At 67.5% G+C, this 55873-nt stretch carries 51 protein-coding genes (2 of these 51 cut by a window edge); 15 read left to right on the top strand and 36 right to left on the bottom strand.

Annotated elements, in window-relative coordinates; all coding sequences use genetic code 11:
* A protein-coding gene (locus tag FSZ13_RS14535; RefSeq protein WP_145480901.1) for an alpha/beta hydrolase crosses the window boundary here: on the bottom strand, nt 1–101 show its start. 958 nt of this gene lie to the left of the window's left edge; 101 of the gene's 1059 nt are visible here — the first part of the coding sequence; it begins with the start codon at nt 99–101; its stop codon lies off the left edge, out of view.
* Nucleotides 102–212: 111 nt separating this feature from the next.
* On the opposite strand from FSZ13_RS14535, the gene FSZ13_RS14530 reads away from it, so the two are divergent.
* Both FSZ13_RS14530 and FSZ13_RS14525 read left to right on the top strand, forming a co-directional pair.
* On the top strand, nt 213–1112 hold the full coding sequence (locus tag FSZ13_RS14530) for a LysR family transcriptional regulator (RefSeq protein ID WP_095362534.1): 900 nt from the start codon (nt 213–215) through the stop codon (nt 1110–1112).
* A gap of 452 nt (nt 1113–1564) precedes the next feature.
* Entirely contained in the window at nt 1565–1888 is a 324-nt protein-coding gene (locus FSZ13_RS14525; protein WP_186308955.1) for a SymE family type I addiction module toxin, read from the top strand.
* Nucleotides 1889–2135: 247 nt separating this feature from the next.
* Here the strand turns inward: FSZ13_RS14525 and FSZ13_RS14520 are convergent, their stop codons facing one another.
* The 4 genes from FSZ13_RS14520 to FSZ13_RS14505 form a co-directional block, all read right to left on the bottom strand.
* Nucleotides 2136–2774, bottom strand: coding sequence for a LysE family translocator (locus FSZ13_RS14520; RefSeq protein ID WP_145480897.1), 639 nt, complete (start codon nt 2772–2774; stop codon nt 2136–2138).
* A gap of 238 nt (nt 2775–3012) precedes the next feature.
* Complete coding sequence (locus FSZ13_RS14515; protein WP_145480895.1) at nt 3013–3399, bottom strand: VOC family protein; 387 nt, start codon at nt 3397–3399, stop codon at nt 3013–3015.
* 106 nt (nt 3400–3505) lie between these two features.
* A complete protein-coding gene (purU, locus tag FSZ13_RS14510) occupies nt 3506–4357 on the bottom strand; it encodes a formyltetrahydrofolate deformylase (protein WP_145480894.1) in 852 nt (283 codons plus the stop codon).
* Between the two features lie 245 nt (nt 4358–4602).
* Nucleotides 4603–4866: a DUF2798 domain-containing protein gene (locus FSZ13_RS14505; RefSeq protein ID WP_145480892.1), complete on the bottom strand. Its 264-nt coding sequence runs from the start codon at nt 4864–4866 to the stop codon at nt 4603–4605.
* A gap of 139 nt (nt 4867–5005) precedes the next feature.
* On the opposite strand from FSZ13_RS14505, the gene FSZ13_RS14500 reads away from it, so the two are divergent.
* Nucleotides 5006–5932 (top strand): LysR family transcriptional regulator, encoded by a 927-nt coding sequence (locus FSZ13_RS14500; protein ID WP_145480890.1) that lies wholly within the window; start codon nt 5006–5008, stop codon nt 5930–5932.
* A 43-nt stretch (nt 5933–5975) separates the two neighbouring features.
* On the opposite strand, the gene FSZ13_RS14495 is transcribed toward FSZ13_RS14500, so the two are convergent.
* The 7 genes from FSZ13_RS14495 to FSZ13_RS14465 all read right to left on the bottom strand — a co-directional run bounded on the left by FSZ13_RS14495 (nt 5976) and on the right by FSZ13_RS14465 (nt 14577).
* Nucleotides 5976–7085: an NADH:flavin oxidoreductase/NADH oxidase gene (locus tag FSZ13_RS14495; RefSeq protein ID WP_145480888.1), complete on the bottom strand. Its 1110-nt coding sequence runs from the start codon at nt 7083–7085 to the stop codon at nt 5976–5978.
* A 110-nt stretch (nt 7086–7195) separates the two neighbouring features.
* Complete coding sequence (locus FSZ13_RS14490) at nt 7196–8017, bottom strand: NAD-dependent protein deacetylase (RefSeq protein ID WP_145480886.1); 822 nt, start codon at nt 8015–8017, stop codon at nt 7196–7198.
* A gap of 58 nt (nt 8018–8075) precedes the next feature.
* The gene (locus tag FSZ13_RS14485) at nt 8076–8498 is read right to left on the bottom strand and encodes an acyl-CoA thioesterase (RefSeq protein WP_145480884.1); all 423 of its coding nucleotides are present in this window, start codon (nt 8496–8498) and stop codon (nt 8076–8078) included.
* Between the two features lie 171 nt (nt 8499–8669).
* Nucleotides 8670–9689: a ribonucleotide-diphosphate reductase subunit beta gene (locus tag FSZ13_RS14480; protein ID WP_145480882.1), complete on the bottom strand. Its 1020-nt coding sequence runs from the start codon at nt 9687–9689 to the stop codon at nt 8670–8672.
* A gap of 161 nt (nt 9690–9850) precedes the next feature.
* Nucleotides 9851–12262 carry a ribonucleoside-diphosphate reductase subunit alpha gene (locus tag FSZ13_RS14475; protein WP_145480880.1) on the bottom strand — a complete coding sequence of 804 codons (2412 nt, stop codon included), beginning with the start codon at nt 12260–12262 and terminating at the stop codon, nt 9851–9853.
* Between the two features lie 543 nt (nt 12263–12805).
* Nucleotides 12806–13906, bottom strand: a complete 1101-nt coding sequence (zapE, locus tag FSZ13_RS14470) for a cell division protein ZapE (RefSeq protein WP_145480878.1) — start codon at nt 13904–13906, stop codon at nt 12806–12808.
* Nucleotides 13903–14577: an alpha/beta hydrolase gene (locus FSZ13_RS14465; protein ID WP_145480876.1), complete on the bottom strand. Its 675-nt coding sequence runs from the start codon at nt 14575–14577 to the stop codon at nt 13903–13905. Before FSZ13_RS14465 ends, zapE begins: the two co-directional genes overlap by 4 nt.
* 55 nt (nt 14578–14632) lie before the next feature.
* Here FSZ13_RS14465 and FSZ13_RS14460 point away from each other — a divergent pair, with 55 nt between their 5' ends.
* Nucleotides 14633–15490, top strand: coding sequence for an EamA/RhaT family transporter (locus tag FSZ13_RS14460; RefSeq protein WP_145480874.1), 858 nt, complete (start codon nt 14633–14635; stop codon nt 15488–15490).
* A gap of 104 nt (nt 15491–15594) precedes the next feature.
* Here the strand turns inward: FSZ13_RS14460 and FSZ13_RS14455 are convergent, their stop codons facing one another.
* The 3 genes from FSZ13_RS14455 to FSZ13_RS14445 form a co-directional block, all read right to left on the bottom strand.
* On the bottom strand, nt 15595–17034 hold the full coding sequence (locus tag FSZ13_RS14455) for an ExeM/NucH family extracellular endonuclease (protein WP_145480872.1): 1440 nt from the start codon (nt 17032–17034) through the stop codon (nt 15595–15597).
* Between the two features lie 283 nt (nt 17035–17317).
* The gene (locus FSZ13_RS14450) at nt 17318–17836 is read right to left on the bottom strand and encodes a c-type cytochrome (RefSeq protein WP_145480870.1); all 519 of its coding nucleotides are present in this window, start codon (nt 17834–17836) and stop codon (nt 17318–17320) included.
* Nucleotides 17837–17951: 115 nt separating this feature from the next.
* Nucleotides 17952–18557 carry a TetR/AcrR family transcriptional regulator gene (locus FSZ13_RS14445; RefSeq protein ID WP_145480868.1) on the bottom strand — a complete coding sequence of 202 codons (606 nt, stop codon included), beginning with the start codon at nt 18555–18557 and terminating at the stop codon, nt 17952–17954.
* Nucleotides 18558–18659: 102 nt separating this feature from the next.
* On the opposite strand from FSZ13_RS14445, the gene FSZ13_RS14440 reads away from it, so the two are divergent.
* Genes FSZ13_RS14440 through FSZ13_RS14430 form a run of 3 tightly spaced genes read left to right on the top strand, consistent with a single transcriptional unit; the run spans nt 18660 to nt 23462 of the window.
* Nucleotides 18660–19823 carry an isovaleryl-CoA dehydrogenase gene (locus tag FSZ13_RS14440; RefSeq protein ID WP_145480866.1) on the top strand — a complete coding sequence of 388 codons (1164 nt, stop codon included), beginning with the start codon at nt 18660–18662 and terminating at the stop codon, nt 19821–19823.
* Between the two features lie 10 nt (nt 19824–19833).
* The gene (locus FSZ13_RS14435; RefSeq protein ID WP_145480864.1) at nt 19834–21444 is read left to right on the top strand and encodes a carboxyl transferase domain-containing protein; all 1611 of its coding nucleotides are present in this window, start codon (nt 19834–19836) and stop codon (nt 21442–21444) included.
* Between the two features lie 32 nt (nt 21445–21476).
* Nucleotides 21477–23462 (top strand): acetyl/propionyl/methylcrotonyl-CoA carboxylase subunit alpha, encoded by a 1986-nt coding sequence (locus FSZ13_RS14430; protein WP_186308954.1) that lies wholly within the window; start codon nt 21477–21479, stop codon nt 23460–23462.
* A gap of 6 nt (nt 23463–23468) precedes the next feature.
* On the opposite strand, the gene FSZ13_RS14425 is transcribed toward FSZ13_RS14430, so the two are convergent.
* Together FSZ13_RS14425 and FSZ13_RS14420 are read right to left on the bottom strand one after the other, a co-directional pair.
* Nucleotides 23469–25946, bottom strand: a complete 2478-nt coding sequence (locus tag FSZ13_RS14425) for a putative peptide modification system cyclase (protein ID WP_145480862.1) — start codon at nt 25944–25946, stop codon at nt 23469–23471.
* A gap of 1 nt (nt 25947) precedes the next feature.
* The gene (locus FSZ13_RS14420) at nt 25948–27105 is read right to left on the bottom strand and encodes a putative peptide maturation dehydrogenase (protein ID WP_145480860.1); all 1158 of its coding nucleotides are present in this window, start codon (nt 27103–27105) and stop codon (nt 25948–25950) included.
* 181 nt (nt 27106–27286) lie between these two features.
* Between FSZ13_RS14420 and FSZ13_RS18510 the strand changes: the two genes are divergently transcribed.
* On the top strand, nt 27287–27589 hold the full coding sequence (locus FSZ13_RS18510; RefSeq protein ID WP_186308953.1) for an NHLP-related RiPP peptide: 303 nt from the start codon (nt 27287–27289) through the stop codon (nt 27587–27589).
* 24 nt (nt 27590–27613) lie between these two features.
* Here FSZ13_RS18510 and FSZ13_RS14410 read toward each other — a convergent pair whose 3' ends face one another.
* The 4 genes from FSZ13_RS14410 to aceB form a co-directional block, all read right to left on the bottom strand.
* A complete protein-coding gene (locus FSZ13_RS14410; protein ID WP_145480856.1) occupies nt 27614–30094 on the bottom strand; it encodes a putative peptide modification system cyclase in 2481 nt (826 codons plus the stop codon).
* A gap of 12 nt (nt 30095–30106) precedes the next feature.
* Complete coding sequence (locus FSZ13_RS14405) at nt 30107–31150, bottom strand: GGDEF domain-containing protein (RefSeq protein ID WP_145480854.1); 1044 nt, start codon at nt 31148–31150, stop codon at nt 30107–30109.
* 334 nt (nt 31151–31484) lie between these two features.
* Complete coding sequence (gene aceA, locus FSZ13_RS14400) at nt 31485–32768, bottom strand: isocitrate lyase (RefSeq protein ID WP_145480852.1); 1284 nt, start codon at nt 32766–32768, stop codon at nt 31485–31487.
* Nucleotides 32769–32844: 76 nt separating this feature from the next.
* Complete coding sequence (gene aceB / locus FSZ13_RS14395; RefSeq protein WP_145480850.1) at nt 32845–34494, bottom strand: malate synthase A; 1650 nt, start codon at nt 34492–34494, stop codon at nt 32845–32847.
* Nucleotides 34495–34600: 106 nt separating this feature from the next.
* On the opposite strand from aceB, the gene FSZ13_RS14390 reads away from it, so the two are divergent.
* Both FSZ13_RS14390 and FSZ13_RS14385 read left to right on the top strand, forming a co-directional pair.
* The gene (locus FSZ13_RS14390; RefSeq protein ID WP_145480848.1) at nt 34601–35569 is read left to right on the top strand and encodes a LysR family transcriptional regulator; all 969 of its coding nucleotides are present in this window, start codon (nt 34601–34603) and stop codon (nt 35567–35569) included.
* A gap of 9 nt (nt 35570–35578) precedes the next feature.
* Nucleotides 35579–36484, top strand: coding sequence for a LysR substrate-binding domain-containing protein (locus tag FSZ13_RS14385; RefSeq protein WP_145480846.1), 906 nt, complete (start codon nt 35579–35581; stop codon nt 36482–36484).
* On the opposite strand, the gene FSZ13_RS14380 is transcribed toward FSZ13_RS14385, so the two are convergent.
* Together FSZ13_RS14380 and lepB are read right to left on the bottom strand one after the other, a co-directional pair.
* The gene (locus tag FSZ13_RS14380; protein ID WP_145480844.1) at nt 36474–37745 is read right to left on the bottom strand and encodes an MFS transporter; all 1272 of its coding nucleotides are present in this window, start codon (nt 37743–37745) and stop codon (nt 36474–36476) included. The two genes, FSZ13_RS14385 and FSZ13_RS14380, sit on opposite strands and share 11 nt — an antisense overlap.
* 232 nt (nt 37746–37977) lie before the next feature.
* Entirely contained in the window at nt 37978–38604 is a 627-nt protein-coding gene (gene lepB / locus FSZ13_RS14375; RefSeq protein WP_145480842.1) for a signal peptidase I, read from the bottom strand.
* 388 nt (nt 38605–38992) lie between these two features.
* Between lepB and FSZ13_RS14370 the strand changes: the two genes are divergently transcribed.
* Complete coding sequence (locus tag FSZ13_RS14370) at nt 38993–39397, top strand: hypothetical protein (RefSeq protein WP_145480841.1); 405 nt, start codon at nt 38993–38995, stop codon at nt 39395–39397.
* 3 nt (nt 39398–39400) lie between these two features.
* Nucleotides 39401–39844, top strand: a complete 444-nt coding sequence (locus FSZ13_RS14365; RefSeq protein WP_145480840.1) for a 3-dehydroquinate dehydratase — start codon at nt 39401–39403, stop codon at nt 39842–39844.
* Between the two features lie 262 nt (nt 39845–40106).
* Here FSZ13_RS14365 and dcp read toward each other — a convergent pair whose 3' ends face one another.
* The 3 genes from dcp to arfB form a co-directional block, all read right to left on the bottom strand.
* On the bottom strand, nt 40107–42263 hold the full coding sequence (gene dcp, locus FSZ13_RS14360) for a peptidyl-dipeptidase Dcp (protein ID WP_145480839.1): 2157 nt from the start codon (nt 42261–42263) through the stop codon (nt 40107–40109).
* Between the two features lie 105 nt (nt 42264–42368).
* On the bottom strand, nt 42369–42929 hold the full coding sequence (locus FSZ13_RS14355; protein ID WP_260844201.1) for a lysophospholipid acyltransferase family protein: 561 nt from the start codon (nt 42927–42929) through the stop codon (nt 42369–42371).
* 46 nt (nt 42930–42975) lie between these two features.
* Complete coding sequence (gene arfB / locus FSZ13_RS14350) at nt 42976–43407, bottom strand: alternative ribosome rescue aminoacyl-tRNA hydrolase ArfB (RefSeq protein ID WP_145480837.1); 432 nt, start codon at nt 43405–43407, stop codon at nt 42976–42978.
* A 203-nt stretch (nt 43408–43610) separates the two neighbouring features.
* On the opposite strand from arfB, the gene FSZ13_RS14345 reads away from it, so the two are divergent.
* Nucleotides 43611–44153: a DUF2059 domain-containing protein gene (locus FSZ13_RS14345; RefSeq protein WP_145481198.1), complete on the top strand. Its 543-nt coding sequence runs from the start codon at nt 43611–43613 to the stop codon at nt 44151–44153.
* 123 nt (nt 44154–44276) lie between these two features.
* Here the strand turns inward: FSZ13_RS14345 and FSZ13_RS14340 are convergent, their stop codons facing one another.
* From FSZ13_RS14340 to FSZ13_RS14330, 3 genes are read right to left on the bottom strand one after another with little or no spacing between them, the layout of a single operon-like run.
* Nucleotides 44277–45098: a pseudouridine synthase gene (locus tag FSZ13_RS14340; protein WP_429000011.1), complete on the bottom strand. Its 822-nt coding sequence runs from the start codon at nt 45096–45098 to the stop codon at nt 44277–44279.
* Nucleotides 45011–46669, bottom strand: a complete 1659-nt coding sequence (gene ubiB / locus FSZ13_RS14335) for a ubiquinone biosynthesis regulatory protein kinase UbiB (RefSeq protein ID WP_145480836.1) — start codon at nt 46667–46669, stop codon at nt 45011–45013. Before ubiB ends, FSZ13_RS14340 begins: the two co-directional genes overlap by 88 nt.
* Nucleotides 46666–47307, bottom strand: coding sequence for a ubiquinone biosynthesis accessory factor UbiJ (locus FSZ13_RS14330; protein WP_145480835.1), 642 nt, complete (start codon nt 47305–47307; stop codon nt 46666–46668). Before FSZ13_RS14330 ends, ubiB begins: the two co-directional genes overlap by 4 nt.
* 190 nt (nt 47308–47497) lie before the next feature.
* Here FSZ13_RS14330 and ddlA point away from each other — a divergent pair, with 190 nt between their 5' ends.
* Nucleotides 47498–48601 (top strand): D-alanine--D-alanine ligase, encoded by a 1104-nt coding sequence (gene ddlA / locus FSZ13_RS14325; protein ID WP_145480834.1) that lies wholly within the window; start codon nt 47498–47500, stop codon nt 48599–48601.
* 231 nt (nt 48602–48832) lie between these two features.
* On the opposite strand, the gene FSZ13_RS14320 is transcribed toward ddlA, so the two are convergent.
* The 3 genes from FSZ13_RS14320 to oleC all read right to left on the bottom strand — a co-directional run bounded on the left by FSZ13_RS14320 (nt 48833) and on the right by oleC (nt 51712).
* Complete coding sequence (locus FSZ13_RS14320) at nt 48833–48988, bottom strand: DUF1328 domain-containing protein (protein ID WP_145480833.1); 156 nt, start codon at nt 48986–48988, stop codon at nt 48833–48835.
* A gap of 61 nt (nt 48989–49049) precedes the next feature.
* Nucleotides 49050–50060, bottom strand: a complete 1011-nt coding sequence (oleD, locus tag FSZ13_RS14315) for a 2-alkyl-3-oxoalkanoate reductase (protein ID WP_145480832.1) — start codon at nt 50058–50060, stop codon at nt 49050–49052.
* The gene (gene oleC / locus FSZ13_RS14310) at nt 50057–51712 is read right to left on the bottom strand and encodes an olefin beta-lactone synthetase (protein WP_145480831.1); all 1656 of its coding nucleotides are present in this window, start codon (nt 51710–51712) and stop codon (nt 50057–50059) included. Before oleC ends, oleD begins: the two co-directional genes overlap by 4 nt.
* A gap of 102 nt (nt 51713–51814) precedes the next feature.
* On the opposite strand from oleC, the gene FSZ13_RS14305 reads away from it, so the two are divergent.
* A complete protein-coding gene (locus tag FSZ13_RS14305) occupies nt 51815–52192 on the top strand; it encodes a YkgJ family cysteine cluster protein (RefSeq protein ID WP_145480830.1) in 378 nt (125 codons plus the stop codon).
* A 91-nt stretch (nt 52193–52283) separates the two neighbouring features.
* Here FSZ13_RS14305 and FSZ13_RS14300 read toward each other — a convergent pair whose 3' ends face one another.
* From FSZ13_RS14300 to FSZ13_RS14285, 4 genes are all read right to left on the bottom strand, one after another.
* Nucleotides 52284–53174 (bottom strand): alpha/beta fold hydrolase, encoded by an 891-nt coding sequence (locus FSZ13_RS14300; protein ID WP_145480829.1) that lies wholly within the window; start codon nt 53172–53174, stop codon nt 52284–52286.
* Nucleotides 53175–53256: 82 nt separating this feature from the next.
* The gene (locus FSZ13_RS14295; protein WP_145480828.1) at nt 53257–54273 is read right to left on the bottom strand and encodes a 3-oxoacyl-ACP synthase III; all 1017 of its coding nucleotides are present in this window, start codon (nt 54271–54273) and stop codon (nt 53257–53259) included.
* A 112-nt stretch (nt 54274–54385) separates the two neighbouring features.
* The gene (locus FSZ13_RS14290) at nt 54386–54703 is read right to left on the bottom strand and encodes a DUF4156 domain-containing protein (protein WP_145480827.1); all 318 of its coding nucleotides are present in this window, start codon (nt 54701–54703) and stop codon (nt 54386–54388) included.
* Nucleotides 54704–54812: 109 nt separating this feature from the next.
* Nucleotides 54813–55873: the end of a M16 family metallopeptidase gene (locus FSZ13_RS14285; RefSeq protein ID WP_145480826.1), read on the bottom strand. Its footprint extends 1783 nt past the window's final position; the window shows 1061 of its 2844 coding nt (coding positions 1784–2844); its start codon lies off the right edge, out of view — the gene reads right to left on this strand; it ends in the stop codon at nt 54813–54815.

Raw genomic sequence — 55873 nt, 5'->3', positions numbered from 1 at the left:
GCCCCGGCGGGACGGGCTGCCCCGGGCGTATCTGCAGCCATGGCGGGAAGCGGAAGTACGTAGCTGGCAAGCAGCGCCAGCAGCAACGTGGTCGGTTTCATGCGAGTGCGGCCTCGGTTGGGGGACTGAGGTCGCCACGATAGGCTCCGCCCGCTACCGTGATAAGCCGGCTGAAAGTTGATGCATTGTTGAGTTGAGCTCACAATTGGTCCATGAGCGCCGTGAAGACCAATGATCTGCAAGCCTTTCTAGTGGTGGCCCAAGAGCAGAGCTTCACCAAGGCCGCCATTCGCCTTGGGGTAACGCCCTCTGCGCTGAGCCATTCGATGCGGCTGTTGGAAGAGCGCCTGGGCATTCGCCTGCTGGCCCGCACCACGCGCAACGTTTCCCCCACTGAAGCCGGCGAGCGCCTTATGCGCTCCATCGCACCGCACTTCGAGGCTATCGGCGCCAGCGTGGAAGCGCTGGGTGACCTGCGCGACCGGCCGGCGGGAACGCTACGGATCTCCTGCACGGATGATTCGATGGAGACCATCATCCGACCACGGCTTGCCGGGTTCCTGGCCGAGTACCCGGATATCACGCTTGAGTTCTACGTGGATTACGGCTTTACCAACGTGGTGGAGCAGCGCTTCGACGCCGGCATCCGGCTCGGGGAAGCGCTGAGCAAGGACATGATCGCTGTCAGGGTCGGACCGGATTGGCGGCTGGTGGTGGTTGGATCTCCCGGCTACTTCCAGAAACATCCCAAGCCCAGAAAGCCCGCCGACATCACCCGACACCGATGCGTGCACATCCGGCATCGCCCAAACGGTGCCATTTATGCCTGGGAGTTCGAAGAGAAGGGCAAGGAGTTCACGGTACGCGGCGATGGCCCGCTGGTCTTCAACAGCATGACCCACGTCATCAATGCCGCACTGGACGGACTGGGCTTGGCCTACGCCCCGGAACCGATGGTAGCCGAGCACATCGCGCAGGGCAGGTTGGTGGCTGTGCTGGACAAGTGGTGCGTCCCCTTCCCCGGCTACCATCTTTACTACCCTAACCGCCGGCAGCCCTCACCTGCTTTTTCTGCGCTGGTCGCTTGGTTGAAGAGGGATGAGTATGCGTAGAAAGGCAGCGGCTGTGTATGTGGGTCGCGCCTGCACTGCGTAGCAATGTTCAGCGCACCCCGGGTTGCTTACGACTCCTGTTCTGGTGCGGTGAGGCCAGTGAACAGGAGCGCTTGGCACGAGAGTATGCCACTGATTCTGGGACGTTCGTTCCAGCAATTACCAGCTGACGCCAGAATTTCGGCTCACTTGCGTCACACCATTGACCAAGTAAATCGAACATGCCGGTATGCTGGGTAAGCATCAACTTCTCTTTATTTGAGCAGCTGTGCATCGTCTGGATTCGGGGCTTGATATCCCCTTGTTAGACCCATGAAAGCATGAAGTTCTGCGTCGGGAGGGTGGCGAATACAACACCCCCTTGGGAAATAAGTCACGCCGATGGTCTAACGGATATCAACCTCCCGACTCCCTTGTCGCCGACAAGGGAGTACTTCCGATGGAGTAGACGCATGCGCAGTTCAAAGATGGATTCATGCAACGATCCCAGCCAGCAGGTTGGCATCGGCTGGTATCAGCCCAAGAGCCTACGCATTTCCGCCCTTCGGCACCCTGCCGGCAACATCCTGCCGCCGGGTCTGTCCATTCCCTACCTGTCGCTTTGCGGGGTATGGATGGAGCGGTTGGGGTTCAAGACGGGTCATCGTGTGTTTGTAGAGGTCACACCCGGGCGCGTCACGTTGACGCTGGATGAGACGCCGGTGCCATTGCCGTATCGATATCGCAAGCACGAGCCGAAGAAGGAGCGCTCACGCAAGGAGCGTTCGGAACAGTAGGAAGTGACGGAATCCGGGTAGAGCCGGGCTCGGCCGGCTGCTGCTTCTACGCCCTGAGCACACATCGCCGCGCTTTAAAAAAAACCCCCTTGCGGGGGTTTCGCGGATGCCCTTAGGGATCACTCCCATCAAACGGCCAAAGCCTGTAACCAGTGGCGGCATCTGGACACTCTTGGCGTTCGCCAAAAGCTCCGTACACATCCAGATGGGGCCATCTTGCACCGTGGAGCGGGCTCGGCCCCATTGCTTACGCTACGAACACCAGTCGCAGCGCGAAGCCGATCAGCAGCACGCCAATCACTCGTTCGAACCAGTGGCTGGAGCGCATGAAGCGCTGGCGTACGGCTGCCGTGGAGAGGGCTACGCTGACCAGGACGAACCATGCCGCGTTGACCAGGCACATCCACAGGCCGTAGAGCATCTGCACGGGGAGCGGTGTCTTTGCGCTGACCAGTGTGGTGAACACAGCCAGGAAGAACAGGGTCGCCTTGGGGTTGGTGGCGTTGGTCATGAAGCCGATGACGAAGGCTTGCCTGGGGGTTTGCTGCACGGCGTCGCTCGGCGCATCGGTGGTCGCTTCGCCGCCTGCGCTTGGCTTGCTGCGGAGGAATTTGATGCCGAGGTAGAAGATGTAGGCCGCGCCGAGCCACTTGGCTGCTGTCATCAGCCAGGGGGTTGTGTGCAGGAGTGCGCCTACGCCGATGAGGGTGTAGAGGACATGGACCGAGATGCCTGCGCCTATTCCTAGCGAGGTGTAGATGCCTGCTTTTCGGCCGAAGCGGACCGTCTGGCGGACGGCTACTGCGAAGTCCGGGCCTGGGGCTATGACAGCAAGCAGGTGGACTATCGCCAGGCTTAGGAATTCTGCCCAGTAGGGTGCGAACACTTTTTCACTCCGTGGTGGTGCGGTGGCGCTCCATTCTCCGTGCGGTGCCGCCTGGGGGCCGGCACTACCGCACGGTTTTCTGCCGGTATCGTGAAGGCCGGCCAACGGCCGGCGCTACCGGGTCTCTTGCGACTGTGGGGGTCGCTATCAGAAGACTGCGGCGCGGTGTCCGTCGAGCATGCCTGCGTACGGCGCGGCCCAGTACCTGGGACCTGTAGTCTGGCTCAGAACCGATCGGCTAGTTCGCAGGGAGGTACTCGGAGATCTCTATCAGGTTGAGTTCGGGGTCCCGGACATACACAGATCGGATCTTGCCCAATGCACCGGTGCGCTCGACGGGGCCCTGTTCGATCTTCACCGAGTTGCTGCCGAGCTTCTGGATGACCTCGTCCAATGGCACTGCGGCAATGAAACAGAGGTCCAGGGAGCCCGGCACGGGTAGGTGCGCCTTGGGTTCAACCTCATGCCCCTTGATGTGCAGATTGATCTTCTGGTTGCCAAACCGGAAGGCCTTTCTGCCCGCTCCGAACGTTTCCAGGGTCATCCCCAAGACGTTGACGTAGAAATGGGTGGTGGCCTCTTCTGCGGAAGTGGTCAGCACGAGGTGATCCAGATGGTCGATCATGGGGGCGGTCGCAAGTGGGCGGTGGTTTTATCGTAGCCGTATGCACATTGCACGTTGTGGCGCCTTGCAGCCGAAAGGCGCCCAGCAGGAGAAGCCGCCCCATCGGTTACCTGAATACAACGGTGCGGTGCCCGTTGAGGAGGATGCGGTGCTCTACGTGCCTGCGTACGGCACGCGCCAGTACCTGCGATTCGGTGTCACTGCCGAGGCGGACCAGGTCGCGTGGGGTCATGGCGTGGTCTACCCGTGCTACGTCCTGTTCGATGATCGGGCCTTCGTCTAGGTCGGAGGTTACGTAGTGGGCCGTTGCGCCGATGATCTTTACGCCGCGCGCGTGGGCCTGGTGATATGGCTGCGCGCCTTTGAAGCTGGGCAGGAAGCTGTGGTGGATGTTGATCGCGCGCCCGGCCAAGGCTTCGCACAGGCGCGGTGACAGGATCTGCATGTAGCGCGCCAGGACCACCAGGTCGATCTGTTCGCGCTCGACCAGATCGATGATCTGTTGTTCCTGTACGGCGCGGTTGTCGGCGTTGACCGGCAGGTGGTGGAAGGGGATGCCGTATGAGCCTGCGAGAGCACCAAAGTCTTCGTGGTTCGATGCGACTGCCGCAATGTCCACCTTGAGCTGGCCACTGTGGGCGCGGAACAGCAGGTCGTTCAGGCAGTGTCCCTGCTTGCTCACCAGCACGAGCAGCCGTGCGCGGCAGCGGGCGTCGTGCAGTTGCCAGTCCATCTGGAAGTCGGCGGCCAGCGAGGCCATGCGGGCCTGCATGGCTTCGATGGGCTGCTCGGGGTCGCGGTCGAAATGCACGCGCAGGAAGAACCGGCCGCTCTCGTCATCGCCGAACTGCTGCGCGTCCAAGATGTTGCAGCCCTGCTCGAACAGCAGGCCGGAGACACGGTAGACGATGCCGGTACGGTCCGGGCATGAGAGGGTGAGGATGGAGTCGGGGCGCATGGGGTGAGTGTAGTGGAGCGGCGCATTCCTCCGGAGGGACGATGTCAGTTGCAACCAATTATCGCGGGCATTGACGCAGGTGGAGCAGCGGACTAACAGTCCGCTCTACCGAGCGGTGTACCGGCCGATGCGCCGACCGATGTGCCGGCCGATGCGCCGACCGATGTGCCGACCGATGCATCGTTCGATTTGCCGCGACGCCCCACCAACGGTGGGGCGCTACCGGGGAGGGATGCCACATGTTGTCAGCGCGGCGGATGCACGGTGAGCGCAACCAGCCGCATCACCACTGGGCGCACCATCAGTACGCAGACGAAGGCGGTGGGCATGGCGAGTTGGTAGGCGCCGAGTACGCGGGCGGGGAAGTCGGCGTTGATGCCGGCGTTGGCGGCGGTGATCACCAGGCACATCAGCATGGCCATGACCGAGGCCATGAAGAAGGCGAATACGTAGGGGGTGGTGCGGGGGCTTAGCTTCCAGCGGCGCGGGAAGGTCTGTGCGTCGGTCATCGGGCAGTCCTTGAAGAAGCAGCCGGGGGTGGCTGCAGGGTCGGCACGATAGGCGGGGGCACGGGGCGGCGGTAGAGCGCTTGGCCTTGGGTCTTTGTAAAGCGGATCTTTGTAATCAGGCGCCATAATTGGCGCGATCATGAACATTCTTCAGTCAATCCGAAGTTTCGTCCGTACCGCCGATGCCGGCAGCCTGGCGGGGGCGGCGCGCTCGTTGGGGATCAGCCCCGCGGCGGTGGGGCAGAACATCGCGCGGCTGGAGGCGCACCTGGGGGTGCGGCTGTTCAACCGCACTACCCGCTCGCTGGCGCTGACCGAACGCGGTGCGCGCTACCTGGAGGAAGTGCGCCATATCGAGCGCGACCTGCAACGGGCGCAGGCGGCCGTGACCGATCCCGATGCGGTGCCGCAGGGGCGGTTGCGCATTGCCAGCACGTCGGCCTTTGGCCGCCACGTGCTGGCGCCGATGTTGCCCGCGCTGCAGGCGCGCTATCCCGCGCTGGCGATCGAGCTGCTGTTGGCCGACCGCAGTGTGGACCATGCGCGCGAAGACGTGGATGTGAGCTTCCGGATCGAGCCGCAGCTGGTGGATGGGCTGGTGGCGCGATCCATTGCGCAGGTGCCGTTCGTGGTCTGCGCGGCGCCTTCGTACCTGGCGCGGGTCGGTGCGCCGGACACGCCGGAGGCGCTGCGCGAGCATCGCTGCCTGGTATTCCGCTATCCGGTGGATGGGCGGTTGCTGCCGTGGGGGTTCGTGCGCGATGGGATCCGCTTCGAGGCGGAGATGCGGCCTGCACTGGTGTCGGATGACATCGATGCGATTGCGGCGATGGCGGCGGCCGGCGGTGGGATCGCGCGGTTGGCGGCGTTCGTGGCGGAACCGTGGTTGGCGCGCGGGGCGTTGCAGGTGTTGTTCGCGTCGGGCGATGGGGCGCGGACGTCGCCGGAGCCGATGCGGGTGTTTTTGTGCGTGAGTGATCGGCGCGATCTGACGCCGAAGGTGCGGGCGTTGATGCAGATGGTGGTTGAGGGGTTGCCGGTTGCGTGGCGGGTGGATGTTGCGTGAGATCAGGCGGCGCACGACCAACGGTCGTGCGCTACCGGGTTCATCACGCGGTGGGTGCGGTGAATACGCCGCGGGCTTCGCGCGGTTCGCAGCGCAGGTACTGTGGTGCGGGGGTGATGGAGTCGCCTAGGGCGGCGGCGGCGTGCCACGGCCAGCGCGGTTCGTAGAGGATGCCGCGGGCCAGTGCGATGGCGTCGGCGTGGTTGTGGCGCAGGATCGATTCGGCCTGGGCCGGGTCGGTGATCAGGCCGACGGCGATGACCGGCATGCGCACTTTGGCGGCCTTGATCGCGGCGGCGAACGGTACCTGGTAGCCGGGCTCGAGGGCGATCTTCTGGCGTGCGTCGAGACCGCCGCTGGAGACGTGCAGGAACTGGCAGCCGCACAGATCGAGGATCTGCGCGAGGGTGGTGCTCTGTTCGATGTCCCAGCCGCCGTCGACCCAGTCGCTGGCGGAAATGCGCACGCCCACGCTGATGCGGTCGGAGACCGCCGCGCGCACGGCGTCGAACACGCGGATCAGCAGGCGCATGCGGTTTTCCAGCGAGCCGCCGTACTCGTCCTGGCGCTTGTTGCTGAGCGGGGAGAGGAACTGGTGCAGCAGGTAGCCGTGCGCGGCGTGCAGTTCGATCAGGTCCAGGCCGGCGCGCTCGGCGCGCTTGGCGGCGACGGCGAAGGCCTCCACCACGGCGTCGATGCCGGCTTCATCCAGCGCTTCGGGGGTGGGGCCGTTGGCGGTGAACGGCAGCGCCGAGGGAGCTTTCACGGTCCAGCCGTTCGGGTCGGTCGGTGGCAGCGGGCCACCGCCGTCCCACGGGCGTGCGGAGGAGGCCTTGCGACCAGCATGCGCGAGCTGCACGCCCACCGGCATCGGCGACCAGCGCTTCACCGAGGCGATCACGTCGGCGAGGGCGGCTTCGGTGGCGTCGTCCCACAGGCCCAGGTCGGCGTAGCTGATGCGCCCTTCCGGCAGCACGGCGGTGGCTTCGAGGATCAGCAGGCCGGCGCCGGACTGGGCCAGCATGCCCAGGTGCTGGCGGTGCCAGTCGTTGGCCTGGCCGTCGGTGGACGAGTACTGGCACATCGGGGCGATGACGATGCGGTTGGACAGCGTCAGCGGTCCGAAGGTTACGGGGGAGAAAAGCTGGCTCACGGGCGGGCGACTCGGGGGGATGTTGAAACCGGGGGGTTATTGCACCCGGAAGCGGGGGTGCAGGCAACCGTTTGTTTGGAACGGTGTGGGTAGACACGCATGGCGTGTCTCTACGCGGGGGTGGTCGTGGGGAGCAGGAAGGACAGGGCTTCTGCGCAGGACTGCTCTACCTTGAGGGTGAGGAGGTCGTCTGCGCGGGTGCGGCCGAGGTTGAGGGCGGCTACGGGTAGGCCGGCGTTGGCGGCGGCCTGGACGAAGCGGTAGCCGGAATAGACCATCAGCGAGGAGCCTACGACCAGTACGGCGTCGGCGTTGGCGAGGTGGTCGTGTACGGCGGCTACGCGCTCGCGCGGTACGTTTTCGCCGAAGAAGACGACGTCCGGTTTCAGGATGCCGCCGCACTGCGGGCAGGCCGGTACGTGGAAGGCGCTGAAGTTGACGTTTTCCAGGTCGGCGTCGCCATCCGGGGCGATGCCGGCATCCAGGCTGTCCCAGCCGGGGTTGGCGGCCAGCAGGGTGTGCTGGAAGTCCTCACGGTCGCTGCGGGCTTCGCAGCCCATGCAGCGCACCTGGTCGAGGCGGCCGTGCAGGTCGATCACGCCCACGCTGCCGGCGCGCTGGTGCAGGCAGTCCACGTTCTGGGTGAGCAGCACTTCCACCTGGCCGCGCGCTTCCAGCGCGGCCAGTGCGGCGTGGGTGGCGTTGGGCCGGGCGTGGCCGAAGCGCGGCCAGCCCAGCAGGCTGCGCGCCCAGTAGCGCTGGCGGGTGGCCAGTTCGCCCATGAAGTCCTGGTAATTCACCGGTGGGGTGCGCTTCCACTGGCCGTCGGCGTCGCGGTAATCGGGGATGCCCGAGTCGGTGCTGCAGCCGGCGCCAGTGAGCACAAACAGGCGGCGGGCGCGGTCGATGAAGTCGGCCAGTGGGGTAGACATGCCAGCTAGATGGGGGCGATTGCGGGGTTCGCAATCGCCGCCGGATCACCCCGCCCGATCAGGGGCCGGCGATGTCGGCCGGCAGCGCGGGCACGGCGGTGGGCTTGTGGTTCTCGTCCAGCGCGATCATCACGAAGTGGCCGCGGGTGCACAGCTTGCGCTCGCCGGTGTGCAGGTCTTCGGCGATCAGCTCCACTTCCACCTTCATCGAGCTGCGGCCCACTTCCACGATACGGCCCACGGTTTCCACCATCTGGCCGATGCTGATCGGCAGCTTGAAGTCGACCTGGTCGGAACGGGCGGTGACCACGGTGCGGCGCGAGTAGCGCGCGGCGGCCAGGAAGGCGGCCTTGTCCATCCACGCCAGTGCCTGGCCACCGAACAGGGTGCCCATGTGGTTGGTGTGGTTGGTGTGGTTGGGGAAGACGATTTCGGCCATGCGCACTTCGGTGGGCGGGACGACGTCGGGGGTGGCGGTCATGGGGGCGGCCGTGTGGAAGAGGGGGTCGTGGGGATGATACGGCAGCGGGGGTTGGGCGGTGGATCAGCCACGCAGGGCGTGGCTCTACGGGTGTGGAGCGCCGGGGGCGTTACGGGCATGAAAAAACCCCGGGCGGGCCGGGGTTCTTTGGGGGACGCTGTCTGATCGGGATCAGAAGTTCATGTCGAAGGACACTTCGCCCTGCACGCCCACCTGGTAGGCCGAGGGGCGGCGTTCGAAGAAGTTGGTCAGCTCCTGCACGTCCTGCAGTTCCATGAACGGCAGCGGGTTGCGCACGTTGTACTTCTTTTCCATGCCGAGGCGGTGGAAGTGGTTGTCGGCGCAGTGCTGCAGGTACTGGCGCATGTCGCGGGTGGAAATGCCGGCCACGCCGCCTGACAGCACGTCTTCGGCGAACTGCACTTCGCATTCGATGGCTTCGGCCAGCATGTCATGGACCTGCCGCTTCATCTCATCGTCGAACAGGTCCGGCTCTTCCTCGCGGATGACGTCGACGCATTCGAAGGCGAAGTCCATGTGCGCGCTTTCGTCGCGGAACACCCAGTTGGTGCCCGAGGCCAGGCCGTTGAGCAGGCCACGCGAACGGAAGTAGTACACGTAGGCGAACGCAGCGAAGAAGAACAGGCCTTCGATGCAGGCGGCGAAGCAGATCTGGTTGAGCAGGAACTGGCGGCGCTGTTCGCGGGTTTCGATGCGGGTCAGGCCCTGGATGGAGTCGATCCACTTGAAGCAGAAGTCGGCCTTCTTCTTGATGGAGTCGATGTTCTCCACCGCCGAGAACGCCTTGGCGCGTTCTTCCGGATCCGGCAGGTAGTTGTCCAGCAGGGTCAGGTAGAACTGCACGTGCAGCGCTTCTTCGTACAGCTGGCGCGAGAGGTACATGCGTGCTTCGGGCGCGTTCAAATGCTGGTACAGGTTCAGCACCAGGTTGTTGGACACGATCGAGTCGCCGGTGGCGAAGAATGCGACCAGGCGGTGGATCAGGTGGCGCTCGCCCGGCGACATCTTGGTGTGCAGGTCGCTGATGTCGATCTGGAAGTTGATTTCTTCCACGGTCCAGGTGTTCTTGATCGCGTTGCGATACATGTCATAGAACTGCGGGTAGCGCATCGGGCGCAGGGTCAGTTCAAAACCGGGATCGAGCAGCATCTGCTTGCGGGTGTCGGCCATGTGTTTCTGTCCTTCGAAGGCGTGTGCCGACCAACGGTCGGCACACGCCGGGTGTTTGTTCCGGCGCTTGGGCCGGTGGAGCGGCCGGGCAGAGCCCGGCGCTACGGTTGGTCGAGGCCGGCCAACGGCCGGCGCTACCGGGGCGGTGGGCGCCCCGCGGATTACTGGCAGGCTTCGCAGGCTTCCGGGTTTTCCAGCGAGCAGGCGATGGCTTCTTCCGGGCTGAACACTTTTTCCGGTGCGGCAGCGGCGGTGTGGCTGATGGTGGTCTTGGCGATCTTGGTGGCCGGACGCGAACGCAGGTAGTAGGTGGTCTTGATGCCCTGCTTCCAGGCGTACATGTACATGGAGGACATCGCGCCGATGTTCGGGCTTTCCATGAACAGGTTGAGCGAGGCGGACTGGTCGATGAACGCGCCACGGTCGGCGGCCATGTCGATCAGCGAGCGCATCGGCAGTTCCCACGCGGTGCGGTAGATCTGGCGCAGGCTTTCCGGGATCTGGGCAATGCCCTGGATCGAGCCTTCGGCCATCTTGATGGTGTCGCGCATCTCCGGGGTCCAGTGGCCGAGCTTCTTCAGTTCGTTCACCAGGTAGCGGTTCACCTGCAGGAAGTCGCCCGACAGGGTTTCGCGCTTGAACAGGTTGGACACCTGCGGCTCGACGCACTCATAGCAGCCGGCGATCGAGGCGATGGTCGCGGTCGGGGCAATGGCGATGATCAGCGAGTTGCGCAGGCCGTGTTCCTTGATGCGGGCACGCAGGGCGTCCCAGCGCGCGCCGTCTTCAGGCACCACGTTCCAGGCGTCGAACTGCAGTTCGCCGCTGGCCGCACGGGTGTCGTTGAACGACGGGTGGCGGCCACGTTCCTGCGCCAGTTCAACCGAGGTCTCCAGGGCGTGGAAGTAGATGGTTTCGGCGATCTTCTTCGACAGCGCGCGGGCTTCGGCGCCGTCGAACGGCAGGCGCTTGCGGAAGAACACGTCCTGCAGGCCCATGCAGCCCAGGCCGACCGGGCGCCAGCGCATGTTGGCGCGGCGGGCGGTTTCGATCGGGTAGAAGTTCAGGTCGATCACGCGGTCGAGCTGGCGCACGGCCAGGCGCACGGTTTCGGCCAGCTTTTCGTAGTCGAACTCGTTGTGCTCGTCGAAGTGGTTGCCCAGGTTGATCGAACCCAGGTTGCACACGGCGGTTTCATCGTTGGAGGTGACCTCCAGGATTTCGGTGCACAGGTTGGACAGGTGGATCACGTTGCCCGGACGCAGGGTCTGGTTGCTGGCGCGGTTGCACTTGTCCTTGAAGGTCATCCAGCCGTTGCCGGTCTCGGCCAGGGTACGCATCATCCGCGAGTACAGCTTGCGCGCGGAAATGGTGCGGTTGGCCTTGCCCTGGGCTTCGGCCTGCAGGTAGGCGGCCTCGAAGGCTTCACCGAACAGGTCGGTGAACTCGGGCACCACGCGCGGATCGAACAGCGACCATTCCTGGTCGGCTTCGACGCGCTTCATGAACAGGTCCGGCACCCAGTTGGCCAGGTTGAGGTTGTGCGCACGGCGCGATTCGTCGCCGGTGTTGTCACGCAGCTCGAGGAAGTCCTCGATGTCGGCGTGCCAGGTTTCCAGGTACACGCAGGCCGCGCCCTTGCGCTTGCCGCCCTGGTTCACCGCGGCCACGGACGAGTCCATGGTCTTCAGCCACGGCACGATGCCGTTGGAATGGCCGTTGGTGGACTTGATCAGCGAGCCGCGCGAACGCACGCGGGTGTAGCTGACGCCGATGCCGCCGCTGAACTTGGACAGCTGGGCGATGTCGCCGTACTTGGAGTAGATCGATTCCAGCGAATCCTGCGGCGAATCGAGCAGGAAGCACGAGGACAGCTGCTCGTGGGTGGTGCCGGAGTTGAACAGGGTCGGGCTGGACGGCAGGTAGTCCAGGTTGCCCATGCGCTTGTACAGGGCCAGGGTTTCCGGCACGTCTTCGCTCAGCGCGCTGGCGATGCGCAGGAAGAACTGCTGCGGGGTCTCGATCACCTTGCGGGTGTGCGGATGGCGCAGCAGGTAGCGGTCGTACAGGGTACGCAGGCCGAAGTAGTCGAAGTTCAGGTCGAGGCTGAGGTCGATGGCATCGTTGAGCTTGCGCGCGTTGGTCTGCACGAAGTTCAGCAGGCGGTCGTTGATCAGGCCCACTTCGTGGCCACGGCCCACCGACTGCGAGAAGGCATGGATTTCCTGCCCCGACACTTCCTTGGCGATGTAGTTGGCCAGCAGGCGCGCGGCCAGGCGGCCGTACTCCGGCTCTTCACCGATCAGCAGGGCGGCGGTGCGGATGGACAGCTCGTCCAGCTCCTGGGTGGTGGCGCCGTTGTACAGGCCGGAAATGGTGCGGGTGGCCACGCGCATCGGGTCCACCGCGTGCAGGCCTTCAGCCGAACGCTGCACCGCGCGCACGATCTTGTTCAGATCCACCAGTTCGGTCGTGCCGTTTCGCTTGGTGACGCTCATCGCCGTATTGGTCGGCGGCGAAGTCAGCAGGAATTCGCTTTCCTGTTCGGTGGCTGCGCTGGTTTCGGTGCTCACGGCGGTTTCCTCTTGGCGTGATTTGGGGTGGCACAGGGTCGCCTGCAAGGCAGGCGTGGAACCGGCGCGCTCGGGGCTCCAAGGATGGACTGACGGTGTCGCATGGGACGCGACCGGCGCGAGTGCGCTGCGGACATCCCCTTGCGTCACCGGTCATCTCCCCCCGGAGACTGGCGCTACCAGCACCGCACCCTGATCGGCATGCGGTTGTCGGCGGGCGGTAGGCCCTTGTGGACCCTCCACTTGTGGTCGAAGGGGCCGACGGCCACAAGATAGTGGGGGTATGGGGGTCCGTCAACGCCAAATCTGGTGAATCCGGGCAATCCCTTGCGGCGCAAGGACCGGTTGCGCGGGGCGTCCGACGAACGGTTCGGACCTGTCTAAAGGGGGTGCGCAGTCAAGCGCTGACGGCGACTTTCTGGTGTGATGACGGGGTGTGGAGAATGGAACGATGGCGTCACGCGGGGATAACAATTTTGCTTGGGTCTGGGTCTGCTTTGACACGCATGGCGTGTCACTACGCGGTGGGCGGCACGTGCCCGGTCACGCCCGGTGGGGCGTGCCCAGGTACTCGGCGCTCTGCATCTCGATCAGGCGCGAGGCGGTGCGTTCGAAGGCGCCCTGCAGGCGGGTGCCGGTGTACAGGGCGACCGGGGCGTCGGTGGCGGTACAGACCAGGTTGACGTTGCGGTCATAGAGCTCGTCGATCAGATTGACGAAGCGGCGCGCGGCGTCTTCGTTCATGCGGTCGAAGTGCGGGATGTCGCCCAGCAGCAGGGTGGTGAACTCGCGGGCGATCTCGATGTAGTCCGAGGGGCCGCGCGGGCCTTCGCACAGGGCGGCGAAGTCGAACCAGACGATGCTCTTGCCGCGCGCGCGCACCGGAATCTTGCGCGCTTCGATTTCGATGTTGCCCGGCTTGGGCGGCTGCCCGCCGCTGAGCGCGGCCCAGCGCGACGCCAGCCAGGCGTCGCTGTGCCCGTCGCGCGGTGACTGGTACACCGGCGAGTGGGTCAGCGCCCGCATCCGGTAGTCCTCGGTGCCTTCGGCGTACAGCTCCACGCAGTAGGTCTGCAGCAGGCTGATGGCGGGCAGGAAGCTGTCGCGCTGCAGGCCGTTCAGGTACAGGTTCTCCACCGCCGTGTTGGAGGTGGTGACCAGGGTCACGCCTTCGGCAAACATGCGTTCCAGCAGGCGCGCCAGCAGCATGGCGTCGCCGATGTCGGTGACGAAGAACTCGTCCAGCACCAGCACCCGCAGCTTGGTGCGCCATTCCTGGGCGATCCGGGCCAGAGGGTCGCTCTGGCCCTGGTGCTCGCGCAGGCGCTCATGGATGCCGCGCATGAAGCGATGGAAGTGGGTTCGGTACTTCTGTTCGATCGGCAGGCCGTCGTAGAACAGGTCGACCAGGAAGGTCTTGCCGCGCCCTACCCCGCCCCAGAAGTACAGGCCCTTGACCGGCTCGGGCTTTTTCCAGAACGCCGACAGGCGGTCCAGCCAGCCGTCCTGGGCGCTGTCGACCAGGGCCAGGTGGATGCGGTCCAGCTCGGCCAGGGCGGCATGCTGGGCCGGGTCGTTCTGCCATTCGCCCCGGGCCACGCCTTCGGCGTAGCGCTGCGACGGGGTCAGTGCGGTGTCACTCATGCGCTGGCGCGGTCCGGGTGGGGCAGCCAGTGCTTGACGCCGTGGGTGAGCGCGCCGCGCAGGTCGATCAGCTTGCGGTGGAAGAAGTGGCTGGTTTCCGGCATGCGCACCAGTTCGTGCGGGGCATCCAGGCTGTCCAGCCAGGTGTAGACGGCCTGCGGGTCGACGATCTCGTCGTCTTCGCCCTGGATGACCAGCCAGTTGGCCGGCGGCTGCACGCCGTCGAAGTCCCAGCGCCCGGCCGGCGGGGCGATCGAGACCAGCACCTGCGGCTGCAGATCGGCCGATGCGCGCAGCGAGACGAAGGCACCGAAGCTGAAACCGGCCAGCCACAGGGTGGCGTCGGGGCGCTGTTCGCGGACCCAGGCCACCACGGCCTTGAGGTCGTCCTGTTCGCCCACGCCATGGTCGAAGCTGCCGACCGAGGTGCCGACGCTGCGGAAGTTGAAGCGTACGGTGGTGATGCCCAGCTCGCGCAGGGTGGTGCCGACCATGGTCACCACCTTGTTGTGCAGGCTGCCACCCTCGGTGGACAGCGGATGGCAGATGACCGCCACCACCGGCTGCGGGGCCACGTCGGCCTTGGGCAGGTCGACCACCACGTCCAGCGCGCCGACCGGGCCGGCCAGCTGCAGCGGGCCGCTTTCATTGGGGAATGGGGGATTGTGCATGGCGTCATAATACCGCTCCCCCGCGGGCTTCACCGCCGCGCCTGCCTGGAACCCCATGTTCTATCTGCTTTTCAGCGTGGTCTGCAGCGTGCTGGTGTCGGTGCTGCTGAAGCTGGCCGCGCGCCGCCAGCTGGACGTTGCCCAGATGGTCACCTGGAATTACCTGGTGGCGGCCGCGCTTACGGCCGGGGTGCTGCGCCCGCCGCTGCAGGCGCTTCAGGCCGCGCATGCGCCGTGGGCGGCGCTGCTGGCGCTGGCGGTGGTGCTGCCGTCGTTGTTTCTGGTGCTGGGCCGCGCGGTGGCGGTGGCCGGGATCGTGCGTACCGATGTGGCACAGCGGTTGTCGCTGTTGCTGTCGTTGCTGGCCGCGTTCCTGTTCTTCGGCCAGACCGCCACGCCGCTCAAGCTGCTGGGGTTGGGGCTGGGGCTGGTGGCGATGCTGGGCATCAGCCTGCGCCCGCGTGGGCCGGCGGTGGACGGCGAGGCAGGCAGCTGGCGCTGGCTGCTGGCGGTGTGGGTGGGCTTTGCGCTGGTGGACGTGCTGTTGAAGCAGGTGGCGCTGTCGGGGACGCCGTCGATGGCGGCGCTACTCGCGTGTTTCAGCATTGCCTTCGTGCTGATGCTGGGGGTGCAGCTGTGGCGGCATGCCACCGGCCGCAGCCGGCTGGCCGCGCGCAACCTGGGCGCGGGGGCGCTGCTGGGGCTGCTCAATGGCGGCAACATTCTTTTTTATGTGCATGCCCACCAGGCGCTGCCGGACAGCCCGGCCACGGTGTTTGCCGGGATGAACATCGGCGTGGTGGTGCTGGGGGCGCTGGTGGGGGTCTTCGCGTTCGGTGAGCCGACCACGCGGTGGAACCGCGTGGGGCTGGCGTTGGCGGTGGTGGCGATCGGGTTCATCGCGTGGGGGTGATGCGCGCCAGCGACGGAATGTTGGTGCGGTACGCATCCCGGTCGTAGAGCCACGCCCTGCGTGGCTGAACCGTCCGGACCGCGCCAGCCACGCAGGGCGTGGCTCTACTTGTCGAAACCGAGGATCAACGGGTCGTGGTCCGAGCTGCGCCACGGGCCGGGGACGTTGCGGTCGCGGTAACCGGCGTCGTCGGCTTCGTCAGCATTGATATGCCACTCGGCAGCGCCGCGCAGGCGCTTGGCCATGCCCGGGCTCAGCAGCGCGTGGTCGAGGCGGCCGGTCATGCCGTTGTACACGTAGCTGTAGGGGCGCTCGACCTTGGCCACGGCGAAGGCGTCGCGCCAGCCGGCGTCGTGCAGGGCGCGGATCGGGTCTTCCATGGCGTAGGCATTGAAGTCGCCGAGCAGGACCGCGTCGGTGGTGCCGGCGCCGGTCGGGTCGGTGCCCAGCCACTGGTTGAGCAGGCGCGCCGATTCCACCCGGGTGGCGTTCCAGCAGCCCTGGCCGTCCTTCTGGTCGGCATCGGCGCCGCTGGCCTCGGAGCAGCCCTTGGACTTGAAGTGATTGGCGACCACCACGAACGGGGCGCCCTTGCCGGCGCGGAACGCCTGCGCCAGCGGCACGCGGCTGTGCGGGCCGAACGGGCCGGTTTCCAGCACCGCCGGCGCGCCGACCGGGGTCACCTTCGAGCTGCGGTAGATGATGCCGACCCGGATCGGGTTCTCGCCCGGGCCCTTGCCGGCGTCGATGAAACGCCAGTCGCCCTGCCCGCCCGACGCGGCATTGAGCGCGCGGACGAATTCGGCGATGGCCGACTGCGGGCCGTAGCCGTCGTTTTCCAGTTCCATCAACGCGGCGACATCAGCGCCAAGCGCGCTGACGGTGGCGACCAGCTTGGCGGTCTGGGCCTGGTGTTCGGCCAGGGTGCGGGCGCCGCGCAGGGTCGGGTAGTCGCCGCCCTGGCCGTCGCCGTTGAAGAAGTTTTCCAGGTTGAACGCGGCGACCCGGAGATCGCCTGGAATCAGCGGTGGGAACGAGCGTGCGGGCAAGGGCAGCGTCAGCGGCTTGGTGACCTGCAGGCGCGGGGTGCCCTTGGCGTCCACGCGCACGATGCCTTCCACGTTGCGCAGCACGGTGTCGGTGCGCAGGTCGGGATTGGCCGGCAGCCACGCCACCGGGCCGGGGTCGCGGGCATCACTGCCGTCATCGAGCAGCAGGCGGCGGCGCTGGTTGTCGGCGATCACCTTGGCGTGGGCGTCAGTGCCCGGGGCGGCTACTTCGCTGGGCTGCCAGAGGCGGCCGCCGAAGGCCACGGTGAGTTCGCCGAAGCGGGCCAGGCCATCGGTCCCGGCCAGGCTCAGCGGCGCGGCGATGCGCACGTGCTGGCCGTCGAGGGAGCGCCAGTCGGCGGGCGCGGCGGTGAGGGTGATGGGCGCGGTGGCAGCCGGGGTCGATGCGGTCGGGCGTGCCTGCGGCTGGGCCTGGGCGAAGGCGGTGGCCGGGAGGATCAGCGACAGGGCAAGAGCAAGGGTGCGACGGCGCATCGGCGGGGAGTCCGGGAACGGGTGCACAGGGTAATGCGGAATTGTGGCGGGAAGCGGTCGCGGGTGGGGATTTGGGCGGGTTTGGCAAAGCCGCGCGGGCTGGGTGCGCGTGGGACACGCATGGCGTGTCGCTACGCGTACGGGCACGTCGCGGGCCCACGGCCGCGTGGCGCCGCGGCCGACCGGCACGTCGCGGGAGCACGGGCGCGTGACGCCCCCGCGTAGCGACACGCCATGCGTGTCCCACGCGGCGTCCGATGCCAGTCGGCACCGGCCCCGCCGGTTACTTGAGGTTCGCCAGCATCCAATCCACGGTGGCGTGGATCTGCTCTTCGGTCAGGCCGGGGTTGCCGCCCTTGGGCGGCATGATGCCGCCATCGGGGCCGGTGTAGCCCTCGACGGCGTGCTTGTACAGGGTGTCCTTGCCCTGGGCCAGGCGCGCGTCCCAGTGCGCATGGTCCAGCGTCGGTGCCTGGCCCACGCCGGTGGTGTGGCAGGCGGTGCACAGGTTGTCGAAGATCACCTTGCCGTCGGTGGTGCCGCCGTAGGCCACGTTCGCCGCCGCCTTGGCCAGCGCTGCGGCCTTGGCCGCGGCCTGGTCGGCGGCACCGGTGGCGCCGGCATAGACCGCGCCGGCCGGGGCAATGCGCAGTTCGGTGCGCTTGGCGGCCTGGGGCGAGACTTCAGCAGGAATGCGGGTGTGCAGGTACGCGGCGAACAGGATCAATCCGAGCGTGATGGCCATCAACAGCGCAATGACCATGGAAAAGCGTTTCAGGAACTCGAGGTCGTAATTCCGCACTCTCTTTCACCCCTGGCTGGTAGTCGTTGGACCACGGCTTGTCGGCCGAGTATGACCAGCGTCGGCGGCGCTCTGCAAGCCGCCATCCGGTGCCGCATTGCAGCATGGGGGTGGCTCAGGCGCCGGCAGCGCGCAGGCAGAAAATGCAGATCGATTCCACCAGCGCGGTCTGGTCGCCGTGGGCGTCGCGGCTGGGCGCGGTCGGGCCGACCAGCGCTTCGGTGAAGGCACCGACGATGCAGGCTGCCGCCACCTCGGTGTCCTGCGCCGGAAAACTGCCTGCTTCGACACCGTCGTCCACGATGCGGCGGAACACGTCACCAAACAAACGACGGCAGCGGATGCGCTCGGCTTCCACCTCCGGGTCCACCGGCTCGGCGATGAAGGCATACGCCAGCCCCGGGCCGGCCAGAGCGCGGCGCACGAAGGCGGTGATCGCCCGGCGCAGGCGCTCCGGTGCCGGCAGCGGTTCGGCGGCGATGGCCTCGAAGATGCGCAGTTCGTGCTCCACCGCCGCGGTCAGTACCTCCACGAACAGTTCGGCCTTGGACGGGAAGTGCCGGTAGATCAAGCCGGTGGATACGCCGGCCTCGGCCGCCACGGCAGTAACCGGGGCGTTGCGGTAGCCGCCGGCCGCCACCAGGCGGCGGGTTGCCAGCAGGATCCGCTCGCGGGCCCCAGCCAGGCGTTCTTCCATCAGTGCGGAGCGTTTATAGGCCATTTGCTGATTCTATGTTCAATTTTTGAATTTGTGTTCACTTTTACCCCGGGGAGGACTAGGCTGGGGGCCTGATCGACCCTTCCTGCCTTGCGGAGCTGCCTCATGCACGTCCCCACCATGAACTTCGACCTCGGCGAAGAGATCGACATGCTCCGCCAGAGCGTGGCCCATTTTGCCTCGGCCGAGATCGCGCCGCTGGCGGCGCAGGCCGACGAGCAGAATGTCTTCCCGCACCCGCTGTGGCGCAAGCTCGGCGAGCAGGGCCTGCTTGGCCTGACCGTGGAAGAAGAATACGGCGGCAGCGGCATGGGCTACCTGGCCCACGTGGTGGCGATGGAAGAAATCTCGCGTGCCTCCGGCGCCATCGGCCTGTCCTACGGCGCACATTCGAACCTGTGCGTGAACCAGCTGCGCAAGAACGGCACCGAAGAACAGAAGCAGCGGTTCCTGCCCGGCCTGTGCAGCGGCGAAAAGGTCGGCGCACTGGCAATGAGCGAACCGGGCGCCGGTTCGGACGTGGTGTCGATGAAGCTGCGCGCGGACAAGCGCGGCGACCATTACGTGCTCAACGGCAACAAGATGTGGATCACCAACGGCCCCGACGCCGACGTGCTGGTGGTGTATGCCAAGACCGACCCGAACGGCGGCGCCAAGGGCATCACCGCGTTCCTGGTCGAAAAAGGCATGAAGGGCTTTTCCACCGCACAGAAGCTGGACAAGCTGGGCATGCGCGGCTCCAACACGTGCGAGCTGGTGTTCGAGGACTGCGAAGTGCCCGAAGCCAACGTGCTCGGCGCAGTGGGCGGTGGTGTGAAGGTGCTGATGTCGGGGCTGGATTACGAGCGCGTGGTGCTGTCCGGCGGCCCGCTGGGGCTGATGGCCGCCGGCATGGACGTGGTGATGCCGTACGTGCACGAGCGCAAGCAGTTCGGCGAGGCGATCGGCACCTTCCAGCTGATCCAGGCCAAGCTGGCCGACATGTACGTGGGCCTCAACGCCTGCCGCGCGTATGTATATGCGGTTGCACGCGCCTGCGACCTGGGCCGCACCACGCGCCAGGATGCGGCCGGTGCGATCCTGTATTCGGCCGAGAAGGCCACCTGGCTGACCGGCCAGGCGATCCAGATCCTGGGCGGTAACGGCTATATCAATGAATACCCGACCGGTCGCCTGTGGCGCGATGCCAAGCTGTACGAGATCGGCGCCGGCACCTCGGAAATCCGCCGCATGCTGATCGGCCGCGAGCTGTTCCAGCGCACCAAGTAAGGGCCCTGCGATGACTGTACTGAGCACCCAGCTGCAACCGGGCAGCGAGACCTTCGAAGCCAACCGCGCGGCGCTGCAGGCGGTGGTCGACGACTTGCGCGCCACCCTGGCGCAGACCGCGCTGGGGGGCAGCGAAGCGGCGCGGCAGAAACACACCGCGCGCGGCAAGCTGCTGGTGCGCGACCGCATCGATGCCCTGCTCGACCCGGGCAGTGCGTTCCTGGAAATCGCACCGCTGGCCGCGCACGGCATGTATGGCGACAGCATCGCCAGCGCCGGCGTAGTCGCCGGGATCGGTCGTGTGTCCGGCGTGGAATGCGTGATCGTGGCCAACGACGCCACGGTCAAGGGCGGCACGTACTACCCGATGACGGTAAAGAAGCACCTGCGCGCGCAAGAAGTGGCCGAACAGAACCGCCTGCCGTGCATCTACCTGGTGGATTCGGGCGGCGCGTTCCTGCCACTGCAGGACGAGGTGTTCCCCGACCGCGACCATTTCGGCCGCATCTTCTACAACCAGGCCAATCTCTCCGCACAGGGCATTCCGCAGATCGCCTGCGTGATGGGCTCGTGCACCGCCGGCGGCGCCTACGTGCCGGCGATGAGCGATGAAACGGTGATCGTGCGCGAACAGGGCACCATCTTCCTGGGTGGCCCGCCGCTGGTGAAGGCGGCGACCGGTGAAGTGGTCAGCGCCGAGGAGCTGGGCGGTGCCGACGTGCACACGCGCATTTCCGGCGTGGCCGACCACATGGCCGACAACGACCTGCAGGCGCTGGCCCGGGTCCGCGCGATCATCGCCCAGCTCAACTGGCGCAAGCCCGAGCCGGCGCTGGCGGTGCAGGCACCGGCCGAACCGCGTTATGCCGCGGAGGAGCTGTACGGGGTGATCCCGGCCGACACGCGCAAGCCGTACGACGTGCGCGAAGTGATCATGCGGCTGGTGGACGATTCGCGCTTCGACGAGTTCAAGCCGCGCTACGGCAACACCCTGGTCACCGGCTTCGCGCACCTGCATGGCTACCCGGTCGGGATCATCGCCAACAACGGCATCCTGTTCTCGGAGTCCGCGCTCAAAGGCGCGCACTTCATCGAACTGTGCACGCAGCGGGGCATTCCGCTGGTGTTCCTGCAGAACATCACCGGCTTCATGGTCGGGCGCAAGTACGAACACGGCGGCATCGCCAAGGACGGCGCCAAGCTGGTGATGGCGGTGGCCTGCGCCAAGGTGCCCAAATTCACCGTGGTCATCGGCGGTTCGTTCGGGGCCGGCAACTACGGCATGTGCGGCCGCGCCTATTCGCCCAACTTCCTGTGGATGTGGCCGAACGCGCGCATCGGCGTGATGGGCGGCGAGCAGGCGGCCAGCGTGCTGGCCACGGTGAAGCGCGACGGCATCGAAGCCAAGGGCGGGGAGTGGTCGGCGCAGGACGAAGACAGCTTCAAGACGCCGATCCGCGACCAGTTCGAGCAGCAGGGCCACCCCTACTACGCCAGCGCACGGCTGTGGGACGACGGCGTGATCGATCCGGCCGACACCCGCCGCGTGCTGGGCCTGGCGCTGTCGGCCAGCCTCAACGCCCCGGCCCGCAAGACCGACTTCGGCGTGTTCCGGATGTGATCCGGCCCATTGGCATGCGCAACGAGACTTCCATGTTCACCAAGATCCTGATCGCCAACCGTGGCGAAATCGCCTGCCGCGTCATCGCCACCTGCCAGCGCCTGGGCATCGCCACGGTGGCGGTGTATTCCGACGCCGATCGCAACGCGCGGCATGTGCGCCTGGCCGATGAAGCCGTGGCCATCGGCCCGGCCCCGGCGCGGGAAAGCTACCTGCGTGCCGACGCCATCCTGGACGCCGCGCGCCGCACCGGGGCGCAGGCCCTCCACCCGGGCTACGGCTTCCTGTCGGAGAACGCGGACTTCGCCCAGGCCTGCGCCGAGGCCGGCATCGTGTTCATTGGTCCTTCCGCTGCGGCGATCCGCGCGATGGGCGACAAGAGCGCGGCCAAGGCACTGATGCAGCAGGCCGGCGTGCCGCTCACGCCGGGTTACCACGGCGACGCGCAGGACCCGGCGTTCCTGCGCGAACAGGCCGACGGCATCGGCTACCCGGTGCTGATCAAGGCCAGCGCCGGTGGCGGCGGCAAGGGCATGCGCAAGGTGGACGACAGCGCGGCATTCACCGAAGCGCTGGCCAGCTGCCAGCGCGAGGCGCAGTCCGCCTTCGGCAACGCCCACGTGCTGGTGGAAAAGTACGTGGAGCGCCCGCGCCATATCGAAATCCAGGTGTTCGGCGACAGCCACGGCAACGTGGTGTACCTGTTCGAGCGCGACTGCTCGGTGCAGCGCCGCCACCAGAAGGTGCTGGAAGAAGCGCCGGCACCGGGCATGACCGCCGAGCGCCGCGCCGCCATGGGCAAGGCCGCGGTGGATGCCGCGCGCGCGGTGAACTACGTGGGCGCCGGCACGGTGGAGTTCATTGCCGGGCCCGACGGCGATTTCTATTTCATGGAAATGAACACCCGCCTGCAGGTGGAGCACCCGGTGACCGAATGCATTACGGGTACCGACCTGGTGGAGTGGCAGCTGCGCGTGGCCAGTGGTGCGCCGGTGCCGCTGCAGCAGGAGCAGCTGCAGATCAACGGCCATGCGCTTGAAGCGCGGCTGTATGCCGAAGATGCCGACAAGGGCTTCCTGCCTTCCACCGGCACGCTGCGCCACCTGCGCCTGCCGGTTGGCAGCGCGCACGTGCGCGTGGATGCCGGCGTGGAACAGGGCGATGCGATCACTCCGTTCTACGACCCGATGATCGCCAAGCTGATCGTCTGGGACGTGGACCGCGATGCCGCGCTGCGCCGCATGCAGCAGGCCTTGGCCGAGTGCGAAGTAGTGGGCGTGACCACCAATGCGGCATTCCTGCGTCGGCTGGTGATGACCGATTCGTTCGCCAACGCGAAGCTGGATACCGCGTTGATCGAACGCGAGCAGGCGGCGCTGGCGCCCCGGCAGGGCGCTGCCGACCCTGCCCTGTGGGCGCTGGCCGCCGTGGCGGCGGTGTCGACCGAGCCTGCGGCCTGCGTGGACGCGCGCGACCCGCACTCGCCCTGGCAGGCGCGCGATGGCTGGCGCCTCGGCCAGCGCGCGGCCCGCCGGCTGACGCTGGAGCAGGGCGGCACGCAGCAGGTGGTGGCGGTGGAGGGCCACGGCGGGTCGTGGTTGATCGAGGTGGATGGCACCCCGGTATCGGCCACGGGCCGGTTGCTTGGCGAGCGCCTGGCGCTGCAGGTTGGAGAGACCCTGCAGCGCGCGCGCGTGGTACGCGACGGCAGCGAGCTGTACCTGTTCGGCAGTGACGGCGTGCAGCGCTTCACCCTGCACGACCCGGTCAGCGAAGCCGACCAGAGCGTGGCCGATGCCGGCAGCCTGGTCGCGCCGATGCCGGGCCGCATCGTGGCCACCCTGCTGGCGCCGGGCACGCAGGTGGTGCGGGGTACGCCGCTGCTGGTGCTGGAAGCGATGAAGATGGAGCACACCCTGCAGGCGCCGGCCGACGGCACGGTGCAGGGGTACCGGGTCAAGGCGGGTGACCAGGTGGCCGACGGCGCGGTTTTGGTGGATTTCGAAGCCAACGCCTGACCGGCTTCACTGGCGCATCGTGGCGTCCGTCACCATGTCGTGCACGTTCAATGCCTGCATCAACTGGGTATTGGCGACTTCGGCGATCGCCCTGCCCCGGTGTTCGAACAGCCACTCGTTCTGCTTGTGGAACTCCGGCACGTCACCGAGCTGGCGATACGCTTCGCGCAGCGCCACCCGCGCCTGTACCGGTTCGGTGCCGTCCATCAGCGGCTGCAGCAGCGCCACCGCGTCGGCCGGTGCGCCCTGCCCGATCTTCTGCATGGCCTGCACCACGGTGCGCCAGTTGCCGATCACCGGGCTCTTCTGTTTCTGCAGCAACGGGTCGTACTCGGCAAGCAGCCGGTCGGCCAGCGCCTGCTCGCCCTGGCGCTGCGCCAGGTAGACCAGCGACAGCAGGCGCAGCATGCGGTCGGGCATGCCCGGGTGGTTGGGGTCGGCCAGCTGTGGACGCATGTCCGCGGCGATGCCCGCCAGCGCGCGCGCGTCGCCCTGCTGGCAGGCGGTGTCGACCACCGTTTCCAGCAACTGGCGGTGCACGCGGAAATCGGGCGACTGCGTGGGCATGGGTTCGGTCGTCAACGCCTCGCGCATGCCCGTGCAATCGTCCTGGTCGGCCGCCAGCAGCAGGCGCACGCGAACGTTCATGAGCGCCTGCAGTTCATCGCCGGGCTTGCCGAGCTGGGCCATCACCTCGCCCGCCTCCTTGTAGCGCCGCATGGCGATCAGCACGTCGGCGCGTGGATCGGCGGCCGGACGATTGGTCAGCTGCTCGGACTGCCGGAAGTTCCGCAGGGCTTCGTCGTAGCGGTTGCTGCCCAGCTGGATCCAGCCCAGGTTGGCGAAGGAATATGCGCGCAGCGCGTTCGAGGGCACCGTGGCGGCGTGGGCGTAACGCTCCGCATCCTCGAACCGGTTGTCCAGCAGCAGGTACCACGAGGTCGTATACAGGCCGGCGTAGGAATCGGGATAGACGTCGGCCAGCACGCGCCAGTCGTCGAGCGGCCAGGACACCGGACTGAGCTCGTTGCTCCAGGCTTTCAGGTACAGGCGCTCGCGGTGCGGCAGCCGCTGGCTTACCGCCAGCGCGCGGGCCAGGTGGGGCTGCGCTTCGGCACGCTGGTCCAGCCGCACCAGCAGCCGGGCCAGGCCGACGTGGGCCATGGCGAAATCCGGATCGGCATCGATCGCCGCTTCGAACAGCTTGGTGGCTTCGGAAAAGCGGCGCCGGCCCATTGCGCTCTCGGCCAACGCGAAGGACTTCAGGGCCTGCAGGTTCGAGGTGGTGGCCTGCGGCAGCGGGACCGACTGTTGCACCGAGGCGACGGTTTCGCCCAACCCCGCGCGCAGCTGGCCGACCACGTCGTCCACCGCCGCGATCACGTCGGAAGCGGCTTCGGCCTTGGCGTTGTAGCTGCGCACCACGGCGCGGCTGGTGGGGTCGAGCAGATCGACGCTGACCAGGTAATGGCCGCCGGCCTCGCGGATGGACGGTGCCAGCACGATGCGTGCACCCTCGCGCGCCGCCACGTCGCTGGCCAGCTCACGATCCAGCGCGCGCGTGGACGGCACCCGCAGCAGGTCGCGCGATTCGGTGACCTTGCTGCTGGAGAGCACGTTGACGTAGCGCGACTGCTCCAGGCTCATCAGCAGCGCGCGCTGCAGCGACGCGTCGAACAGCGCTTCGCCACTGGCGTTGTCCACGTCGGCCAGGACCACCCAGTCGCGCTCGGCGAAGGCAATGGCAGGCGCCGGTCGCAGCAGTATCCAGGTACCGAGCCCCAGCGTGGCGATCAGAGCGACCTGGGCCGCCAGCGCCGCCGGTCGGCGCCATACCGGCAGCACACGACGCGCCTTGGCGTTCCCGCGCGGCATGCGCATCGGGGTGATGCCCAACTCGCCGGCCTCGAATACTTCCTGCGCCGACGGCACCGATTTGAAGCGCCAGCGGCCGTACGACTTCCAGAGCAGCCGGTCACCGCGCTCACCCAGCAGGGTGCTGGCGCGCCGGGTCAGGGTCTCGGCGACGGCCGACATCAGGATCTGTCCGGGCCAGGCCAGCATCATCAAACGCGCGGCCATCGGCTTGGCCAGGCCCTCCACCTCGACCGGCTTGGCACCGGCGGCGACGGCCTCCGCACTGTTCTCCCAGATCAGCACTTCCCCGACGTGCAGGCCGGCGCGCGCGCTGAGTTCGATGCCCCGCTGCTTGCCGATTTCCAGCAGTTCGCGCTGGTAATCCAGTGCAAACCCCAGCGCGTCGATCGGCCGCTCGAACAGCATGAACACGCCGTCGGAACGATCGATCTGCTGCCCGAGCCAGTGCTGCTGCAGCGCCAGTACCAGCCGGTCGTGCTGCTGGAACAGTTCGGCCGCCATGCTGTCGCCCAGCCGTTCGACCAGCCCGAGCGAATCACACAGGTCGGTGAACAACAGGGCCTTCAGCAACGGGGGCTGGGTCGAGGGTGCGGCGTCGCCGTTCATGTCAGGGCCAAACCACCTTGTTTGGATCGAACTCTGCCGTGTCCAGCGTAGCACTTCGCCAGCCCACGCCCATGATGGCGACGGGACTCTGGCTGACGCCGTCCAGGGCGAACACCGCTTCGGTGTCGACCTCGTTGATGGCAGCGGTGACGAAGGCAGCCAGGCCGGCCTCGGTGGCCGCCATGTACACCGCCTGCGAGATGTGGCCCACGTCCAGCAGCAGGGCACGATAGGCCTTGGCGTGGTTGCGGTACTTCCAGTTCGTGCGGGCGAACCGCGGCACGAGGACCAGATGCGCCGCCGCATCGGCGAACCAGTCCTGGCCGGACAGCATGGCCTCGGCCACGTCCCGCAGCGGCCGCTCGCAGTGGCGTGGCAGCGCCACCAGCGCATGCTGCACCGGGTGGTAGTGGTACAGACCCGGCTCAAGGCCTTCCACGCGCTGCACCAGCAGATACGTCTCGGTAGGATGCAGGCCGCCGCCGGACGGCACGTTCTTTTTCAGGAACGCGGTATCGGCCTCCACCTCCACCACGGCCTGCGCCTTCACCGTACGCTGCAGGAGCTGCGCCAGCTGCTCCAAGGCGACAGGGCGTGCTGCATCGAAATTGCGGCAGGTGGTGCGGCGCTCCAGCAGCAGGTCGTACTCGGTGGCGTCCACGGTGGGCAGCGGCCGGTACGTACCCGGATGCGCCTGCACCGTCGGCGGCGGCGCGCCCAGCTGCCTACGCAGGTCCTTGGCAGTCACCATGGTGCTGTCCCGCATCTGCGCGGCACTGTTCACCCCACTCCAGCGGGCATGACGATGCACCAGTGCCGCCAATGGCCACCAGTGGCCGTCGCGCATGCCTTCGTCGCGCTGGCGATGCGCGGCGTGTTCGGCATCGTCGGAGATCAGCAGTCCCGCCGCCAGCAGGGAATGCCAGTCGCCCGGCTCGCCGCTGATGTCGCTCACGTCGGTCCAGATACGGGACCCCAAGGCACCCAGCAGCTCCCGCTGCGCGGCAGTCACCGGTACCGGATGTTCCAGGTGCGCGGCCAGCGCTAACCACGCGGTGGTCGTGGAAGCTTCCGCACGCCCGGCCAGCATGGCAGTGAAGTCGAGGCTGACCTCCTCCCGTGGCTCGAACATCACAGTGGTGCAACGGCGCAGTTTCATCGGCGAAAAACCGTGGAAGGACCGGGTCATTCTAGCTGCAGCACGGCGGGTCCCCCCAGGCCTGGCCGGTCTTCGACGTTACCTGCGTACTGCCTCGCACTGCGCGTTCGCACCCCTGCCGGCTCTACATTCCCGGCCCCCTTGGCCGATAACCTTCACTTCACCCACTGGATCGACCGCAATGAGCAACGACAAACCGGAAACGAACAAGATTTCCCCTGAGATCGCAGCGCGGCTGGTCAGCAGGCTTATCGAGGACCCCGCCTTTCGCGAGCTTTTCCAGAAGGACGCGCGCCAAGCCCTGACCGAGATCGGTTTCAGCCCGGACGAACAGCCGCTCTGCTGCGACATCCAGCAGCTGGCCAGCGTGGAGGAACTGCGCGCGGTGCAGGCCCAGCTGGAAACATACCTGAGCACGTCCTATCAGGCCATGTTCGTTCCCCACTGCTTCGAGGCGGGTAAGGCTGGCGGCGCACTGGAGTAACGGTGCTGCCAGCCTGCGTCCAGGTTACTGGCGCCGCAGGCTGGCGTCGGCCAGCGTGTCATGCACGCTCAGCGGCTGCATCAGCTGCATGGCTGCCGGTTCGGCAATCGCCTGCCCGCGGTGGGCAAACAGCCACTCGTTCTGCTCATGGAACGACTCGGCGTTACCCAGCCGACGTTGAACATCGCGCAGGACCACGCGGGCCTGTACCGGTTCGGTACCATCCAGAAGTGGGCGCAACAGCGACTCGGCTTGCGCGGGCTGGTTTCGCCCCAACTGTTGCATGGCCAGCACGACCGCATGCCACTTGCCAACAACCGGACTTTTCTGCGCCTTGATCAGCGCCGCATGAGCGCGCAGCAGGGCATCGGCCCGTGCAAAATCGCCTTGGCGCTGCGCCAGATACGCAAGCGACAGCAGACGCAGCACGCGTTCCGACAGGTTCGGGTTGTCGATATCTTTCAGCAACGGAAGCAACTGTTCGGACACAGCCGACAGCGCGGCGGGGTCCGCTCGTTCGCAGGCGGTGTCCACGACCACGTGCATTAACAGGACATGCGTCTGGAAGTCGACTGATTCGCTCGGTGCAACCTCGCTGGCCAGTGCATCGTTCATGCCGGTGCAGTCGTCCTGGTCGGCCGCGAGCAGCACGCGGACACGCTGGTACATGATGGTCTGCAGCTCGTCGCGCCCCTTGGGTAGCTGCGCCAGCACCGCTTGTGCGTCTTTGTAGCGGCGCTGGGCGATCAGCACGTCCGCGCGCGTGTCGCTGGCGGTGCGGCCAGTGAGCTGCTCGGATAGCATGAAGCTGCGCAACGCCTCGTCGTAGCGGTTGGTGGCGAGCTGGATCCAGCCCATGTAGCCAATTGGATAGGCGCGCAGGGGCGCCTGGGGTGCCGACGCGGCGCGGGCGTAGGGTTCCGCCTCTGCATAGCGGTTTTCCAGAATCAGGAACTGGGCGGTGTTGGCCTGCCCTGGGAAAGAATCCGGATACACCTCGGCCAGCACGCGCCAATCCTCCAACGGCCATCCATTCGGACGCAACGCGCTACTGAAGGCTTTGAGGTACAGGCGCTCGCGGTGCGGCAGTCGCTCATTGAGGGCGAGCGCCCGCTGCAGATGCGGCAGGGCTTCGGCGCCCTGGTCCGTACGCACCAGCAGCCTGGCCAGGCCCATGTGCGCCATGGCGAAATCCGGGTCGGCGTCCAGCGCGGCCTCGTACAGCTTGGCGGCTTCGGTGAAGCGTCCCCGGCCTAACGCCGTTTCTGCCAGGGCATACGATTTGAGCGCCTGCAGGTTGTTGGTGGAAGCTTGTGGCAGGGGCACCGACTGCCGTACCGAGGCCACGGTTTCGCCCAAGCCCGCGCGCAGGCGTCCGATCACGTCGTCCACGGCCGTCACCACGTCCTCGGGTGCATTGGCGTCGGCACTATAGGAGCGCACCACCGCACGACTGACCGGATCCAGCAGGTCCACGGCCACCACGTAGCTTCCCCCGGCGCGATGGATGCTGGGCGCTAGCACCATGCGCGCGCCTTCGCGCGAGGCCACGTCGCCGGCCAGGTCGCGGTCCAGCGCGCGGGTGTCGGGCACGCGCAGCAACTCGCGCGATTGCTTCACCTTGTTGTCCGACAGCACGTTGACGTAGCGCGACTGCTCAAGGCTCAACAAAAGCGCCCGCTGCAGACTGTCGTCGAACAGCGTGTCGCCGCTGGCATTGTCGACGTCGGCCAGCACCACCCAGTCGCGTTCGGCGAAGGCGATGGCCGGCTCGGGGCGCAGCAGCATCCAGCCGCCGATGCCGAGTACGGCCAGCAGCGCCAGTTCGGCTGCCAGCGCGGCCGGCCGGCGCCAGAGTGGCAGCTTGCGCTGCGCCTTGGGGTGGGCCTTGGGCATGCGCAGCGGCGCAAAGCCCGGTTCGCCCACCTCGAACACCTCCTGCGCGGTGGGGATGCCCTTGAACAACCACGGGCCATGTGCGCGCCACTGCAGGGTGTCCGCACGCTCGCCCAGTTCGCTGCTGGCGCGACGCGTCAGCGATTCGGCCACGGCCGACAGCAGGATCTGGCCGGGGCGCGCCAGCCCCATCAGGCGGGCCGCCATCGGCTTGGCCAGGCCCTCCACTTCCACCGGCTTGGCCCCGGACTGGATCGCCTCCGGGCTGTTGTCCCAGATCAGCACCTCGCCCACGTGCAGCCCGGCGCGGGCGCGCAGCGGAATGTTGCGGCGCTTGCCCAGCTCGTGGAGTTCACGCTGGTAGTCGAGCGCGAAGCCGAGGCCATCGATGGCGCGATCGAACAACAGGAACAAACCGTCGGAGCGGTCGATCTGCTGCCCATTCCATTGCTGCTGGAGCGCGAGCACCACCCGGTCGTGCTGCTGGAACAGATCGGCAGCGGCGCTGTCGCCAATGCGCTCGACCAGCACCAGCGAATCGCACAGATCGGTGAACAGCAGGGCGCGCAGCATCGGGAGCTGGTTCGACGGTCCGTTGTCGCCGTTCATTGCAGACCCCGCTCAGGGCGCGGCGATCGCGGAGCGCGACCAATGCAGGCGATTGCCGCCCTGGCGCTTGGCCTGGTACAGCGCGTTGTCGGCGCGTGCGTACCAGTCGCTCCAGTCGCCCAGCGGGTCGATCAGGCAGACCCCGATGCTGACCGGGCACACGTGCGGTTGCGGCGTGGTGCGGCCCATCAGCCCGTGCACGGCGCTGAGGATGAATTCGGCGGCGTGCTGCAGGCTGTCGGCGTCGGCCACCCGCAGCAGCAGGCAGAACTCGTCGCCGCCCAGGCGGCAGGCGCGATCCTGTTCGTTGGCCACCGAGCGCAGGATGTTGGCCAGGCTCTGCAGCACGCGGTCGCCGGCCTGGTGGCCGTGTTCGTCGTTGACCTGCTTGAAGTGGTCGCAGTCGATCAGCAGCAGGCCCTGCGGCGCGTCGCCTTCGTGGCTGCGGCATTCCTGCAGGTACAGGGCCAGGCCGCGGCGGTTGTGCAGGCCGGTGAGCTCATCGGTGCGCACCAGCTCACGGGTATGGGTGAGCTGGTGGGTGGTGACGTACAGATTGTCCAGCGCGGTTTCCAGGTCGTGGTTGCGCCGGCGCAGCTGGCGGATCAGGACCTGTTCGTTGCTGACCACGCGCATGATCGAGCGGCGCAGGAAATAGGCGACCAGCCCCGGGTCGCGGTCGACCAGGCGCTGGAAATCGGTGTGGTCCAGTTCCAGCACCAGCGCATCGGTGCAGGCGCGGGCGTCGGCGCTGCGCGGATGGTCGCCGATCAGCAGGCCGAGTTCACCGAAGAACTCGTGCGGGCCCAGGGTCTTGACCACCAGGTCTTCGCCGAAGTCCAGCTCGATGCCACCGCTGACGATGACATACATGGTGCTGCCAGGCTGGTTGCGCAGGAACAGGTGTTCGCCGGCGCGCAGGTGGCGATGCCGGCCGAACTGGGTAAACAGCGCGAACTCACCCGCGCTCAGAACGGCATGCACGATGTCAGCCATCGCGGTCCGCGCGATGCCTGAGGCTGGTTCGCACACGTTCGTCGCAAGATTCCCGGTCATCCCATACACCCGCTTCCAAGCGTCCCCCCGGTGAGCAAATGAGGATATCACCCATTAAAAGTGTGCGCCTCATCCCATTTCCGTATCCCGGCGCCCGGATTTCACCCGGCGCTCCGGCCCATCCCTCCCCAACGCGGCAACCGGGTCGGACCGGCCATTCCCCGCCGCATGGTGCGCATATGCGGACCGTAGCATCTGGTTGCGCCATATAAAAGAAGGGCCGCCCCGACAGGGCGGCCGTGTCCGGGGTGGATTCCCGGGGAGCCGGCCAACGGCCGGCGCTACCCGGGTGGCGCCGCCACCCGGCGGCGGCCGCAGCCGCCGATTCCGGGCGTCAGGCCGCCCGGAATTGTTCTTCCTCGGTCGACCCGGCCAGGGCGGTGGTCGAGGACTGGCCCTGCTGGATGGCCTGGGTGACCGCGTCGAAGTAGCCGGTGCCGACCTCGCGCTGGTGCTTGACTGCGGTGAAGCCGCGGTCGGCGGCGGCGAATTCGGCTTCCTGCAGTTCCACGAAGGCGCTCATCTGGCGGCGGGCGTACCCGTGGGCCAGGTTGAACATGGAGTAGTTCAGGGCGTGGAAGCCGGCCAGGGTGATGAACTGGAACTTGTAGCCGTAGCGGGCGATTTCCTTCTGGAAGGTCGCGATGGTGGCGTCGTCCAGGTTCTTCTTCCAGTTGAAGCTGGGCGAGCAGTTGTAGGCCAGCAGCTTGCCCGGGTACTTCGCATGGATGGCTTCGGCGAACCTGCGCGCGAATTCCAGGTCCGGCTTGCCGGTCTCGCACCAGATCAGGTCGGCGTAGGGCGCATAGGCCAGGCCACGGCTGATCGCCTGGTCCAGGCCGTTGCGGGTCTTGTAGAAGCCTTCCACCGTGCGCTCGCCGGTGGCGAAGGGCTGGTCGTTGGCGTCGATGTCGCTGGTCAGCAGGTCGGCAGCTTCGGCGTCGGTGCGGGCCACCAGCAGGGTGGGCACGCCCAGCACATCGGCGGCCAGGCGCGCGGCGTTCAACTTCTCGATGGCCTCGCGGGTGGGCACCAGCACCTTGCCGCCCATGTGCCCGCACTTCTTCACCGAGGCCAGCTGGTCTTCAAAGTGCACGCCGGCGGCGCCGGCTTCGATCATCGCCTTCATCAGCTCGAAGGCGTTGAGCACGCCGCCGAAGCCGGCTTCGGCATCGGCCACGATGGGCTGCAGGAAGTCGATCTCGTCCTTGCCTTCGGCATGGTGCAGCTGGTCGGCGCGCAGCAGGGTGTTGTTGATGCGCTTGACCACCGCCGGCACCGAATCGGCCGGGTACAGCGACTGGTCCGGGTACATCTGGCCGGCCAGGTTGGCGTCGGCGGCGACCTGCCAGCCGGACAGGTAGATGGCGTTGAGGCCGGCCTTGACCTGCTGCATGGCCTGGTTGCCGGTCAGCGCGCCCAGCGCATTGACGAAGTCCTTTTCATGCAGGTACTTCCACAGCTTCTCCGCGCCGAGCCGGGCCAGCGAATGCTCCACGTGCACGGTGCCGCGCAGGCGCACCACGTCGGCGGCGCTGTAGTTGCGCTGGATGCCGGCCCAGCGCGGGTCGGTATTCCATTCGTGCTGGATCTGTTCGGCGGTCTGCAGGTGGCTCATGGCGTTCTCCAGGTGGGTCGGTCAGCGGTGTAGAGCCGGGCTCTGCCCGGCTGTGCGGTTGGTGGGCAGGGTGGGGTCAATCGATGCGGGCGTAGGCCGGCAGGGTGAGGAAGTCGGTCAGTTCGTCGCGGCGGCTCAGCTCGCCGAGCAGGGCGATGGCCTCGTCGATGCGCGCGCCGCCCGGCAGGGCGCTGCGGTCGCCCAGGCGCGCCGGCAGCGCGGCCAGGGTGGCGTCGAGCAGGGCCAGGTCGATGGCAGTGCCGTCGTCCAGGTGCTGGCCGGGCACGTGCAGCCACTGCCACAGCTGGCTGCGGCTGATCTCGGCGGTGGCCGCGTCTTCCATCAGGTGATGGATCGGCACGCAGCCGTTGCCATCCAGCCACGCGGCCAGGTAGCGCACGCACACTTCCACGTTGCCCTCGAAGCCGGCGCGGGTGATGGTGCCGGTAGGCGCGGCGATCAACTCGTCGCGGCCCACGCGCACGTCGCGGCGCAACACCGCATGCTGGTTGGGGCCGGGCATGTGCGCGTCGAAGATCGCCTGCGCCACCGGAATCAGCGCCGGGTGCGCTACCCAGGTGCCGTCGTGGCCGGCGGTCACTTCGCGCAGCTTGTCGGCACGCACCCGCGCCATCGCCTGTTCGTTGGCGGCGGCGTCGTGGTTGATCGGAATCTGCGCGGCCATGCCGCCCATCGCATGCGCGCCGCGACGGTGGCAGGTCTGGATCAGCAGTTCCGAATAGGCCTTCAGGAACGGCTGGGTCATGGTCACCTGGCCGCGTTCGGGCAGCACCTTGTCGGCGTGCTTACGGAAGGTCTTGATGTAGGAAAAGATGTAATCCCAGCGTCCGCAGTTCAGGCCGACGATGCGGTCGCGCAGCGCGTGCAGGATCTCGTCCATTTCGAACACCGCCGGCAGCGTTTCGATCAGCACGGTGACCTTGATCTGGCCATGCGGCAGGCCGAGCATGCCTTCGATGTGCGACAGCGCAGTTTCCCACAGCGCGGCCTCTTCCATCGACTGCAGCTTGGGCAGGTAGAAGTACGGGCCGCGCTGGCGGCACATCAGGGTGCGGGCGTTGTGGAAGGCGAACACCGCCGCGTCGAACAGGCCGCCGGCCAGCGGCTGGCCATCGATGCGCACGTGCTTCTCGTCCAGGTGCCAACCGCGCGGGCGCACGATCAGCACCGCCTGCTCGTCCAGCGGGCGCAGCGCGTACTGCTTGCCCGGCTTGCCGTCCACGCCCGGTGCGGTGTGGGTCAGGTCGCCACGCACCGCGCCGATCAGTGCCTGCTGGCCAGCCAGCAGGTTGCGCCAGGCCGGGGCGGTGGAATCCTCGAAGTCGGCCATGAACACCTTGGCCCCGGAATTCAGCGCGTTGATCACCATCTTCGGGTCGGTCGGGCCGGTGATCTCGACGCGGCGGTCCTGCAGGGCGTCGGGTATCGGGGCCACGCGCCAGTCCTCGCTGCGGATCGCGGCGGTGTCGGTGCGGAAGTCGGGCAGGCCGCCGCCATCGAAGAACGCCTGGCGCTCACGGCGGGCCTGCAGGCGGCGCTGGCGTTCGGGTTCCACCGCGCGGTGCAGCGACACCAGCAGCGCCAGTACCCCCGCCGGCAGCAGCGCGGACTGGCCGGCGAGCTGGGTGGTCAGGGCGATGCCCGGAGTGGCCGGGGCATCGGCCGGGGTGGGCTGGGCGGTGGCGAAGGCGGCGACAGCTGACATGTCCAACTCCTGCGTTGCGGGTGATCCCACCGTGCGCCGGGGTGTGGTATTTGACAAAGCAGTTATTGCAATGCATTACATAAGCACGGCTTATATCCATGACGCCATGACCACGCCACGACCGCCAAGTCCGCGTTTTTCCTACAAATCCGATCGGTTGAAACCGCTGCGGGCGTTCTGCCAGACGGTACGCCTGGGATCGGTCTCACGGGCGGCTGAGGCGCTGTTCGTCAGCCAGCCGGCTATCAGCCAGCAGGTACAGGCGCTGGAACGCGAACTGGGCGTGGTGCTGTTCGAGCGCAGCGGGCGCCGGCTGGTGCCCAGCCGCGAGGGCCAGCTGCTGTTCGAGATGGCCCAGCCGCTGGTGGAAAGCCTGGACGGCCTGGAGGCCAGCTTCCGCGACAAGGTGAAGGGCCTGGACGCCGGCGAGCTCAATATCGCGGCCAACAGTTCCACCATCCTGTACTTGCTGCCGCGCATCGTGGAGCGCTTCCGCCAGCGCCATCCGGACGTGCGCCTGACCCTGCACAACGCGATCAGCGCCGACGGCACCGACCTGCTGCGCAGCGACGCCGCCGACCTGGCGGTGGGCTCGATGACCGAGGTGCCGGCCGACCTCAGCTACGCGCCGGCCTACCGCTTCGAGCAGGTGCTGATCGCACCGCCCGACCATCCGCTGGCGACCGCGCCGGAGCTCACCCTGCAGGCGATCTCGGCGTACCCGCTGGTGCTGCCGCCCAAGCGCCAGATCACCTACCGGCTGGTCGACCAGGTGTTCCAGCGCCAGCGCGTGCCCTACACGGTGGCGCTGGAGGTGGGCGGCTGGGAGGTGATCAAGCAGTACGTGGCGATGGGCATGGGCATCTCCATCGTGCCGGCGCTGTGCCTCAACGATGCCGACCGCGACCGCCTGGTAACCCGCTCGATGAGCGCCTGGTTCCCGGAACGCAGCTACGGGGTGATCGTGCGCCGCGGCCGTTACCTGTCGCCGCAGGCCCGCGCCTTCATCGAGCTGATCCAGCCGGACCTGTTCAGTCCGCGCAGCTATGATGAAAGCGGTCATTCCGAACGCTGACGCGCTGCCATGTCGATCGAACTGCGCCACCTGCGCTATTTCCTGGCGGTCGCCGACACCCTGCACTTCGGCCGCGCCGCCGAGCGGCTGGGCATGTCGCAGCCGCCGCTCAGCCAGCAGATCCGCCAGCTGGAAACGCTGCTCGGTGCGCGCCTGTTCCTGCGCAGCAACCGCCGCGTGGAGCTCACCGAAGCCGGGCGCGTGCTGCAGGCGCAGGCCACCGAAGCGTTGGCGCGGGTGGACCAGGCCATCGAGCTCACCCAGCGCGCGCAGCGCGGCGAAACCGGCGAGCTGCGCATCGGGCTGACCCGGGCCACGCCGTTGTCCACGCAGATTCCGCGCGCGATCTTCGCCTACCGCCAGCAGTTCCCGCAGGTGCAGTTGAAACTGCGCGAAATGAACACGCTGCAGCAGATCGATGCGCTGGTGGCCAACGAACTGGACGTCGGGCTGATCCGCAAGCGCGCGCTGCCGACGCCGTTGATGTCACGCAAGCTGTTCAGCGATCCGCTGGCGCTGGTGGTGCACGACCAGCATCCGTTGATCCGCGCGCTGCCGCCCGGCGCGCCGGTGGCGCTGCGCCAGTTCGCGCATGAGCCGTTCGTGGGCTTCCTGCGCGAGGTGGGCGCGGGCATCCATGATCATTTCATTGCGCTGTGTCGCAGCGCCGGGTTCACCCCGCGCATCATCCAGGAAGCCGGCGAGGCGTCGACGCTGATCAGCCTGGCCGCGTCCGGCCTGGGGGTGACGGTGTTGCCGGCGTCGTGCAGCCACATCCATGTGGAAGGTGCGCGGTTCGTGCCGCTGAGCGATCGCGCGGCCAGCTCGGAAGTGCATGTGGCTTACCGGCGTGGCGGTACTTCGCCGCTGATCACCCATTTCACCCGGCTGCTGCAGGGCGGTTTCAGCGACTGACCGCGAGCGCGGCCGGAGCGGGTTGCACGCGGCGCCCCAGCCGCCAGGCGATGCTGGCGCCGATGACGGTCAGCACCGCAGTGAAGGCGCACACGCCCCACCAGTCCCAGCGGGTATAGAACACGCCGCCCGCGGCGCCGGCCAGGCTGGAGCCCAGGTAGTAGGCGAACAGGTACAGGGCCGAAGCTTCGGCGCGCATGACCCCGGCACGGCTGCCGACCCAGCTGCTGGCCACCGAGTGGCCACCGAAGAAGCCGAAGGTGACCAGGGCGATGCCCACCGCCATGCAACCCAGCCACGGCAAGGCGAGCATGACGATGCCCAGGGCGATCAACGCGTAGCAGATGCCAAGCACGCGGCCACGGCCATGCCGGGTGGCCTGCTGGCCCATCCAGGCCGAGCTGAAGGTGCCCACCAGGTACACGCTGAAGATCAGCCCGACCACGGTCTGGCTGAGCCGGTACGGCGGTGCCAGCAGGTGGTAGCCCAGGTAGTTGTAGAGGGTGACGAACACGCCCATCAGCACGAACGCGGTGGCGAACAGCCACGGCAGGCCGGGATCGGCGAATAGCTGCCGCCAGCGCGCGGGCAGTTCGCGCAGGCCACCGCGGCGGCTCTGGAAGTGGCGCGAGGGCGGCAGCTGCATCCACAGCAGCACGGTGCTGACCACGGCGATCAGCGAGACCGCGCCGATGCCCCAGCGCCAGCCCCAGTGGTCGGCGACGATGCCGGCGATCAGCCGCCCGCTCATGCCGCCGACGGCGTTGCCGCCGATGTACAGGCCCATCGCCAGGCCGAGGGCGCGGCTGTCCATTTCTTCCACGAGGTAGGTCATCGCCACCGCCGGCACGCCGCTGAGCGCGATGCCGAGCAGCGTGCGCAGGACCAGCAGCGTGGTCCAGTCATCCACCATCGCGCTGGCCGCCGAGAGCACGGTGGAGGCGAGCAGTGCGGTGATCATCACCCCGCGGCGGCCGACCCGGTCGGAGATCAGCCCGGCCACCAGCATGGTCACGGCGAGCAGGCCGGTGCTGAGCGACAGCGCAAGCGCGCTGTTGGCGGCGGACACGCCGAAGTGGCGGCTGAACTCGGGCAGCAGCGGCTGTACGGTGTAGAGCAGGCCGAAGGTGGAGAACCCGGCCAGGAACAGCGCCACGGCGGTGCGCCGGAAGGCGGGCGTGCCCTGTTCGATGTGCTGCGACGGGGCGGAAGGTTGGTCGGTGGAGCTGCGCTCGGGCAGCGCTGCGGTGTCGCCGTTCATTGCGTCTGGGCCCGTGGGCGTTGGGCCGGTGCGTGAGGGTCAGCGCTCAGGATAGGCAGCGGGTTCGGGTCGATCCATAACCTGACGGGTCTGGATTGAGAGGTTTTACGTATCAATCCAGCATTGCGAGGGCCGGGCAGAGCCCGGCGCTACGGCGGGATCACGGTACCCGCGGGTTGATTCCAGCGATCGGGTAGTGCCGGGCTCTGCCCGGCAGCTCTTCGCGGCAACCTCAAAGCGCCTGCCAGGTGAACCCCTCGCCACGCCGGTAATACACGCGCGAGGCCTTGCCATACAGCGCACCCGCATCGACCAGCCCGAAAAAGCGGCCATCGGCGCTGTTGCCGCGATGGTCGCCCAGCATCAGCACCTTGCCGGTCGGCACGGTCAGGTCCTGGATGTCCGGGCCCCCGCCCTGCCCCAGGTCGAGCTGGGCCAGGGTGCGGCCGAAGTCTTCCACCTCGTCGGTGCCGGCCTGGGCCAGCGGGTGGCCGTTGATGCTCAGGTGCCCACCGCGCAACGCCACGCGGTCGCCGCCGACGGCGGCGATGCGCTTGATCAGGCGGGTGCCGTCCTGCGGCGAATCGAACACCGCCACGTCACCGCGCTGTGGCTGGCCGGTGTGCAGCAGTTCCACGCCGGTGAACGGCAGGCGCAGCCCGTAGGCGCGCATGTCCACCACCACGCGGTCGCCGGGCATCAGGGTGTACTGCATGGAACCGCTCGGCACCTGGTAGTGATTGGCCAGGCTGTCGCGCGCGGCGGCCAGCAGGCCGAGCATGACCAGCAGGGGCAGCGCTTCCTTCTTCAGCCAGTGGAGCAGCCCTTTGGATTCGGGTTGGGCGGTGGCAGCGGTCATGAGGGCGATCCTTGCGGGCGTGAGTCGAGTCTGACAGGTGATGTGCACCGTGAGTTCCCGCAGTGACGACCAACGGCATGCCCGCCTGAGGCGGGCACCCTTCGGGCCGTCGACAAGCGACGTTGGCAACGGCGTTGCCGCTGCCTGCGTCACCTGCCAATCGCGCAATGGCTGGCAGGGCACGCAAGAAGCGGCGCAGCCGAGAGTAACGCGACGTCCGGAGGGGGCCGTAACCTGGTAGGGCACGACCGTTGGTCGTGCCGCTCCTGGAGGCTACCAAAAGCTACGCAATGTTTACGCCGCTTCCCCCACCCCGGCATGGCGGCTTTATCCCCCCCGCGCGCATCGTGTCGACACCGCGCCCACGGGCGCTTTGTCGAGGTGTTCCATGACCATCCTGTTGCTCCGGCAGCCGTCGCCGGACCCGCTGCCGGTGCCGGCCCAGCTGGCCGGCCACGCCGTGCACTGCCAGGACTGCGCCACGCTGCCGGCGCTGCTGCACTGCCTGCAGCAGGCCCGGCACACGGCACCGGCCTGGGTGTTGATCGAAACCGCCAGCGCCGAGCCGGCGCAGTGGGCCGCGCACGGCCGCGACCTGTGCGCGGCGCTGGACGCGCTGCCGGCCCCGTACATCGAGATGGCGGCCAACGACGACGACAGCCTGGACGCCCACCTGCATCCGCTGCATGCGCCGGCGGCGCAGGTGGTGTGCAGCAGTGGCCGCGATGACGCGTGCCGGTTGTCACTGGCGATTGCCGCGCGCCGTTTGCAGACCGTTGTCGGGAGCGCCTGAGCCATGTCGATCTTCATCATCCGTGGCCCGGAAGCCGCCGGGCAGCTGATCCGTACCGCGCAGCCGTTGCCGGCGCCGGTGCTGAAGGCGCTGGTGCATCGGGCGATCGATGCCGGCACCACGGTGGCAATCCGTGCCTGTGGCTCCGAACAGGAACTGCTGGACGCGTTGCGCGTGGCGGATCACAGCCGCGGCGAGGTGACGTTGCTGGATCCGGGCGCGTGCGTGGGCAGCGCGCGCTTGCAGCGGTTGTTGCCGCACCTGCACAACGCATACGTGGAAGTGCATGATGATGATGCGGGCGCGCCGGAAGCGTGCCTGCCGGAGCACGTGGGCCAGCGCATCGGCGTGGCCCACGGGTACTGCGCGCAGAGTTACATGCATGCGCTGGAGATCGCGTTGGATCACCTGGGATGCAGCGAGGTGGGGTGTCGCGTGGGGACGTGAATGTTTGGCGCGGGTGCGGCCCGGAACCTGTGGCCGCCCTGCGGCGCATTGGTAGGGTCGGTTCCCAAACGACCGCCGATAGCGCTGATCGGCACGGGGACGCATGAACGTGGGCGGAGAGACGTCTGCGTTCGTAGTCCATGCGTTACCGGGCGTTGATGGTTTACGTGCAGTCGTTTGGGAACCGACCCTACCAGCGATCAACGGCCCAGATACGCGAACGGCGGGGTTTCCCCCGCCGTTCGCATTTACGTGGATCGATTTATTTCAGGCCGCGGTTGACCAGCAGCGGTTCCACCGACGGGTCCTTGCCGCGGAATTCGCGGTACAGGTCGGCCAGCTCGACGCTGTTGCCGCGCGAGAGGATCTTGTCGCGGAACACCTGGCCATTCTCCGGCTTCAGGCCACCGTGCTCCTTGAACCACTCGAACGAATCGTGGTCGAGCACTTCCGCCCAGAAGTACGCGTAATAACCGGCCGAATAGCCGCCACCCCAGATGTGGTCGAAGTAGGTGGTGCGGTAGCGCGGCGGCACCTGCGCCAGGTCGACCTTGAACTTCTTCAGCGCCGCCGCTTCAAACGGCGCCACGTCCTGCAGCTTCGCGTCGGCCGGCTGGGTGTGCCAGGCCAGGTCGAGCAGCGCGGCCGACAGGTATTCGGTGGTCGCATAGCCCTGGTTGAAGGTGCGTGCCTTCAGGATCTTGTCCACCAGTGCCTGCGGCATCGGTTCGCCGGTCTTGTAGTTCTTCGCGTAGTTGGCGAACACCTTCGGGTCCAGCGCCCAGTGCTCGTTGAACTGCGACGGGAACTCGACGAAATCACGCGAGGTGCTGGTGCCGGCGATGGACGGGTACTTCACGTTCGAGAACATGCCGTGCAGCGCATGGCCGAACTCATGGAACATGGTGGTGACGTCGTCGAAGCTCAGCAGCGCCGGCTGGCCGGCGGCGGGCTTGGTGAAGTTGCAGACGTTGTAGACCACCGGCTTGGCACCGGTCAGGCCGTTCTGCTCGACGAACACGTCCATCCACGCGCCGCCGGACTTGCTGTCGCGCTTGAAGTAGTCGGTGTAGAACAGCGCCAGCGAGGTGCCGTCCTTGTCGAACACTTCATACACCTTCATGTCCGGGTGGTAGGTCGGAATGTCGGTGCGCGGCTTGAAGGTGATGCCGTACAGCTGGGTGGCGGCGTAGAAGACGCCGTTCTGCAGCACGTTGTCCATCTCGAAGTACGGCTTGATCTGCGACTCGTCCAGGTCGTACTGCGCCTTGCGCACCTGTTCGGCGTAGAAATCCCAGTCCGAGGCCGCGAGCTGGAAGCCGCCCTTCTGGGCGTCGATCACCTTCTGCATTTCCGCGATCTCGCCGCGGGCCTTGCTGGTCGCCGCCGGCACCGTGTCGGTCAGCAGCTTCATCGCGGCTGCCGGGGTCTTGGCCATCTGATCGGCCAGGCTGTAGGCGGCGTAGTTCTCGAAGCCAAGCAGCTTGGCCTTCTGCGCCCGCAGCTGGGCCAGGCGCTGCACGGTTTCGCGGGTGTCGTTGGCATCGCCACGCTCGGCGCGGGTTTCCGACGCCTTCAGCACCGCCGCGCGCTGGTCGCGGTCACTCAGCGAGGCCAGCACCGGCTGCTGGGTGGTGTTCTGCAGCGGCAGCAGGAACTTGCCTTCCAGGTTGCGCGCCTTGGCATCGGCTGCGGCGGTGTTGATTTCTTCTTCGCTCAGCCCGGCCAGTTTGGCCTTGTCATCCACCACCACGGCGGCCGCGGCGGTGGCGGCGACCAGGCGGGTATGGAACTTGGTGGCCAGCGTGGTTTCTTCCACGTTGAGCTTGCGCAGGCTGGCCTTGTCGGCGTCGGACAGCTGCGCGCCGGCGCGCACGAATTCCTGGTAATCGCGCTCGACCAGGCGCTTCTGCACCGGGTCCAGGCCCAGCGCATCGCGCTGGTCGTAAATGCTCTTGATGCGCGCGAACAGCTTCGGATCCAGGCTGATTTCATCCTGGTGTTCGGCCAGCTTCGGCGCTACCTCTTCCTGGATCTTCTGCCGCGCTTCGTTGGTGTCGGCCTGGACCAGGCCGAAGAACACGCGCGACACGCGGTCGAGCGTTTCACCGCTGCGCTCGAGCGCTTCGATGGTGTTGTCGAAGGTGGCCGGTTCGGCGTTGTCGGCGATCTTGCGCACTTCGGCCAGGTGCTGCTTCATGCCTTCATTGAAGGCCGGCAGGTAATCACTGTCCTTGATGCGGTCGAACGGCGGGGCCTGGAACGGCAGCGTGCTGGCGCTCAACAGGGGGTTGGTGGAGGCGTCGGCCGGCTGCTGCGCGGCGGGGGTCTGGGTGTCGGACACGGGGGTGGACTCCTTGCCGGAACAGGCCGCCAACGCCAGGCTGATGGCGGCGGCCAAGATTACGGTACGCGACATGAAACGGGCTCCTGGAATGAGGTGAGGCGGCGTTGGACCGCAGCCGATCACCCTACTCCCATTGCCCGCACCCGGCATGTGCCGGACGTGGCGCCTGGGCTTGCCTCAGACGGTGCCGCGGTTCTTGCCCTGCCACGGCCGGTAGTACTCGCGGATGGCGGCCATGTCGGCCACGTCGTCGCCGCTGGAATAGAACAGTGGACCGATGCCGATGGTCTTTTCCGGGTAGTGGAAGTAGCACGCCAGCACCGGCACATCGGCCATGCGCGCGATCTTCAGGAAGCCGGCCTTCCAGTGGGTCACCGCCTTGCGGGTGCCTTCGGGGGTGATCGCGTACCACAGCCGGTCGGAATTGCGCAGCAGGCTGACCGCCTGTTCCACCGTTCCCTGCGGCGAGCTGCGGTCCAGCGGGATCACGCCCAGGGTGCGCAGCAGCGGCGACAGCGGCCACCAGAACAGCGAGGCCTTGCCCAGCACCTTCACCTGCATGCCCAGCGCGATCTTGGCCGCCATGCCCCAGAAGCCGTCCCAGTTCGACGAGTGCGGCGCGACGATAAACACCAGTTTGGGCACGTCCGGGAAGGTGCCGGTGACCTTCCAGCCGCCCAGGCGCAGCGTGCAGCGCGCCAGCCAGCGCAGGAAGCGGTTCGGTTTGACCTGCGGCATGCTGGGCGGAACGGCCGGCAGCAACGGACTTCGGTTGTTCAAGCAATCACTCCCAATTGCGTGTGGTGCGGCCGCGCTTGATCTGCGCACGGCCTTTCTTTTCATCCAGCCGGCGCAGCTTCGCGCCATAGGTGGGCTTGGTCGCCACGCGCGCCTTGGGCACGCTGAGGCTGGCCTGGATGAAGGCGGCCAGGCGTTCGCGCGCGTCCTCGCGGTTACGGTCCTGGGTACGGAAACGCTGCGCGTCGATGACCAGCACGCCTTCGCCGGTCATGCGCCGGTCGCGCCGCGCCAGCAGGCGGGTGCGCAGCGGTTCGGGCAAGGAAGGCGAACCGGCCACGTCGAAACGCAGCTCCACGGCGGTAGCTACCTTGTTCACGTTCTGCCCGCCGGCGCCGCTGGCGCGCACGAACCGCTCGACGATCTCCGTGTCCGGAATCGCCAGGTGGTCGCTGATGGTGACAGGCCCGTTTCCCATGGGCCGCATTGTAAAGGCAGGACCGCCGCCTGAGGTGACCGCAATGTTCACCAATGACGTCGAAATGGCGGGGAAAAGCACGGTATGGGCCGGAACCGCCGGGCCGTGGCCGGGCGCGCCGGCGGCTGGGCGTGGGCCACGGCGGTTTGACGGCCGCGCAGGTATGCTCGGGTTTCCATGAAACCGCAGGAAGCACCACCATGATGTCGACCCGTTCGCCGGCCCGCCGCAGCCTCACCCGCCTGGCCCTGACCCTCGCGCTGGGCTTGGCCGCCATTGCCCCGGCGCTGGCCGCACCGCCGTCGGACGCGGATATCAACCGCCTGCTGGCCGCATCGCGCGCGCAGAACATGCTCGACTCGATGGTGCCGCGGATGGAGGAGATGCAGCGCCAGCAGTTCCTTCAGATCGCCCAGCAGCGCAAGCTGGACGACGCGCAGAAGGCGCAGCTGCAGCGGATCGAACAACGCAGCAAGGAGACCATCCGCCAGGCGCTGTCCTGGCAGCAGCTGCGGCCTATGTACGTGGACCTGTACAAGAAGACCTTCAGCAAGGAAGACGTGCTGGCCATGGCCGAGTTCTACGAGAGCTCGGCCGGGCAGAGCCTGCTGGACAAGACCCCGGCGCTGATGCAGAACGCGATGGTGGCGATCCAGGACCGCATGCAGCCGCTGTTCGTGGACCTGCAGAAGGACCTGGAGGCGATCGTGAACGAAGCGCCAGCGCAGGCCGCGCCGGCCAAGTAAGGTTGAACGGTGTGGGTGTGCGTGGGACACGCGTGGCGTGTCGCCACGCGGTTGGTCGGTGCGGGCTTGCCGCGTAGTGACACGCCATGCGTGTCCTCGCGGTGCCAGGCCCATGCAGCCCCATCACCAGCCGAACAGATCCATCGCTTTGCGGAACTCGCCGTCCACCGGGGCGGTGACGTCCATCAGGGTGCCGTCCGGGTGCGGGAAGCGCAGCCGTTCGGCGTGCAGCAGCATGCGGTGGATGCCCTGCATGCGGAAACTGCGGTTGTGCCGGCCATCGCCGTGGCTGGTGTCGCCGATCAGGTGATGCGAGAGATGCTTGAGGTGGCGGCGGATCTGGCGGAAACGCCCGGTCTGCGGCTGGCAGCGCAGCAGCGCATAACGCGAGGTGGCGAACTCACCCACCGGCACCGCGATCTCACCCACCGCCACGCGCTGGAAATGCGTGATGGCCTGCTTCTTCACCGGCTTGCCGGGGCCGCCGTCCAGGTCGTGGTCGACGGTGAACGCCTCTTCGGCCGGCCAGCCCCGGCAGATCGCCAGGTAGTCCTTGGTCACGTCGCCGCCCATCAGTGATTTACCCAGCACGCTGGCGCTCTCGCGGTCGAACGCGAGCAGCAGGCAGCCGCTGGTGGCGCGGTCCAGGCGGTGGACCAGGAAGATCGGCCGGCCCAACTGCTCGCGCAGGCGGTCGGCCAGGAAATCGTCTTCGCCGCGGGCCAGCTTGCTGTCGTGGACCATCAGCCCTGCAGGCTTGTTGACCACGGCCAGGCGCTCGTCCACGTGCAGCAGCTGCAGCGGCGGCAGCGCCACCGGCGCCTCGACCGGGGCGTCGGCGAGCGTGTCGAAGTCGGTCACCGGCGCCACCACGCGCTGGCCAGCGAGAACAGGCCGGCCGCACCACTGGCAATGCTCAGCATCGGCGTGTCGCCGACGTACCAGCCACCGGGCTGCATGCCGTACAGCACCGCCGCCACGATCAGCAGGCCGACGCCGGCAATGGCGGCCACGGCGCGCTTCTGCAGCTTCTGCAGGTTGGTGTTGAGCGCCACCAGGTCCTGCGAGCGCATCGACAGCTCATGCCCGCCTTCAACCTGCTGGCGCAGCCAGGCATGCACCAGGCGCGGCATGTCCGGGGTGTGGGTCATGATTTCCGGCAGGCGCTTGCGCAGCTCCTTCAGCACCCGGCGCGGGCTGTAGCGCTCGCGCAGGATGCGTTCCAGCACCGGCCGCGCCACCGCCCAGATATCCAGTTCCGGGTCGAGCTGGCGACCCACGCCTTCGATGTTGAGCAGGGTCTTCTGCAGCAGGATCAGCTGCGGCTGCAGGGTGAGCTCGTAACGCTGGGCCACGCGGAACAGCTTGATCAGCACTTCGGCCAGCGAGATCTGCGACAGCGGCCGGGTGAAGTACGGTTCGCATACCGAACGCGCCGCCGCTTCGAGTTCATCGATGCGCACGTTGTTCGGCATCCAGCCGGCTTCGACATGAAGCTCGGCCATGCGCCGGTAGTCCTTGTTGAAGATGGCCATGAAGTTTTCGGCGAGGTAGTACTGATCCTCTTCGGACAGCTGGCCCATGATGCCGAAATCCAGCGCGATGAAACGCGGGTTGTCGCGCCGCATCGGATCGGTGTCGACCCAGATGTTGCCGGCGTGCGCGTCGGCATGGAAGAAGTTGTCGCGGAACACCTGCGTGTAGAACACGCGGACGCCCTTGGCCGCCAGCGCCTTGCGGTCGATGCCGGCCTTGTCCAGCGCGGCGATGTCGTCCGACGGAATGCCCCACACCCGTTCCAGGGTGAGCGCGCGCTCGGCGGTGTGGCTCCAGATCACCTCGGGCACGTACAGGTCGTCCGAATCGACCCAGTTGCGGCGCAGGACGCTGGCGTTGGCGCCTTCGCGCTGCAGGTCCAGTTCGGCGGCCAGGGTGTTTTCAACTTCGGCCACGACTTCGCGCGGGCGGATCTTGTCGGCGCGGGGATGCGCGCGCTCGACCAGTGCCGCCGCCGACTTCAGCAGCGCGATGTCGGCGTCGATCTGCTTTTCGATATCCGGGCGCAGCACTTTGACCACCACCTGGCGGCCATCGGCCAGGGTGGCGGCATGGACCTGGGCGATCGACGCCGAGGCCAGCGGCTGCAGGTCGAAGCTGGCGAAGGCCTCGGCCACCGGGCGACCCAGTGCGGCTTCGACGATGCGCTGCGCGGTGGCGCCGTCGAACGGCTTCACCCGGTCCTGCAGCAGGGTCAGTTCGTTGGCGATGTCGGCCGGGATCAGGTCGCGGCGGGTGGACAGGATCTGCCCGAACTTGACGAAGATCGGCCCCAGGTCCTGCAGCGCCAGGCGCAGGCGCGCACCGCGCGACTGTGCGGCGATGTCGGCCGAGGCGCGCGGCACGAACGGCTTGGCCATGCGCAGCCAGCGCTCCAGCGGGGTGCCATCGAGCAGGTCGTCCAGGCGATAGCGCAGGATCACCCGCCCGATCCGGCTGGCGCGGAACACGGCCTTCATGCGCGCACCTGGGCCAGGCGCTGCACGCGCACGGCCAAGCGTTCGACGTCGTCGCGCATCACGTCCACATCGTCATGGAAGGCTTCCAGTTCGGCTCGGGCTACCACGTCGCGCGACTCCTCGGTGACAAAATCGGCGGCGCTGTGCGCCAGGTCGGACGCGCCGCGGCGCGCATGCTGCAAGGCCGAGCGCAGCGCATGGGCCACCTGCACGCCCAGCACCTCGCCGAACACCCGCACGAACGGCAGCTGCCAGTCCGGGTCGAAGCGGCTGGCCAGCTGCTGCAGGCGACGGGCCAGCTCGGCATCGCCGGAAACCTTGACCCGGCCCGCCGGGGCGTCGCCGCCGCGGCGCGCATTGGCCAGGAACGGCAGCTGCGCCAGCACCCCGCCCAGCGTGCTGCGCACGGCCAGGTCCGGTTCCTGCTGCGGGTCCACCGGGCCCACGGTGAGGCGTTCGCCGTCCACCCCGATCCGCATCGCCAACGAGGGCGACTCCAGGGTCAGGGCGATATGGCGGCCATCCAGCGCGACCAGCGCGCGGCGGGTATCGGGGTCCAGCGCCAGCGCGCGGTTGAGCGCGAGCTGCAGCGCATTGCCGGCCAGCGGCTTGAGGGAGGAGAGCAGGGAACGTGCCATTGCGTCATTGTACCCGGCGCCTTGATGCGTAGAGCCACGCCCTGCGTGGCTGAACCACCGTCGGCCGTTCCAGCCACGCAGGGCGTGGCTCTACGCACGATCGGACGTTCCAGCCACGCAGGGCGTGGCTCTACGGGGGAAATGCTTTCATGATGGGCATCCTCACACGCATGGCAGGAGCGGCAGCAGCATGGGCAAGATCCGGGTAGGCATCATTTTCGGTGGCCGTTCGGCCGAACACGAGGTCTCGCTGCAGTCGGCGAAAAACATCCTGGATGCGCTGGACAAGGACCGCTTCGAGGTCACCCTGATCGGCATCGACAAGCAGGGCCAGTGGCACGTGAGCGACCCGGAACGTTTCCTGCTGAACGCCGCCGACCCCGCGCGCATCGCGCTTGACCGCTCCGGCCACGGGGTGGCGGTGCTGCCGGGCGCCGACCGCCGCCAGCTGGTACCGGCCACTCCGGCAGCGGCGCTGGACCAGATCGACGTGGTCTTCCCGATCGTCCACGGTACGCTGGGTGAAGACGGTTCGCTGCAGGGGCTGCTGCGCATGGCCAACCTGCCTTTCGTCGGCTCCGGTGTGCTGGGCTCGGCGGTGGCAATGGACAAGGATGTGGCCAAGCGCCTGCTTCGCGATGCCGGGCTGGCGGTAGCCCCGTTCGCGTGCTTCACCCGGGCCACGGCAGCCGCCGCCGACTATGCTGCGCTGGTGGCGACGCTGGGGACACCTCTGTTCGTGAAGCCGGCCAACCAGGGCTCGTCGGTAGGGGTGAGCAAGGTGCGTACCGCGCAGGAATTCCAGGACGCGCTGGCACTGGCGCTGGATTACGACCACAAGGCGTTGGTGGAGTCGGCCGTCGACGGTCGCGAGATCGAATGCGCCGTGCTGGGCAATGCCACGCCGGAAGCGAGCGTCTGCGGGGAAGTGGTGGTGCACGACGAGTTCTATTCGTACGACACCAAGTACATCAGCGAAAACGGCGCGGACGTGGTGGTGCCGGCCGACATCAGCGCAGACGCGCAGCAGCGCATCCGCGATATCGCGGTGCGGGCCTACCAGGCGCTGGACTGCGCAGGCCTCGCTCGCGTTGATGTGTTCCTCACCCGCAGCGGCGAGGTGGTGATCAACGAGATCAACACGTTGCCCGGCTTCACCCGGATCAGCATGTATCCCAAGCTGTGGGCCGCCAGTGGCCTGGACTACACCGCGCTGATCACGCGATTGCTGGAGCTGGCGCTGGAGCGGCATGCCAGCGAGCGCTCGCTGCGCAGCTCGATTACTTCGCACTGACCGTTAGAGCCACGCCCTGCGTGGCTGAACCACCGTCGGCCGTTCCAGCCACGCAGGGCGTGGCTCTACGCACTGTCGGCCGTTCCAGCCACGCAGGGCGTGGCTCTACGGTTTGGCACCATCGGCCCCATATGCAGCGAGGGCCTGGCGCTCTTTCGAACGCCAGGCCCTCGGCGGTTTGCGCTGGATTCTGTCTGCCCGGAGAGAGGGGGCGGACCGGATCCTGCGCTACTACCCTCGCTTGCGGAACATCGAGATGATCGCAAGGATCAGGAACACCACGAACAGAATCCAGGCAACGTTGCTGGCGGCGCCGGCAATGCCGGAGAAGCCAAGCACCGCCGCGATGATGGCGATAACAAAAAAGATTACGGCGTAGTGCAGCATGTCGATCCTCGCGTCGTGCGTGCCGGATTGGCGTGCTGCCATATTCACCAAGGCGCGGTGTTCAGGAAGTGATGGGAATCTCGATGCGCGATGAAGCCTTCAGCCTCGTGAGACCCTCGTCAATGCTGACCTGAGGCACGTAGCCGAAGTCGCGTCGGGCCGGTTCCATGCTGTACCAGTGGGGGGTGCACAGCTGCTCGGCCAGGAAGCGGGTCATCGGCGGTTCGCCACGCAGGCGCAGCAGTGGCCACAGCCGCTCGGCCACGGCACCGATGCGGTAAGCGGTCTTGAAGCTGATCGACTTCTGCACCGGTGGCGCGCCGACGGCGGCCATCAGTTTGTTGACCAGCTCGCGCATCGGCAACGGCTCGCCGTTGGAGATGAAGTACGCCTTGCCCGCGCAGGCCGCGCCCGGGGCGAGGTGCTCGAAGGCGAGGAAATGCGCCAGCGCGGCGTTGTCGATATAGGTGGTATCGACCAGGTTGTTGCCGTCGCCCACGAAGCGCAGGCGACCGGCACGCGCGCGTTCGGCCAGGCGCGGTACCAACTGCTGGTCGCCCGGGCCCCAGATCAGGCGCGGGCGCAGCGCGACGGTGGCCAGGGTCGCATCGTTGGCGGCCAGCACGCGCTGTTCGGCGATGGTCTTGGTGGCGGCATACGGCGCCTGAAAATCTTCGCCGTAGGGCACCTCGTCGGCGCCCAGCCCTTCCACCGGATGGGTGGCGCGGTGGGTGACGCTCGGGGTGGAGGTGTACACCAGCGTGCGCACGCCGTGCGTGCGGCAGGCGGCGATGACGTTGTCGGTGCCGACCACGTTGGCCTGGTGGTAGCTCTCGTAGCTGCCCCAGGCGCCGGCCTTGGCGCCGTTGTGGAATACCGCGTCCACCCCGGCCACCGCATGCCGCACCGCGTCGGCGTCGGCCAGGTCGCCGCGGATCTGGCCGACGCCCAGCGCGGCCAGCGGCGGGTAATCGCCACGGTTGAAGCTGAGTACCTCATGGCCGCGCGCGACCAGGCCGCGGCACAGGGCCTGGCCAAGGAAACCACCGCCGCCGGTGACGAGAATCTTCATGCGTGCTGTTCCATTCGGGTAACGGCCCAGGCCGTGAGTTTCTCGCGGCCGATCTTGGCGTTGTGACGGATGTCGACGGGGAAGCCGGGGTGCGCGAGGAAGCGTTCGATGCGCACCGTGCCCGCATGCGCGGCCGCTTCGGCGCGCAACCGCTGCTGCAGGGCCGGCGAATCGGCCACGCCCGGCTGCAGTTCGTAGCAGAGCACCGGCAGCTGCGCGCCGGCCGCGCCGACCCCGACCAGTGCAGTGCGGGCGATGCCGTCCAGCGCGTTGAAGATCGGTTCTACCTGTTCGGTGTACAGCGGGCCGTGCGCGGTCTCCAGGCGCTGGGTTTTGCGCCCGCAGAACCACAGCCGGCCGTCGCCGTCGAAGTAGCCGACATCGCCCATGCGGTGCACCACCCGCGTGCTGCCGTCGGCCAGGGTCTCGCTGATCTTGGCCGCGGCCGTGGCCTGCGGGCGGTTGAAGTAGCTGTCGGTGGCGGTGGGCCCGGCCACGGTGATTTCACCGACCACGCCGGTGGCCACTTCGCGCGCCTGCGACCAGTCCGGCAGCGGTGCGTCGTCGATGGCGATGATGCGCACCTGGTTGGGCGGCACCACCCGGCCCACGCAGGTGCCGGCGCCGGCTTCGGTGGCCTGGCGGGTGCTTTCCAGTTCGCGTCCCTCGATCACCGCCACCGGCAGGCATTCGGTGGCGCCGTACGGGGTCCAGAACTGGGCGTCTTCGGGCAGCAGCCGGCGGATCCGGGCCACCACGTCCGGCGGTACCGGTGCACCGGCCGAGGTCACCCGGCGTACGCCCGGCAGCGGCTGGCCGTGGTCGGCCAGCACCCGCATCAGCGCGGGTGAACCGAACAGCTGGGTCACCCCAAAGCGGGTGATGGCGTCATGCAGCTTGCGCGGGTCGGCCTTGGCCGGGCGGGTCGGGTCCATGTCGGGAATGACCGAGGTCAGGCCCAGTGCCGGGTCGAACAGCGCGAACGGCGGGAAGGTCGGCAGGTCGACACCTCCCGCCTCCATGCCGAACGCCGCACGCAGCAGCTCCACCTGGCCCACGAAGTGCCGGTGGCGGTAGACCACGCCCTTGGGCACGCCGGTGGAGCCGCTGGTGAACAGCAGGGCCGCCACGTCATCGCCGTCGGTGCTGGCGATCGGCTGCGGGTGGGCCGTGCCGGCCGCTTCCAGCCGGGCCAGCGTGGTACCGCCCCAGCCCCAGCGCCGGCCGACCGTGACCAGGCGCCTGGCGCCCGGACACCAGCGCAGTACCAGCCGCGCCACATGCGCCAGGCCGATGCCGATGAACGCCTCCGGCTGGGCTTCGTCCAGGCACTGTTTCAGCGCGCGCTTGTCGATGCCGGGGTCGACCAGCACCGGCACCGCGCCGTTCTTGAACAGGGCGAACATCAGCAGGAAGAACTCCGGCGAGGGCCGCACCATCACCACCGCGCGCACCCCGCGGCCGATGCCGTAGGCGGCCAGGCCGGCCGCCATGGCGTCGCTGCGGGCATCCAGGGTGCGGTAATCCAGGGTCACGTCATAGCGCGCCATGCCGTCCGGACCGGGCCTGCCGGGGCAGCGGATGGCGATCTGGTCGGGGCGTTCGCGGGCCAGTTCCGGCAGGCGTGCGGCGATGTTGATCGGGCTGTTCATCCGTTCATTGTCGCCGCTGCAGAAAATTCTTGCGCGGCGGCCGCCGGCGTGGAAAATTCGCGCCTCGCCTTTCCATCCCCTGCCGCCCGAGGCGGCACGCCCATGTCCCATCCCTGCATGACGTGCGGCGCCTGCTGCACCCAGTACCGCGTGGCCTTCCACTGGATGGAATCGGACGAGGTCACCCCTGGCGGTGTGCCGCACCAGCTGACCGAACCGCTCGACCCGCACCGCCTGTGCATGCGCGGTACCCATTCCAAACCGGTGCGCTGCGTGGCGCTGGATGCGGAGATCGGCGTGTATTCGCGCTGCAGCATCCACCCCAACCGGCCCAGCGTGTGCCGTGAGGTGGACGCGTCGTGGGAGTACGGCAAGGCCAGCCCGCAGTGCGACAAGGCGCGGGCGATCCACGGGCTGCCAGCGTTGAGCCTGGAGAGTTGGGCGTGGCGGGATGGCGAGGGCCAGCCGGACGCGGCGTGACCCGTGCGTGTGACGACCAACGGTCGTCACCTACCGCCCGTGCCCGCCACGCCAACCCTCGGTAGGTGACGACCGTTGGTCGTCACGCCCGTTAAATCGGATTCTGGTCCAGGAACGCGCGGATCTCCGGCACCAGCACTTCATGCTTGTCTTCCAGCACGTAGTGCCCGGCGTCTTCGAAGGCGTGCACCTGCGCCTGCGGCAGCGCGGCCTGGAAACCTGCCAGGAAATGGTGGTCGAACACGAAGTCGCGCAGGCCCCAGCCAATGAACGCCGGACGGTCAGCGAACGACGGCAGCGCCTGGCCGGCGCGCTCCAGCAGCGACCAGGCCCTGTCGGCCGGGCTGAGCGGGATGTCCTGCATGAAGCGGATCGTGCTGATCCGGTTGGCGTAGCTGTTGTACGGCGACACGTAGGCGCGGCGCACGTCGGCCGGCATCTTCCGTTCCACGCCCAGCCAGGAAGCGCCGGAGGAGAACGCGTTGAAGCTGCGGATGATCCACTCGCCGATCTTCCAGTGCCGGCCCAGTGCGATCTGCCACGGCATCTTCTTCGCCGCCGGCATCGGGAAGGCGGCGGTATTGAGCACCACCAGCCGCTTGACCTGGGCGTGGTGGGACAGCGCCCAGCCAAAGCCGATCATGCCGCCCCAGTCGTGCACGGCCAGGGTCACCGGGCCGGTGATGCCCAGGTGCGCCAGCAGCGCGTCCAGGTCGTCCACGCGCGACTGCAGGGTGTAGTCGTAATGCGCGTCGTCGGGCTTGTCCGACAGGCCCATGCCGATGTGGTCCGGCACGATGCAGCGGTAGCGATCCGACAACCCGGCCACCAGGGTGCGCCAGTAATAGCTCCACGACGGGTTGCCGTGGACCATCACCACCACCTCGCCGTCGCGCGGGCCTTCGTCGAGGTAGCTCATCGACAGGCCGGGGCGGACCTCGAAGCGCTGCGGATGGGTGGGGTAACCGGGAAGCTTGGGCATGCAATCGCACCTGTGAAAAGGGCCGGAATAACCGGCCCTTGGATGTTGGAACCTTCGCGCAGCGCAGGGCTGCCGCGCCGGTTTACCAGACCACTTCCGCCATCGAGCAGTTCAGGCCTGAGCCGATGCCGAGCAGGGCGATGCGGTCGCCCTTCTTCAGGCGGCCCAGCTCCTTGAGCTTGCTCAGCACGATCGGCACCGAGGCCGGGCCGATGTTGCCGTGCTCGCCGAAGATGGTCATCACCTTCTTCGGGTCGATGCCGAAGTTCTTGATGAACGCAGCGGTGTGCGGCTGGCTGACCTGGTGGATCACGAACTGGTCCAGCTCTTCCACGGCCCAGCCCAGCGCTTCGCGGGCGGCGATGAAGGTCTTCTGGGCCAGCTTGATGCCTTCGATCAGCAGCATGCGGGTGTCGGTGACCATGCGGTCCAGGTTGCCCCGGCACAGCTGGTTCCATTCGGTGGCCGAACGGGTCACGCCGCCGCGGTAGCGCGGCGCGTCGGGTACCAGTTCGGTACGCGCCATCACCATGGCAGCGGCACCGCAGCCCAGGGTCAGGGCGGCCATCTCGTTGCGGAAGTCGTCGGCGGTCACGCCCGGCAGGGCCATGCGCTCGAGGGTCTTCTCGTACACCAGGTTGGCGGTTTCGCCGTCGACGATCAGCGCATAGTCGATCTCGCCGCGTTCCAGCATGCGGGCGGCGATGTCCATGCCGTTGATGAAGGCCAGGCAGGCGTTGGCGACGTCGAAGGTCATGCACTGGTCGCTGACGCCCAGGTTGCCCGAGACGATGCTGGCCGTGGACGGCTCCAGGTAGTCGCGGCTGACCGAGGTGTTGACCAGCAGGCCAATCTTGTCGGCGCCGATGCCGGCGTCTTCCAGCGCCTTGCGCGCGGCCAGGGTGGCGGCGTCGGAGGCGAGCATGTCCGCGTCCCACAGGCGGCGGGCGTGGATGCCGGCGATATCGCCGAGCACGTCGGTGCGGATACCCAGGCGGTCCAGCGTCGGCTGCAGACGTTCGTTGATTTCCTTGGACGTCAGCGTATGCGGCGCGTCGATGTGCGCCAGGCCGGCGATCGATACATTCTTGAAGAGCATCAGTTAGCGCCAAGGCTCAGGCAAAGGGGGCGCTATTGTAAGCCCCCCGGGCCTTCACCGCACCTTTACGAATTCACGTTCAGGCGTATGGTGCGGCAGAAACGTGAGCGATTCAGCGCGGCGGGCACTGGAATGCCTTGAAACGCTGGCTGCCGTCGGCCGGCAGGCCCGAGGCCTGGACCGCATTGGCCCCGGCGCTGGGGGCCTCGTTGCGGGCCAGGGTTTCCAGCTCTTCCTGCACCCGCAGCGGGTTGCGGTTGTAGAAGCCGACCTTGCTCTTCACGCTCACCACCACCTCGCCCTTGTCGATGCAGCCGCTGGGAACCGGCCCGGCCGGCAGCACCCGCACCGTCTTGCCCACCGGTTCGATCGGCACCCAGGTGCAGGCGGTGGCGCTGAGGGTCAGGACGGAAAGCAGCAGGATGCGCATGGCGGAGGGCTCGTGAAGATGAGATTGGCAGTGTGCCTGAACGGGCTGAATCGCGGGTGCATGGACCCCGAGCAGCCGGGCAGAGCCCGGCTCTACGGAGGGTTGGGCCTTAATTCACCGGCTTGCCTTCGGCGTCGATGATCGTCACCTCGCCCAGGTCCAGCGCGCGCACCGGGGCTTCGATCTGCTTCAGGTCGCCCACCACCACCCAGGTCAGGGTCTTCGGGTTCAGCGTGGCGGCCGCCTGCTGCACCTGGGCCGGGGTCATGGCCTCGATCTCGGCCTTGCGCTTGAACACGTAGTCGTCCGGGCGCTGGTAGCGGACCAGGCCGCTGATGGTGCCCAGCACGGCGCTGGCGGTCTCGTAGGCGCCCGGCAGGCTCAGGTTCTGGATGTTGCGGATGCGGGTGACCTCGGCCGGGCTGATCGCTTCGGCGCCGGACGCGAAATCGGCGATCTCCTTCTGCATTTCCTTCATCGCGTCAGCGGTCTTGTCGATCTGCACCGGGGCCATGCCCATCCACGGGCGCTGGCCCAGGGTGCCGACGGCCATGGTGCGCGCGCCGTAGGACCAGTGCTTTTCCTCGCGCAGGTTCATGTTCAGGCGCGAGGTGAAGTCGCCACCGAGCACGCCATTGGCGATATCGAAGCGGGTAGCGCCGGTGTCCATGGTCGAGGGCACCACCTGGCCGGCATACAGGTTGGCCTGCACCGCGCCGGGCTGGTCGATCAGGTACACGCGCGCCTTGGCCGGACGGGCCACGTCGACCGGCGGCTTGGCCTGCGGCGCCGGGCCGGTGCTCTTCCAGTCGCCGAACTGGCGCTCCAGCAGGGGCACGATTTCCTTCAGGGTGGTGTCGCCCACCACGATCAGGGTGCCCTGCTCCGGACGCAGCCAGTCGCGGTGGAAGTCGACCAGGTCGGCGCGGGTGAGCGACTGTATGTCCGCCTCGTTGCCGCTGCCGGTGAACGGAATCGCGTACGGATGGCCGGCGCCGTACAGCAGCGGCGGCAGCACCCGCATGGCGGCAGCGCTGGGGTTCACCTTCTCCTGCTGGATGCCGGCGATCCAGGTTGCCTTGACCCGGTCGATCTCGGCCTGGTCGAAGCGCGGCTGGCGCAGCATGTCGGCATACAGGGCCAGCGACGGTGCCAGGTTTTCCTTCAGCG

This window comes from Stenotrophomonas rhizophila (genome assembly GCF_007667275.1).
GTDB classification, from domain to species: domain Bacteria; phylum Pseudomonadota; class Gammaproteobacteria; order Xanthomonadales; family Xanthomonadaceae; genus Stenotrophomonas; species Stenotrophomonas maltophilia_AE.
The sequence above is the reverse complement of the archived record's forward strand: the minus strand, read 5'-3'. Positions and strand labels throughout refer to the sequence as shown.

Excerpts from the sequence above, each read along its gene's own strand:
- FSZ13_RS14530 (WP_095362534.1), top strand. The coding sequence starts at position 213 with ATGAGCGCCGTGAAGACCAATGATCTGCAAGCCTTTCTAGTGGTGGCC.
- FSZ13_RS14525 (WP_186308955.1), top strand. The coding sequence starts at position 1,565 with ATGCGCAGTTCAAAGATGGATTCATGCAACGATCCCAGCCAGCAGGTT.
- FSZ13_RS14515 (WP_145480895.1), bottom strand. The coding sequence starts at position 3,399 with ATGATCGACCATCTGGATCACCTCGTGCTGACCACTTCCGCAGAAGAG.
- purU (WP_145480894.1), bottom strand. The coding sequence starts at position 4,357 with ATGCGCCCCGACTCCATCCTCACCCTCTCATGCCCGGACCGTACCGGC.
- FSZ13_RS14505 (WP_145480892.1), bottom strand. The coding sequence starts at position 4,866 with ATGACCGACGCACAGACCTTCCCGCGCCGCTGGAAGCTAAGCCCCCGC.
- FSZ13_RS14500 (WP_145480890.1), top strand. The coding sequence starts at position 5,006 with ATGAACATTCTTCAGTCAATCCGAAGTTTCGTCCGTACCGCCGATGCC.
- FSZ13_RS14490 (WP_145480886.1), bottom strand. The coding sequence starts at position 8,017 with ATGTCTACCCCACTGGCCGACTTCATCGACCGCGCCCGCCGCCTGTTT.
- FSZ13_RS14485 (WP_145480884.1), bottom strand. The coding sequence starts at position 8,498 with ATGACCGCCACCCCCGACGTCGTCCCGCCCACCGAAGTGCGCATGGCC.
- FSZ13_RS14480 (WP_145480882.1), bottom strand. The coding sequence starts at position 9,689 with ATGGCCGACACCCGCAAGCAGATGCTGCTCGATCCCGGTTTTGAACTG.
- zapE (WP_145480878.1), bottom strand. The coding sequence starts at position 13,906 with ATGAGTGACACCGCACTGACCCCGTCGCAGCGCTACGCCGAAGGCGTG.
- FSZ13_RS14465 (WP_145480876.1), bottom strand. The coding sequence starts at position 14,577 with ATGCACAATCCCCCATTCCCCAATGAAAGCGGCCCGCTGCAGCTGGCC.
- FSZ13_RS14460 (WP_145480874.1), top strand. The coding sequence starts at position 14,633 with ATGTTCTATCTGCTTTTCAGCGTGGTCTGCAGCGTGCTGGTGTCGGTG.
- FSZ13_RS14455 (WP_145480872.1), bottom strand. The coding sequence starts at position 17,034 with ATGCGCCGTCGCACCCTTGCTCTTGCCCTGTCGCTGATCCTCCCGGCC.
- FSZ13_RS14445 (WP_145480868.1), bottom strand. The coding sequence starts at position 18,557 with ATGGCCTATAAACGCTCCGCACTGATGGAAGAACGCCTGGCTGGGGCC.
- FSZ13_RS14440 (WP_145480866.1), top strand. The coding sequence starts at position 18,660 with ATGCACGTCCCCACCATGAACTTCGACCTCGGCGAAGAGATCGACATG.
- FSZ13_RS14435 (WP_145480864.1), top strand. The coding sequence starts at position 19,834 with ATGACTGTACTGAGCACCCAGCTGCAACCGGGCAGCGAGACCTTCGAA.
- FSZ13_RS14430 (WP_186308954.1), top strand. The coding sequence starts at position 21,477 with ATGTTCACCAAGATCCTGATCGCCAACCGTGGCGAAATCGCCTGCCGC.
- FSZ13_RS14425 (WP_145480862.1), bottom strand. The coding sequence starts at position 25,946 with ATGAACGGCGACGCCGCACCCTCGACCCAGCCCCCGTTGCTGAAGGCC.
- FSZ13_RS14420 (WP_145480860.1), bottom strand. The coding sequence starts at position 27,105 with ATGAAACTGCGCCGTTGCACCACTGTGATGTTCGAGCCACGGGAGGAG.
- FSZ13_RS18510 (WP_186308953.1), top strand. The coding sequence starts at position 27,287 with ATGAGCAACGACAAACCGGAAACGAACAAGATTTCCCCTGAGATCGCA.
- FSZ13_RS14410 (WP_145480856.1), bottom strand. The coding sequence starts at position 30,094 with ATGAACGGCGACAACGGACCGTCGAACCAGCTCCCGATGCTGCGCGCC.
- FSZ13_RS14405 (WP_145480854.1), bottom strand. The coding sequence starts at position 31,150 with ATGACCGGGAATCTTGCGACGAACGTGTGCGAACCAGCCTCAGGCATC.
- aceA (WP_145480852.1), bottom strand. The coding sequence starts at position 32,768 with ATGAGCCACCTGCAGACCGCCGAACAGATCCAGCACGAATGGAATACC.
- aceB (WP_145480850.1), bottom strand. The coding sequence starts at position 34,494 with ATGTCAGCTGTCGCCGCCTTCGCCACCGCCCAGCCCACCCCGGCCGAT.
- FSZ13_RS14390 (WP_145480848.1), top strand. The coding sequence starts at position 34,601 with ATGACCACGCCACGACCGCCAAGTCCGCGTTTTTCCTACAAATCCGAT.
- FSZ13_RS14385 (WP_145480846.1), top strand. The coding sequence starts at position 35,579 with ATGTCGATCGAACTGCGCCACCTGCGCTATTTCCTGGCGGTCGCCGAC.
- FSZ13_RS14380 (WP_145480844.1), bottom strand. The coding sequence starts at position 37,745 with ATGAACGGCGACACCGCAGCGCTGCCCGAGCGCAGCTCCACCGACCAA.
- lepB (WP_145480842.1), bottom strand. The coding sequence starts at position 38,604 with ATGACCGCTGCCACCGCCCAACCCGAATCCAAAGGGCTGCTCCACTGG.
- FSZ13_RS14370 (WP_145480841.1), top strand. The coding sequence starts at position 38,993 with ATGACCATCCTGTTGCTCCGGCAGCCGTCGCCGGACCCGCTGCCGGTG.
- FSZ13_RS14365 (WP_145480840.1), top strand. The coding sequence starts at position 39,401 with ATGTCGATCTTCATCATCCGTGGCCCGGAAGCCGCCGGGCAGCTGATC.
- dcp (WP_145480839.1), bottom strand. The coding sequence starts at position 42,263 with ATGTCGCGTACCGTAATCTTGGCCGCCGCCATCAGCCTGGCGTTGGCG.
- FSZ13_RS14355 (WP_260844201.1), bottom strand. The coding sequence starts at position 42,929 with ATGCCGCAGGTCAAACCGAACCGCTTCCTGCGCTGGCTGGCGCGCTGC.
- arfB (WP_145480837.1), bottom strand. The coding sequence starts at position 43,407 with ATGGGAAACGGGCCTGTCACCATCAGCGACCACCTGGCGATTCCGGAC.
- FSZ13_RS14345 (WP_145481198.1), top strand. The coding sequence starts at position 43,611 with ATGTCGACCCGTTCGCCGGCCCGCCGCAGCCTCACCCGCCTGGCCCTG.
- ubiB (WP_145480836.1), bottom strand. The coding sequence starts at position 46,669 with ATGAAGGCCGTGTTCCGCGCCAGCCGGATCGGGCGGGTGATCCTGCGC.
- FSZ13_RS14330 (WP_145480835.1), bottom strand. The coding sequence starts at position 47,307 with ATGGCACGTTCCCTGCTCTCCTCCCTCAAGCCGCTGGCCGGCAATGCG.
- ddlA (WP_145480834.1), top strand. The coding sequence starts at position 47,498 with ATGGGCAAGATCCGGGTAGGCATCATTTTCGGTGGCCGTTCGGCCGAA.
- FSZ13_RS14320 (WP_145480833.1), bottom strand. The coding sequence starts at position 48,988 with ATGCTGCACTACGCCGTAATCTTTTTTGTTATCGCCATCATCGCGGCG.
- oleD (WP_145480832.1), bottom strand. The coding sequence starts at position 50,060 with ATGAAGATTCTCGTCACCGGCGGCGGTGGTTTCCTTGGCCAGGCCCTG.
- oleC (WP_145480831.1), bottom strand. The coding sequence starts at position 51,712 with ATGAACAGCCCGATCAACATCGCCGCACGCCTGCCGGAACTGGCCCGC.
- FSZ13_RS14305 (WP_145480830.1), top strand. The coding sequence starts at position 51,815 with ATGTCCCATCCCTGCATGACGTGCGGCGCCTGCTGCACCCAGTACCGC.
- FSZ13_RS14300 (WP_145480829.1), bottom strand. The coding sequence starts at position 53,174 with ATGCCCAAGCTTCCCGGTTACCCCACCCATCCGCAGCGCTTCGAGGTC.
- FSZ13_RS14295 (WP_145480828.1), bottom strand. The coding sequence starts at position 54,273 with ATGCTCTTCAAGAATGTATCGATCGCCGGCCTGGCGCACATCGACGCG.
- FSZ13_RS14290 (WP_145480827.1), bottom strand. The coding sequence starts at position 54,703 with ATGCGCATCCTGCTGCTTTCCGTCCTGACCCTCAGCGCCACCGCCTGC.